The organism is Bradyrhizobium sp. SZCCHNRI3043 (assembly GCF_032377735.1).
Lineage (GTDB): Bacteria > Pseudomonadota > Alphaproteobacteria > Rhizobiales > Xanthobacteraceae > Bradyrhizobium.
The window spans coordinates 1-41,182 of record NZ_JAUHID010000031.1 but is presented as its reverse complement, the minus strand read 5'-3'; the positions used below and the strand labels follow the sequence as shown (position 1 = coordinate 41,182).

The following is a 41,182-nucleotide window of genomic DNA, read 5'->3' as shown; positions in this document are numbered from 1 at the left end:
CGGGCAAATCACCTCCACATTTCCGCGCATCCCGGCTCGCTGAAGAGGGACGTTTCGCGATCGTCACGAGCGTCGAGCTGGGAAGGCGATGGGCGCGTTGCTCCGCAGCCGGGTGTCACAGCCCGTGCCGACGAACGGAGCGACGCGACGGCGAAGTGGTGTGGTCCTGGCATCGCGGTGCTGATGCCAAGCCGGCGGTGATGATGATCCGCGGGCGACGGGGGCAAGACAGCCGATCCCCGGGGAGAGCGCCTATAAGTCGCAAAACCGTCGCGCAGGGAAGGCCGGATATTGGGCTGTACCTGTGGTTCTGCCGCGTGCTTTTTGTTGCACGCGGACCGCGGGTATCAGCCGATACCCGGTCTTCCCTGCGCCTCTTCTTCGGAGGAAGAGGTCGATCGATGGCAAAGCTCGGGCGCATCTCGCCGCGAGAAAGCTCAGCCATGCCTGCTGTTTGAAACGTGGAGACAGGTGCCGGGACGATGTCCCGCGCGGGTGTTCGGCGCTCGTGTCACGGCTGGCCGCGAGCGAGAACCCATTCGCCGGCGAGCGGCGGTTTCATGGCCCGCGCATGCGCCGGGCCAAGCCGGTGAGACGATTGCGCGCAACGTCCAGCAGCAGGGCAAGCGCGTTGAGGCGCTGCGGCTCTGGTGTCTCCGCCGGGCCCGCCGTGCCGTTGAGATGCCGGTCGCAGTTCTGCGCGAACGTCGTCGTGATGCGCGACGCCAGATCGCGCACCAGCCCGTCGCGCGCGATCTGCGCCAGCGGGCCGGAGAGGCTGTAGCCGATCGCGAGCGCGACGCGGGTTGCCCGTCCTTCGTCGATCGGAAGCATGCACCAGCTGATCTGTCCGGAGGTCGAGGTGCGGCTCCGCTGGTCACGTCCCGTGCCGATGAGCCGGCCCGACAAATCCGCCGCATTGCGATCGATGCGCGCAGAACCGCGGAAGACGGCCGACAGCGGGCCGATGGCGACCCTGATCTCGCCTTCGATGTGATCGGGCGCCGGCATGGCCGTGATCGTGGCGCCGGGAAAGCATGCGGCCAGGGTCTCGACGTTTCCGAACAGCGCGAAGACCTGCGCAGGCGCGGCGTTCACCGTAAACGACGCGTCGAAGCTCTTGGCGGGCACGGCGTCAGCAATGTCGAGCGTGCTGATGGCGACGCCCCGGTCAGCCTCGATCTTTGCCATCGTCGGCGGCGCTGACGACGTGGCGGTCGCGTGCGCGCTGGGCTGCGATCCGACGGGGCCGAGCGTTGTGCGTCCTGCGCCGACCACGGCCGCAATGCCGCGCTGCCGCCGCGCCTCTATCACGGCGCGGACGGCGCGGACGATCCCGACATAGCCGGTGCAGCGGCACAGATTGCCGCTCAGCCCGACCCGGATGGCCTGCTCGTCCGAGTGATCGAGGCGCAGCACGAGGTCGCGCGCCGACATGATCATGCCGGGTGTGCAGTAGCCGCATTGCAGCGCATGCTCGCGCGCAAAGGCCGTGCGCAGCTCGGCTGCGATCTCATCCTCATCCAGGCCTTCGATGGTCGTGACCGCAGCACCATCGCAGGCCACCGCGAACGTGATGCAGGAGCGGGCCGGAGCGCCGTCGAGCAGCAGTGTGCAGGCGCCACAGACCCCATGCTCGCAGCCGAGATGCGTCCCGGTCAGGTCGAGCCGATCACGCAGGACGTCGGCAAGATGGGTCCGCGGTTCGACCGAGGCCTCGGTCGCGCTGCCGTTGACGGTGAGCTGGAGCTTCATCACGCCGCGGCCTCCGCGATCGCCCGCGCGAGCACGCTCAGGTGGATGTGCCGGGCGGCCGGATCGGTCACGCCGGCCTGCATCAGCAGGCGGTCGGCGAGGTCGCGATCGAACTGCTGCCCGAGACTAGTGTTCGCTCCGCCAAACAGCGATGAATCGTCGACGACGATCGGCGTCCTGTCGATGGCGCCGATCACAACCCGGCTGCTGGCCTTGTCCGGCTCGATCAGGACGGCGGCCATCGCATGCGCGAATTCGCCGGGCTTGCGACAGGCCTTGGCGTAGCCGAAGCGCGTCGTGGGCGACAGGGAGGGAAGGCGGATCGCGGCGACGAACTCGCCGGGACGCAGCGCGGTCTGCAGTGCGCCCTGGATGAACTCAGTCACGGCGAGGTCGCGTCGGCCTGCGGAGCTCGCCAGCCGTACGCCGGCGCCGAGGGCTGCGAGCGTCGTCACCCAGTCGGCGGCCGGGTCGGCATGACCTAGCGAGCCGCCGATGGTGCCGCGGTTGCGTACGGCGCGGTAGGCAATGCCGCGCGCGATCCGCCGCAGCACGCCATGAGTCACGTCAGGAAGCCGGCCGTCCTCGATGTCGGCATGGGTGACGCAGGCGCCGATGACAAGATCATCGCCGTCACGCTCGGCCGTACGAAGCTCGGCGAGCCCCGCGATGTCGATGATGAGTTGCGGCTGCACCAGGCGCAGATTGAGCATCGGCCCGAGCGACTGTCCGCCGGCCATGATCCTTGCGCCGCCATTGGCGTCCGCGAGCAGGGCGAGCGCAGCGCCGACGCTGTTCGGACGCTCATAGGCGAACGATGCAGCCTTCACGGCGAGCTCGCTTGCGCCTGTTTCGCTGCCAGCACTGCCGCGACGATGCGGCGTGGCGACAGCGGTGACTGCATCAGCTCCGCACCAAGCGGCCGCAGCGCGTCGTTGACGGCATTGGCGATCGCCGCCGGTGGCGCGATCGCACCGCCTTCGCCGATGCCCTTGACGCCGAACATCGTGTAGGGCGACGGCGTCTCCATGTGAAACAGGCGCGGTTCGGGGACTTCGGTCGGACCCGGCAGCAGGTAATCGGCCAGCGTCGTCGCCAGCGGCTGCGCGGCGTCGTCGAACGGCATCTCCTCGTACAACGCGGTGCCGATGCCCTGCGCCAGGCCACCGAGAATCTGGCCGTCGACGATCATCGGATTGACGAGGACACCGCCATCCTCGACGATGACGTAGTCGAGCAGCTCGACCTCGCCGAGATCCGGATCGACCGCGACCGTGACGGCATGGGCCGCGTAGGAGAAGGTGCCGCTGTCGCGCACCGGCTTGTAGCCGCTGGTGACCTCGAGGCCGGCCGGGTCGACGTCGTTGGGGAGATCCTGCGGTCGGCGGTACCAGGTGTGGGCGATCTCGGCGAGGCCGACGCTGCCGTTCGGTCCGCAGGCGCGGCCCTCGCGCCACACGACCGCCTCGGGCGCGAGCTGCAGCAGCTTGGCGCCGATGCGCGTGGCGCGCGCGACGAGCTGCGCGCAGGCGGTGCCCACTGCTCCGCCGGCCATCACCATCGAGCGCGAGCCCCAGGTGCCGGTGGAGTAGGGCGTCATCGCGGTGTCGCCGAACACGACGCGGATGTTGCCGGGATCGACGCCGAGCACTTCGGACGCGACCTGAGCCAGCGTGGTCTCGAGTCCCTGGCCGTGCGAATGAACGCCGACGCGCAGCTCGAGCCCGCCGTCGGGTGTCAGGCGCGCGGTGGCCTGCTCGTGGCCGGGTACCATCGGGATGCCCCAGCCGGCATAGACCGAGGTGCCATGCGCGGCCTGCTCGCAATAGATCGAGACGCCGGTCCCGATCAGCCGGCCGTCCGCCTCGCCGCGCTGTTGCCGGCCGCGGATCGCGGGGACGTCGATCGACGCCAGCGCCCGCTGCAACGCGCCGGGATAGTCGCCGCTATCGAAATGCTTGTTGGTGATGTTGTCGAACGGCATGTCCTGCGGTTGCACCAGATTGCGCAGCCGCACCTCGCCGGGCTCGAGCCCGGCTTCGGCCGCGACAGCATCGAGCAGCAGCTCGAGCGCGAAGCAGACGCCGGTGCGCGCCACGCCGCGATAGGGCAGGATCGGGCATTTGTTGGTCGCGACCGAGTAGGTGCGGCAGCGATAGGCCGGCATCGGATACGGCCCCGGCAGGATGCTCGCGATCTGCGCCGCTTCGAGGCAGGCCGAGAACGGATAGGACGAGTAGGCGCCGGAATCGACGATCGCCTCGCAGTCGATGCCGCGCAGGCGGCCGTCGCGATCGGCATAGACCGTGATGTGATAGGCGTGCTCGCGGCAATTCGCGCTCGCACTCAAATGCTCGCGCCGGTCCTCGAGCCAGCGCACCGTCCAGCCCTTTTCCATGGCGAGCCAGCTCAGGCACACTTCCTCGGGCAGCAAGATGCCCTTGTGGCCGAAGCCGCCGCCGATATCCGGCGCGATGATGCGGATGCGGCCCTGGTCCATGCCGAGGCAGTCGGACAGGCCGTTGCGCACGATGTGCGGCATCTGCGAGCCCGTGTGCAGCGTGAGCTGATCGAGCCGGTGATCGAAGGTCGCGACGACGCCGCGGCCCTCCAGCGGCACCATGCACTGGCGCGCTGTCGAGATATCGCGCGTCACCTTGATCGGCGCGTCAAGCGCCGCAGTGATGTCGACCTCGAAATTCGTTTCCAGGAAGACGTTGTCGCCCCAATGCTCGTGCACGAGCGCGCTGCCAGCCGCGCGCGCCAGCCGCATGTCGTGCACCGCTGGCAGCGGCTCCAGGTCGAGCTCGACGGAAGCGGCGATGTCCTCGGCCTCGGCGCGGCTGCGCGCGACGCACATCGCCACGAGTTCGCCGACATGGCGCACCTTGCCCGTCGCCAGCACCGGCTGCTCGGAGATCTTGAAGCCGGGCAGGCCGGAGACGGCGCGGATCGGCTTGATGCCGGCGAGGTCGTCGGCCGTGAAGACGACGTCGCGGTACACCGTGGGAATATGGATCGCCTTGATTCTGGCGTGCGCCATCGGGCTGCGCACGAAGGCGACGTCCTTCATCCCCGGCAGCCTGATGTCGGCGACATATTGACCGCGGCCGCGCAGGAATCGGTCGTCCTCCTTGCGCAGCAGCCGCGCGCCGACGCCGCGCGGCGCGCGCTCATCCGAGACGGTCGGCGCCGCGCCGGCCACGTCAGGCCGCGACCGCTGCAGGCAGGATCGGCGCCGTTGCGTCGTGCCTGACGCCGGCGCGCAGGCAGAACACCGGCTGCAGCAGCCGATCGGCAATCACCTCGGTCTTCTCGTTGTCGCGCAGCACGAAGCGCCCTTGCTTCTCCTGGAGCACGCTGACGTCGGCGTCCATGCCCGGACGCAGTGCGCCGATCCGATCGGACAGGCCGAGCATGCTAGCCGGGTTCGACGTCACCATCGGCACGACCTGCTCCAGCGTCAGCCCGAGCGCGACCAGCGAGCTCATCGCCTGCACGAGGCTGAACTTGGCCTGGCCGGCGAAGGGGTGGTTCTCGTCGTCGGCAGGTTCGTCCGGCGTGCCGGCGGGCGCCGGCACATGCGTGTTGTAGCCGTGGATGTCGGCGCCGAGCGTATGCGGCACGATGCCGGCGTCGATCGCCTTGCGCGCCAGCCGGTAGGAGAAATGGCTGCCATGGCCGACGTCGACCTTGAGCCCGCGGTCGAGCGCGGCCTGGATCACCGGATGTACATCGCCCCTGGTGTTGACGAAGCCGCCGGGATGCCGCGTGAACGGGTGCGCCAGCACGTCGCCCGGACGCAGCAGCGGGATCACGCGCTCCAGGATGGTGTCGACATCCTCGCCGTTGGTGCCGCTCGCCGGCAGGCCCCACAGCTGGCCGAAATGGACATAGACCGGGAGTTCGGCGCGGCGGCCGATCTCCGCGGCCATCTCGATGACCCGGATGCCCCAGCGCGCGAAGCCGCCGATCTCGGCATGCGCCTTGATGCCGCGGACGAGGTCGCGGTTGGCGACAGCTGACTTCACCGTCGCGTCTATGTCGACGCAGTCGGGCCGATAGAGATCAGGGTAGTAATGGCCCTCGAGGCCGCCGACCAGATAGGCCGACAGGAACGCATAGACACGCGACTGCGCCTGCTCGGCGACGAAGTGCCGGAAGCCGGGCAGAGTCATGCAGGACGGACCGCCCTGGTCGATCAGGCTGGTGACGCCCGACTGTACGCCGACCATGTCCGCATTCATGCCGAAGCGGCCGGTGACGTACTGATAGACATGGGCGTGGGTGTCGATCAGTCCGGGAAGCACGAGCTGGCCGGTGACGTCGACGACATCCCTGGCGCTGGTCGGCAGGATATCGGACTGGACAGCGGCGATGCGGCCATTGCGGATGGCGACATCCTTCAGTCCATCGATGCCGGAGGCGGGGTCAATGACACGACCGCCGCGCAGCAGCAGGTCGAACGAGGCGCTCACGGACATGCAAGGTCTCCTTTCCGGGCAGCGTGCTCGTCCCGGTCAAAGCCTTCCTCGATGAGCCGGCACCGATGATGTGCCGACCGATTTACGAAGCATACTTCGCATTACATCAAGATCCGTGCCATAGACAGCTTCAAATTGATGCAGCGTGATCAGCGCTTATGCGGGAGCCGTTCGATGGCAGGAAGGACTAATCCGAAAGCAGATCCGTCATGGCCGCTCGAGGCGCGCCCGGGCTATCTGATCCGGCGGCTGCACCAGATCCACGTCGCGCTGTTCCAGGAGAAATGTGCCGCTTATGAGATCACGCCGTTGCAGTACAGCCTGTTGACGGCGCTGGCAAAACGGGGGACGGCGGATCAGACGGCGCTGGCCCAGGACATCGCGCTCGACCGGACCACGACGACCGGCGCATTGAAGCGGCTGCAGGCGCGCGGCTTCGTCGATCGCAGCGTCGGACCGCACGACCGGCGGTCGCGGACCTGCCGTCTGACCCGTTCCGGCGCGGCCTTGCTGCGCAAGATCGAGCGGCCGGCACGGGCGGCGCATCTCGCGACGATCGCGGATCTCACCAAGGCCGATCAAAAGCGGTTCATTGCCATGATGCAGGCGATCGTCAAGGCGCAGGGCGAGCGGCTCGATGCGACACGATCGCCAGACTGAGCGCGCCCGACCGCGATGAGCTCCGATTAGATAATGGGCATGGTGCTGCCCGAAAAGCAGCGCGTCGCCGGAGTGCAGCATCCGGTCGGGGCGCCGTCGCCGTAAATACGAAGCATGCTCCGCATTCAGGTGCTGCGGCGTTTTGTCCGCAACCGGCGCATTTGGCTGCTCATTTTCGGTGAAGATCGTCGCAGGAGCGGTCGCGCTGCGCTAGGCCCCGCGACGTCTGGCATGTCCCTTGCTCACATCTCGAATAATAGCTGCGCGGAAGCCGCGGCGAAATCGATCCGGGGCGGCGACACCGATGTCGCAGCGCGTGGGGTGAGCAATGCGACGTCTGCCGCTGCGGGATCCGCCGATCATGGCTCAGGCCAATGGCGTCCGTTCGACCTGGCGCGTCGCGCGTGATGCGATAGGGGCGCTGTGATGTCCGAGCATGCCGATGCCCTCGCGACACGCTTCGGAGACGGCGGACCCGATGGCGGCGATGTCGAGGCCAATGCGTTCCTGCGCGGCGTGCTGTCGCGCAAGACGGTGCGCCGCTATAGCGACCGGATGCCGGAGGAGGGGCTGCTCGACCTGCTCGTCGCCTGTGCGCTGAGCGCCTCGGCCAAGTCGGATTTCCAGCAGGCTTCGGTGATGCGCGTGCGCAATGCCGACAAGCGGGCGGCGATCGGCCGGCTGTTTCCGAGCATGCCCTGGATCGGCGCGTCGCCGCTGTTCTTCGTTTTCCTCGGTGACGCGCGGCGGCTGCAGCGGATCGGCGAGCTGCGCGGCAAGCCGGTCAGGAACGGCACCCTGGAAGGCTTTTTCAACGCCTCGGTCGATGCGGCGCTGGCACTGCAGACCATGATCCTGTGCGCGGAGTCCGCCGGCCTCGGCACCTGTCCGATCAGCGTCATCCGCAACGAGATCGACACGGTCGCCAAGGTGCTGGAGCTGCCCGACATGGTGTTTCCCGTTGCTGGGCTGTGTCTCGGCTATCCCGCGGCGGAGGGCCATGTCAGCCTGCGGCTGCCGCGCAGCATTACCACGCATGTCGACCGCTACGGCGACGATGCGCTGCCCGCGGCGCTCGACGATTACGACCGGCGGCGCCATGCGCGGCACGCGATTCCGAAGGAGCAGCAGCGCGGCAATGCCGAGTTCGGCGAGGCCGATTTCTACGGCTGGTCGGAGGACAAGGCGCGGCAGGCCGCCAAGGCCGAAGGGGCTGCCTTCCCACCCTATCTGCGCGCGCACGGCTTCAGCTTCGACTGATCAGTTCATGTAAGGAGATCCGAGATGACCAAGCTTTCGTTTCCCCGCCTGTCGCTACCGTCGCGGCGAGCAGCGCTTGCGCTGCTGGCCGCCGCGCTGACCTTGCCGGCCGCGTTCAGCGCCAACGCCGGCAGTCTCGACGAGATCAAGAAGCGCGGTCTCATCGTCGCGACCGAGGACGATTTCCGTCCCTTCGAGTTCGTCAAGGACGGCAAGCCGACCGGCTTCGACAACGAACTGATCGAGGATCTGCGCAAATACGCGCCGTTCGAGATCAAGCAGCAGATCCTGCCGTGGACAGGCATCCTGGCCGGCGTCTCCACCGGCAAGTACGATGTCGCCATCACCGCGGCGATCATCACCAAGGAGCGCAAGAAGTCGCTCGACTTCACCAGCCCGATCGCCGACGCGACGCACTATTACGTGAAGCGCAAGGACGACAAGAGCATCTCCGCGATCAAGGATCTCAGCGGCAAGACCGTCGGCGTGCAGGCCGGCAGCGCGCTGCTGGGGCGGCTGCCCGAGCTCCAGGCGATGCTGGAAAAGGAGGGCGGCAAGCTCGGCAAGGTGGTCGAATACACCTCTTATCCCGAAGCCTATCAGGATCTCGCGCTCGGCCGTGTCGACTACGTCGTCAACACCATCATCAACATCAAGGCGCTGGTCGCCGAGAAGCCGAACGTGTTCGCGGTCGGTCAGCCCGTCTCCGGCAAATCCTATCCGGCCTGGGCGGTCGCCAAGGGCAACACGGAGCTGGTCGAATTCCTGAACGGCTTCATCGCCAAGGAGAAGGAAACCGGCCGGTTCGCCGAATTGCAAAAGAAGTGGTTCGGCGAGGCCTTCCCGGATCTGCCGGTCACGTTCGAGCCGGAATTCTGACGCCGCGGTTGGGGTGCAGCTGATGTGCGGGTGGCGATCGCTGCGCGCCGGTCCGCTCGACGGCGAGTTGACCCTCGACGGGACGCGGCTGCTCGGCGACGCCACGGGTGGACGGCGATGAGCGCGGCCGACGTGCTGGCCATCCTGCAGGGCGCGGTGGTCACGGTGACGCTGTCCTTGGTCGGTATCCTGATCGGGCTGCCGATCGGCCTTGGCCTGGCGCTGCTGCGCTGGGCCAACGTTCCGATCGTCGCCCGCGTGGTCGCGGTCTATGTCTCGGTGCTGCGCGCGACCCCGCTCGTGACGTTGCTGCTGCTGCTGTTCTTCGCGCTGCCCAATGTCGGGATCGCAATCGGGCCGGTGTCGGCGGCGATCCTGGCGCTGGTGATGAACACCTCGGCGTTCAACTGCGAGGTCTGGCGCGCCGCTCTGATGAACTTCCCGAAGGAGCAGTACGAGGCCGCGCAGTCGGTCGGCATGCATGCGAGCCTGCGCTTCCGCCGCATCGTCCTGCCGCAGATCGTGCGGGTCAGTCTGCCCGGGCTCGTCAACGAGATGTCGCTGCTGATCAAGGTCACGCCCGTGCTGGCGGTCGTTGGCGTCGTCGACATCACCCGCGCGGCGGTGCGCATCGGCGCCGAGACCTATGAGCCGCTGCCGCCGTTCCTGGTCGCCATCGCGATGTATGCGCCGATCGTGTTCGCGCTGGTCTCGCTGCAGCGCTTCATCGAGCGGCGCCAGCTCGCGGCCGAGGCCGCATGATCCGGGATTTCGCCATCGTCTGGAGCGAGCGGGGTCTGCTGCTGAGCGGTCTCGGCAACACCACGATCCTCTCGGTGCTGTCGGCGATCGCCGGGCTCGTGATCGCCTTCGTGCTGACGCCGGCCCTGATGTCGAAGCGGCGCTGGCTGGCGCTCACCGTGCGCGTGTTCGTCGACGGCATGCGCTGCGTGCCGTTCCTGCTGTTCGCCTACATCGTCTACTACGGTTTGCCCTCGTTTGGCATTAGGCTCGACAATTGGAGCTCGGGGCTGGTGGCGCTGACCGTCTATCACGCCGCCTATCTCGCCGAGATCCTGCGCGGCGCCTGGGCGGCGCAGCCGCGCGAGCCGATCGAAGCCGGCGTCGCCTTCGGCTTCTCCGGGGCGCGATTGTTCCGCCGCATCATCCTGCCGCCGCTGCTGCTCGCCGCAGGTCCTGTCATCGGCAACCAGATGATCCAGATCGTCAAGGACAGCGCTTTTCTAACTATCATCGCACTGCCCGAGCTGACGCATGCCGCGAGCTCGATCCAGTCGCGCCACTACGTGCCGTTCGCCGCCTTCATCACCGCCGTGATCCTGTATTGGGGGCTCTGCCTCGTGATCGAGGCGGGTGTCAGCGGCATCGACCGGCTGGCCGCGGCGCGGCGCTGAGAAGGAGCCCGGGATGACCGACGACATGGCCGTGCTCGACGTCGCCGGCATTTCCAAGCGGTTCGGCGAGCTCGAGGTGCTCTCCGATATCAGCTTCACGGTGACGCGCGGCGAGACGGTCTGCGTGCTCGGCCCGTCCGGCTCCGGCAAGTCGACCCTCCTTCGCTGCATCAACTGGCTGGAGCGGCCGGATGCCGGCCAGATCTATCTCAACGGAGACCGCATCGGCATCAACAATGGTGGCGTCGTTATGTCCGACCGTGAGCTGTCGCGGGTCCGCACGCGGATCGGCATGGTGTTCCAGCATTTCGCGCTGTGGCCACATCTGACGGTCCTTCAGAATCTCATGGAGGCGCCGGTGCAAGTGCAGAAGCGTCCCGTGGCCGAGGTGCGCGAGGAGGCGATGGCGCTCCTCGCCAAGGTCGGGCTCTCCGACAAATGCGATGTGTTCCCGGCGCGGCTGTCCGGTGGGCAGAAGCAGCGCGTCGGCATTGCGCGTGCGCTGGCGATGAAGCCGGACGTCCTCTTGTTCGACGAGCCGACCAGCGCGCTCGATCCGGAGCTGGTCGGCGAGGTGCTGGTGGTGATGCGCGAGCTTGCGCGCGAGGGCCGCACGATGGTGATCGTGACCCACGAGATGGGCTTTGCTCGCGAAGCCGCCACCCGCATTCTGTTTCTCGATCGCGGCCGCGTAGTCGAGACCGGGCCTCCGGAGCGCTTCTTCGTCAACCCGGAAACCGAACGCGCGCGCCAGTTCATCCAGCGCTACGCCGCCGGATGAATCAGAACGCAGCGAGGGAACACGCCATGGATCCGATCTATCATCTTCTTCCCGATGCGCCGAAGCCGGTCACGCCCTACAGCCATGCGGTGCAGGCCGGTCCGTTCCTGTTCGTCACCGGCCAGCTCGCGACCGATCCCGATGACGACGCGCTGCCGCTTCCCGACGGCATCGAGGCGCAAACCCGCAAGGTGATGGACAATCTCGCGCGTGTGCTGAAGGGCTGCGGCATGAGCTTCGCGAACGTCGTGTTCGCCCGCATCTACCTGACCGATTTCAAGCGCGACTACGCCGCGATGAACGCGATCTTCTCCAGCCATTTCGACGATGCGCAGCGGCCTGGCCGGACCACGATCGGCGTCTGCGATCTGGCGCGCGGCGGCATCGTCGAGATCGACATGATCGCCTACAAGCCCTGAAGGAGAGAGCGATGGATCCGATCGAGATTCCGGCGCGGCGCGGCAAGGCGGCGCTCGTCACGGCCGGCCAGGTGGTCACCGTGATCAATACCCATGGCGAGCAGGTGGTCGACACCTGGGCGTTCAATCGCGCTGACCTCTCCGAGTTCATGTCGAACGAGCACACGCGGGCGCATTCGCTGCATCTGGTGCCGCGGCGGGGCGACGTGCTCCGGACCAACAGGCGCCGGCCGATCCTGACCCTGATCGAGGACACCTCGGGCGGCATCCACGATACGCTGATCGCGGCGTGCGACCGCTACCGCTATACGTTTCTCGGACACGAGGGCCATCACGACAATTGCACGGATAACCTGTTCGCCGGCATGGCCGAACTCGGCCTGACGCCGCCGGAGGTGCCAAGCCCGCTCAACCTGTTCATGAACATTCCCTGGGAGGCCGACGGCACGCTCGGCTTTGCCGCGCCGCCGCGCCCCGTTCCCGGCGGCCAAGTGCGCTTGCGCGCGGAGATGGATCTGGTGATCGCGTTCTCCGCCTGTCCGCAGGATATCCTGCCGATCAACGGCAAGGCCGGACGGCCGGTCGAGGCGCATTTCACGGTGACGGACGCATGAGCGGAGAGACCAAGGCGGAGCGGGCCGCCGCCAACCGCCGCCGCTACGAGGAGCTGCGCGCGGCGGGGCAGGAGTTGAAGCAGCTGCCGCCGCCGACCGCGCGCGACGGTGCGCCGATCACAGCGAACGCGATCATCCAGACCGAGCAGGTGCCGCCCGGCTGGCACGCGACGATGCGGCTGTCGCGCGGCGAGGCGCTGCGCATCAGCGATGATCTTGGCCGCTCCAGCGTCTCGCTGCTGGCGTGGCGCAGCGAGGATCCGTGCGAGCGGATCAACTGCGCCGACACCGTGAAGGTGCAATGGAGCGCGGCGCTGTCGAAGGGCCGGATGATCCTGTCGGACATGGGACGGGTGCTGCTCTCGGTGATCGAGGATACCTCCGGCGCGCATGATCTGCTGGTCGGCGGCTCGACCGCGGACTCGACGTTGGCGGCCTATGGCGAGGTGACGCGCAACACGCAGGCGAACTTCATCTCGGCCGCCGCCAAGATCGGACTGGGCCTGCGCGACATCCCGCCTTGCGTGACCTTCTTTGCGCCGGTGACGACGGACGCAAACGGGCGCTTCGTCTGGCAAGCTGCGCGCAAGCGCGCCGGCGACTTCGTCGATCTGCGCGCCGAGATGAACCTGATCGTCGCAGTCTCCAACTGCGCCCATCCGCTCGATCCGGCGCGGCCGGCAGCGACCACGCCGATCACGCTGATCCGGCACCGGCTGCCGCCGCCTGCTGATGACGATGTCTGCCGCAGGGCCTCGCCAGAAGCCGTGCGCGCCTACGCCTTCACCGATCAGCTGTTCGCCTGAGGAGCGTGATCATGTCATCGACCGATCCCGGCCATCTCGTCTACAGCTTCGACATTCCCGCCGAGCAGCCCTGGTCGCGGGTGCTGAAGAGGGGCCAGACGCTCCGCATCATCGACAGCGAGGGCGAGCAGGCGGTGGACGCGCTGATCTATGTCGCGGAGGACACCGCCGAGCGCTACAGCGCGCAGGACACCTTGCGCGTCCAGGGCTCGGCCTATCTCGAGCTCGGCACGCGGCTGATCTCCAACCGCGGACGGGTGATGGCGCGGATCACCGCCGACACCTGCGGCCGCCACGACACCTCGGCGGGCTGCTGCTCCTGCGAGAGCAATGCCGTGCGCTTCGGTGAGGCGACGCGCTACCTGCATGCCTGCCGGGAGAATTTCATCCTGGAGCTGTCGCGCTACGGCCTGACCAAGCGCGACATCGTCTCCAACCTGAACTTCTTCATGAACGTGCCGATCGAGCCCTCCGGCAATTTCACCGTGCTCGACGGCCCGTCCGCGCCGGGCAACTACGTCGACGTGACCGCGGAGATGGACGTGCTGTTCGTGATCTCGAACTGTCCGCAGGTGAACAATCCATGCAACGGTTTCGATCCGACTCCGATCCGTGTGGAGATCAGGGAAGCGACGGCATGAACCCCTGCTGCTGCAGGCGCACGCTCGTCGGACCGACCTGCGGCGAGAGGCGCCTCAACTCGCCTCGTCGCGCAAGTGATACCAGCGATAGAGCAGGCGCTGGCCGATGCGGCGGAACGGCGCGAAGGGATGCGTCGGCAGCGCCGAGGTGAAGATCGGCAGATCCTGCCCCTTGAAGGCTTGGCCCGCGAGCATCTGCGCCATCCGGCGGCCGGCCTGCGCCGAATAGGAGACGCCGTCGCCGCCATAGCCGAGCGCATAGACCAGCTTCGCCTGGGCATCGGGACGCACGATGCGCGGCATCATGTCGTGGCTGACATCGACCCAGCCCCACCACGAATAATCGATCTCGATGCCTGTGAGCGCGGGAAACTTGCGATGCAGGCCGTCGATCAGGAGCTGGAGGTGCCGGTCATGCGTAGCGTCGGCGCCGGTGGTGGCGCTCCGGCTGTCGATCTGGACGCGGTCGTCCGGCAGCAGCCGGTAGTAGAAGCGCAAGGTGCGCGTGTCGGAGATCACCTGCCGGGTCTTGAAGCCGGTCGCCGCGAGCTCGGCCGCAGTGAGCGGGCGCGTCACCAGCGAGTTCGACAGGATCGGCATGCAGCGGCCGGACAATTCCGGGCGTCAGCCCCAGCGAGGTATAGGCGCCTGTGGCGATGCCGACGCCGTTCGCGGTCACATTGCCGCCGGGGGGACTGTAGACCCGATATTTGTGATCAAGCTATGCGATCTTGGGCCAAGTGAGGTCGAGGCAGAGGCGATTGCCGGCAGACATCTCGTTATGCCTGCCCAGAGACATGAATCGAGCCGTAGCGGGTCGAAGAGGCGCAGGAAATGCGGAAATGGAGCGCGAGGCCGAAGCCCTGCCTGGGCTGACCTCAACGCTGGCTGTGCAACCAATTCCCGCCAATTGGCTAAGTGGCTACCAGCTTCCTTGCGGTGCTCCAAAGACTCTCAGCGGCATGGATCATCCGCGCCCGTGCGCGGATGAGGCATATGTTGATCTTGATGTCCCAGTCCTTCGGGCCGGCTCTCACCAATCGGCCGCTCTGGAGATCGAGCTCGACCAGGCTGCGTGGAGCCCAGGTGATCCCGCGGCCTTCCCGGGCCATGTTGATGAGCAGCATCACCGGTGCTGAGAAGCTGGGGAGCAGCATGGCGCTTGGCTGCTTCGTCGCGAGGAAGGCGGTCACGATGCGGCCCACGCCTGAACCCGGATGATAGGCGAGATAGGGCAGCGGCTTGTCCGCAGAGCCAGGCAGCGCAAACCGCGGCATCGATTGCCGCCGGCGCCCGCTGCGCGTGACGGCCCTGTAACCGGTCGCGCTGATCGGGACCAGGACGTCGTCGGCGAGATCGATGCGCTGAAAGCGATCGTTGTCCAGGCGGCTGGCGAGCGATGGGTGGTAATGCGCCAGCATGAAATGCGCATGGGCCTCAAGCAGGAGCTTCTCACACCCGGCGAAGTTCGACGCCACGAGTTGAACAGCGGAACCGGATCGCGCACGATCGACCCGGCGGATCCAGTCCGGAAAGAACGTCTGCGACAGTGCGTGGGTGGCGACGAATTGAACGGTCTCGGCCTTGAGGCGAGCCGCTTCCAGGGCCTCCTCGCGGCCGTTTGACAGCCTGCGAATGACGTCCTCCGCCACCGGACGAAAACTCTCCCCTGCCGGCGTCAGCTTCACGACATGGGTGCTGCGCTCGAACAGAGGCGCTCCAAGCCACGCTTCCAGCGACTTGATCCGCCGGCTCAAGGCCGGCTGCGTCACGTGCCGGCGCAGCGCTGCGCGGGAGAAGCCGCCGTCCTCCGCAATAGCGAGGAAATCCTCGATCCAGCTCAGGTCCATGATGCCAATTCGTTATTGAATTATTCCAATCTGGCATTAGCACCGCGGCACCGGCTGGTCCAATGTCAGGCCAAAGATAAGGGCCGCGGAGACGCTGTTTGCAGCGCCGAAGAGCACGAGGCGGGAGGACACGGAATTGACGATCACAACGACTCCTTTGTCCGAGGCGCTCCCGACGCAGGCTGCTGCGCCTCGTGCCGGCTCGCTTTGGCGGGAGCCTTATGTCCTGATCGTGGCGGGCGCCGTGCTCGGCGCACTCGTCGGCGCGCTGTTTCCGGCTGCGGCACTCGAATTCAAACCGCTCGCCGACGGCTTCATCTCGCTCATCAAGGTCACGATCGCGCCGCTGGTGTTCCTGGTCGTGGTGACCGGCATCGCGCAGGTCGGCGACATGAAGGCGGTCGGGCGCATCGGACTCAAGGCGTTCCTGTATTTCGAAATCGTCACGACGCTCTGCCTGCTGTTCAGCTTCGTCGTGGTGCGATGGGTCCAGCCCGGCGCGGGTGTGGCGCACGCCACCCCGCAACAGGCCGAAGCCGTGGCCCGCTATGCGCAGACCCATGTCGGCTCGTTGTCGGCGTATATCCAGCACATGATCCCCGAAAGCTTCTTCGGCGCGTTTGCCAGCGGCGACGTGCTTCAGGTTCTCGTGCTCGCGCTGCTGTGCGGCATCGGCCTCTTGATGCTCGGCGAAAAGGCGCTGTCGCTGCGCTCGGGCATGGAGCGGTTGACCGCGCTCGTGTTCAGCGTGGTCCATGTCGTCGTCATGCTGGCACCGATCGGGGCCTTCGGCGCCATGGCTTTCACGGTCGGCAAGTTCGGCGCCGCCACATTGTACGCCCTCGCGCTCCTGGTCGGGACGGCCTGGGGGACGATGGCGTTCTTCATCTTCGTCGTCCTGGGAATGATCTGCCGTCTGGTCGGCATCCGGCTGATGGACCTGCTCCGGCTGTTGCGCCCCGAGCTTCTCGTCGTGCTCGGAACGTCGTCGTCGGAGACCGCGATTCCCGGAATGATGGAGAAGCTGCCAAGGGCGGGGGTGGGACGCGCCGTGACCGGTCTCGTCATTCCGTCCGGCTACTCCTTCAATCTCGACGGCGTGGCGCTGACATTGCCGCTGAGCACGATCTTCGTGGCGCAGGTCTACGGCATCGAGCTGAGCACGGCGCAGCAGTTGAGCCTGTTTGTCGTGATGCTGTTCACCAGCAAGGGCGCAGCCGGTGTCACGGGCGGGGCGTTCGCCGCGTTGGCGGCGACCATCGTTGCGGCCGGGCTGCCTGTCGAAGGCCTCGCGCTATTGCTCGGAGTAGACCGCTTCATGTCGCTGGCGCGCGCCATCACCAACACGATCGGCAACGCAGTGGCCGCGATCGTGGTGGCGAAATGGGATGGTGAATTCGACCACGACGATTGGGGGCGGGTCGTCCAGATGAAAGCAGCAAAGTAGGATCCATGGTTCTCTGTGAAGACTTGCCAATCGTGGCGCTGGTTCCCGGTGATTGCACCGGTATCGGTCCTGAGCAGACGGCGCGAATCCTCTCCGATCACCGGCTGGCCGATGCGGCGCGCCTCGTCGTGGTGGGCGATGCCCGCGTGCTGGAGATGGGAATGGCGCATGCCGGCGTGAGCTTCGATATCGAGCGGATCGGCTCCCCCAGCGAGGCTTCCTGGGTTTCCGGCAAGATCCAGCTGATCGATCTCGGCAACACCGATCCGTCGAGGCACCCGATCGGAAAGGCCAGCGCCGAGTCTGGGCGGCTCACCGGAGAGACGCTGTCGCGGGCGATCGATCTCGCCAAGGACGGCGCGATCGATGCCATCACCTTCGCGCCCTTGAACAAGCGGGCGATGTTCGACGGCGGCTGGAGGTACCCGGACGAGCACAAGATGTTCGCGGACCTGCTCGGGCACCGTACGTATTTTTCTGAAATGAACGTGCTGGATGGACAATGGATGTCGCGCGTCACCGGGCACCAGTCCCTGCGCGAGGCGCTGAACGACATCAGCCCGCCGCGGATCGCCGATGCGGTGGTCCTCGTCGACAGGATGATGCGGAGATCCGGAGTCGCTGCGCCGCGGATCGCCGTGGCCGCGCTGAATCCGCATGCCGGCGAGGGCGGCTTGTTCGGTCGCGACGAGATCGAGATGATCAAGCCGACGGTCGAGGCGATTGCGAAAAAGGGCATTGTCTGCAGCGGTCCGTATCCGGCGGATACGGTTTACATTCGCGCCTTTGCCGGCGAGTTCGACAGCGTCGTCGCGATGTATCATGACCAGGGGCAGATCGCGACGAAGCTGCGCGGCTTCAATCGCGGAGTGACGGTCACGGCCGGCCTCGAGACCGTCTTCACCACGCCCTCGCACGGCACGGCGTTCGACATCGTCGGCAAGGGCGTCGCAAACACCGGCGCGCTCGAAAGCGCGGTCCGGCTCGCCGCGCAATTGGCCTCGTTCAAAGCCCGGGAGACGTTACATGCACACTGATCGCAGGACCCTGCTTCAGGCCGCCGCCGCTCTTCCCTTGTACGCGGTCGGCGCGAATGCGGCTTTTGCACAGGCTGAGGCACCGGCGGCGCCCGCCGCGGCGCCGCCCAAGGAGGTCACGCGTACGCTTGCGCGGTACATCGTCTCGGCGGGATACGATGATCTGCCGGTCAAGGTCCGCAAGGAAGGCGTGAGGACGCTGCTGAACTGGGTCGGCGTCGCGATCGGCGGGTCGCGACATGAAACGGTTGATATTGCGGTCGCGGCGCTGGCGCCGTTCTCCGGCCCGCAGCAGGCGTCGCTGTTCGGCCGGCGCGAGCGGTTCGACATCATGAACGCCGCCTTCATCAACGGCGTGTCCAGCCACATCTTCGATTTCGACGACACCCATCTGAAGACGATCATCCATCCGGCCGGCCCGGTGGTTTCGGCGATCATTGCGCTCTCGGAAATGCAGCCGGTCTCCGGAAAGGAGTTCTTGAATGCGCTCGTCCTCGGTGTCGAGACCGAGTGCAGGATCGGGAACGCCGTCTATCCGAACCACTACGATGTCGGCTGGCACATCACCGGGACCGCAGGGGTGTTCGGCTCGGCGGCAGCTGCAGGCAAGCTGTTGAAGCTCAACGAGCAGCAAATGACCTGGGCGCTGGGCCTCGCCGCGTCGCAGCCGGTCGGCCTGCGCGAATCGTTCGGGTCCATGAACAAGAGCTTCAACCCCGGCCGTGCGGCGTCAAACGGCATATTCGCCGCCATTCTGGCGTCGAAGAATTTCACGTCGTCGGACGGGATGATCGAGGCGAAGCGCGGCTGGGCCAATACGATCAGCACCAAGCAGGACTATGGCGAGATCGTCGGCGATCTCGGCAAGCGTTACGAAGCCGCGCTCAACACCTACAAGCCGTTCGCCTGCGGCATCGTGCTGCATCCGGCGATCGACGCTGCGATTCAGCTGCGCAACGAGAACAGGCTGACGGGCGACCAGATCGATCACGTCGATCTCAAAGTCAATCCGCTCGTGCTCGAGCTGACCGGCAAGAAGACGCCGCAGCAGGGGCTCGAGGGCAAGTTCAGCATCTATCACGCGGTGGCCGTGGCGATCGTGGAAGGCGCGGGCGGAGAGAAGCAGTTCAGCGATCGCGCGGTAACCGATCAGACGGTGCTGTCGCTGCGTAGCAAGGTCATTCCGGTCATCGCGCCCGAGATCAAGCCGGAGCAGGTCGAGATGACGATCGTGCTGAAGGATGGGCGGAAGCTCAGCCGCCGCATCGAGCACGCCGTCGGCAGCGTTGAAGTGCCGATGACCGACCAGCAGCTCGAGGCGAAGTTCTCCGATCTCGCCGACGGCATCGTTCCTGCCGCATCGATCCGGCGGATCATGGACGCCTGCTGGAATGTCGAGGGCCTGTCGAGCGCAGCCGACATCGCGAAGATGTCGGCGTCGGCGTGACCATGGAGAACGGGGCCCAGCTGTCACGTCGCCGGCTCCTGCAATCGGCGGGGGCGTTTGCTGCGATCTCGGCGATGCCGATCCGTTTCTCCCGTGCCGCCGGCTCGGGCGTAACCGAACGCTTGGCGCGCTACATGGTCGCGGCGCGCGACCAGGAGCTGCCGGAGCAGGTGGTGCTCGCATGCAAGCACCGCATGTTCGACACGCTCGGCGCCATGGTGTCCGGCGCTCGGATGCATCCGGGCGAGATGGCGCTGAAATACGTGCGCAGCCTCGGCGGCGCGCCGCAGGCGTCCGTCGTCGGCTCCGACTTCCGGACGACGGCCGTCAATGCGGCGATGGCAAACGCCATGTGCGCCCACGCCGACGAGACCGACGATTTCGAACCGGTCACCAAGGCGCATCCGGGGTGCGCGGTCATCCCTGCCGCGCTCGCGATGGCTGAACGGGAGCATTGCAGCGGGCGCGACGTGATCCGCGCCGTTGTGCTCGGCTACGACTTGACCTGCCGGCTTCTGATGGCGCTCGGGCCGGACCTGGTGCGCGGCTCGCATCGCAGCGCCGAGGGCACGTCCTCGACATTCGGTGCGCTCGGCGCGGCGGCCTCGCTGGCCCGGCTGGACGAGCGGGGCATGCGTCACGCCATTTCCTATTCGGCGCAGCAGGTCTCAGGGCTGTGGAGTTGGGTGAAGGACAAGGACCACATCGAGAAGGCATTCGATTTCGCCGGCATGGGCGCGCGCAACGGCGTCATGGCCGTCGACATGGTGATGGCGGGGCTCACCGGCGTCGATGACGTGCTCGATGGCACCCACAACCTGTTCATCGCGCTGTCGAGCGATCCGAAGCCGGAGGAGATGGTCAAGGATCTCGGCAGCCGCTTCTACGTCACGGAAACCGCCATCAAGACCTTTTCGGTCGGCTATCCGATCCAGTCGCCGCTGGATGCGCTGCTCACGCTGCGCCGACAGCACGGGCTCACTCCAGACAACGTCCGCAGCATCCTGGTCAAGCTTCCGACCGACGCGATGGGCATCGTCGGCGACAGCGCCATGCCCGACGTGAACTGTCAGCATCTCGTCGCACTCGCCTTGGTCAAGGGGGCCGTCTCATTCGCCGACAGCCATGATGTCGCGCTGATGCGCGACCCGATGATCCTGGAGCAGCGTGGGAAGGTGACGCTTGTAGGCGACAAGAGTCTGATGGATCCGGCCGCGCCACGCGGTGCGATCGTCGAGGTGACTCTGGTCGATGGCCGCAAGGTCGATCATTTCACCAGGCATCCGCCGGGCACCAGGGAGAATCCGCTGAGCACGGAGGCCGTCAACGCCAAGACCAGGGATCTGATGACGCCCGTTCTGGGGCGTGAGAAGACGGAGAAGCTGATCGACATGGTCGGGCGGCTCGAAGAAATCGACGACATCGGCCGGTTGCGCGCACTATTCGCGGCGTGATCGGCTGTCATGGCGATGAGAAGCGAGATCGACGATCCCGACACCGGCTGAAGGGACGAGGTCTGTGGACCATGACCGGCACGCGCGCGAGCTTCCACGGCGAGGGCGGCAAGGAGGCGTCGCCGAAGGTCTACAAGGTGCAGATGAGGCCTGATCCGCTGGCCCACTGAAGCAAAACGCCACGGGGAGCCTTCATGGGTCGTCCCGTTCTGGGACTGAGAGACATGAAGACGACATCACGACGCGAACGGACGTGTCGATCAGGATCGTCTGAGGTCCCGCGCCGCGTTCAATTTCATCGTCGTTGGATCGACCAGAAGGAGGGGCACGTGATCAATCTCAACCGTCGTCAGTTGTTGGCCGGCGCAGCCTTGGCAGGGACTGCGGCCGCTACTCGCCTCGGCACGGCGCCCGCCGGAGCGGCTATGAATCCGGCCGGCGCGCAGGCAGCCGGCTTCTACCGCTACAAGGTGGGATCGTTCGAGTGCATATCCATCAATGACGGTGCGCGCACGTTTCCGGTTCCGGACAAGTTCGTCACCAACGCGTCCAGGGAGGAGGCGGTCGCCGCCGCCGACGCCGCCTACATGCCGAAAGGGATGGTGACCATCCCCTTCAACCCCCAAATCATCAATACCGGCAGCAAGCTCGTGCTGATCGACACCGGGAACGGTGTGGCCAATCTCGAGCCCAGCAAGGGCGCGGTCGGCCGAACCCTGCAGAACCTTGCTGCGGCAGGCGTCGATCTGAAGGCCATCGATGTCGTGCTGCTGTCGCATCTGCACCCCGACCATACCAACGGCATCCGCGCAGCCGACGGATCGATAGCGTTCCCGAATGCCGAGATCATGGTGCCTGCGAAGGACTGGGACTTCTGGACCAGCGAGGACAACGCGGCCAAGGCGCAGTCCAGCGAGATGATGAAGAACTACTTCGCCAATGTGAGGAAAACCTTCGCCGGTATCGAGTCGAAGGTGACGAAATATGACTGGGACAAGGAGGTCGCTCCGGGGATCACGTCGATCGCGACCCCCGGCCACACGCCAGGTCACACCTCGTTCGCGGTCGCGTCGGGCAACGCGAAGGTTCTGATCCAATCCGATGTCACCAACATCCCGGAATTCTTCCTGCGACATCCGGATTGGCACGTCGTCTTCGACACCGACCCCGATCTTGCGCAGCAGACCCGCCACAAGTTCTACGACATGGCGGCGGCGGAGAAGGCGATCGTGATCGGATTCCACTTCGCGTTCCCGTCGGTCGGACACGTCGAGAAAGACGGCGCCGGCTATCGGCTGATCCCATCATCGTGGAATCCGACACTATGAAAGACCGGCACATTGTCAGCACGGCGGTACCCATGTCGGATCGCGCCAGACCACGCATGAAATCGACCGGTCCGCTTGCATCGCTTTGTTGTGCCATCGCAAGTCTTTGCTTGGGCTTCTCGGCCATGATGGCGGGAGCAGCTGCGCAGGATGCGCGCGAGATCGCTCCGACCGGCGTGTTGCGCGTCGCTGTTGCGGTCGGGCCGGCCGCCTCGGCGTTCTGGACGACACGCGATCCGGCGACAGGCAAGCCTGTCGGCGTGACAGTCGAACTGGCCAAGGCGGCCGCAGGCAAGCTCAATGTGCCGCTCGAGCTCGTAGAATATCAGAGCTCGGACGAAATCGCGGCCGCCGGCAGCAAAGGCGCGTGGGATCTGTCCTTCATGCCTGCGGACCGGAAGCGAGAGCAGTTCGTCGATCAGGGACCCGCTTATGTCGCCTACATGAGCGGGTATCTCATTCGCGCCGGCTCAGACATCACCTCCGTTGCCGAGATCGACCGTCCGGGAATCCGGGTTGGCTGCATCGAAGGCACCTCGACGTCCAGAACGGTCGAGGCGAGCATGAAAAGTGCCAGCGTGACGAAATTCGTCAAGCCTGAAGAGGCCGCTGAATTGATCGGCCGGGGTCAGCTCGACGCCCTCGCCATGGGCATGGAAGCCTTGGAGGAGCTGTCGCGGCGCCTGCCGGGCAGCCGGGTCTTGAACGAGGTCATCCAATCAACGGGCGTCGTCGTGGTCGTCCCGAAGGGCAAAGTGACGGCGCGGGAGTGGGCGGCCCGGTTTCTTGCAGATGCCAAGGCGAATGGCACAGTACGCCGAGCGCTCAATCAAAGTGGATTTGTCACCGCCAGGGTCGCCCCGTGATGCCGCGGTGAGCTCCGGCCAAGCCATATCTTTCGCTTATGAGCGCCAACGCCAAATCGTATTTTGGCTGTCCTGGAATTCCGTCTATCTCCAATCGGCGGGCGATGAAGCTGTCGGCATTCATAATGGACACGACCGGCAGGCACGCGCAGAAAGTGCGCCTGCATGGTCCATGCGGCCACCCGATTGTACTGCACTCGCGCTTGTTCTCCCGGCCAACGAAGAAGCGCATCTGGTTCGCGTCCTGGCCTGAAAGTGAACGATCATGAAACTGGGCTGGTATTCCGAACTCGACGAGGTCGAACGCCGGACGTATTGGGCTTGCTTCGCGGGCTTTGGTCTCGATTCGTTGGATTCGACGATCTATGCGCTGGTCATCCCGGCGCTGATTGCAACAATCGGACTGACGCGCCCTGAAGCCGGCTATCTCGCGACCGCAGCCCTCGTCGGTGCAGCTGTCGGTGGCTGGGGCGGAGGGATCCTTGCCGATCGCATCGGCCGCATCAAGGTCCTGCAGCTGACGATCCTCTGGGTCGCCCTGTTCACGCTCGCATCGGCTTTTGCGACGGGCTTCAACTTCTTGCTGATCGTGCGTTTTCTCCAGGGCCTTGGCTACGGCGGTGAGGCGGCCGTGGGTGGCGTCCTGATCAGCGAGGTCGTCAGGCCCGCGCTGCGCGGCCGGGTGGCCGCGTCGGTGCAGAGCAGCTACGCGGTGGGTTATGCGATTTCCGTCGCGCTGCTCCCCGTGATTTCATCGCTGTTTCCTGAAGAGCTCGGCTGGCGCGTGTTCTTTGCGGTCGGGATCGCGCCGGCCTTTCTCGTGTTCTTCATTCGCCGCCTTGTGCCGGAGTCCGGGCTTTATCGTCAAAGCCGCGCGGACAAGACAGCCGGACTGCCGGCCTGGACGATCTTCACCAGGGCCCATGTGCGGCGTACCGTGGCGGCGGTCACGATGGCCACCGGCATTTTCGGCGGTGCCTATGTGATGATCACGTGGCTGCCGACCTATCTGCGCACCGTCCTCAACCTGACGGTGGGGAGCAGTGCAGGCTATCTTGCCATGAACATCCTGGGTTCGTTGGTCGGACCCTTGCTCTATGGCTGGCTTTCGGATCGCACGGGCCGGCGTCCCGCATTCATGATCTTCCTGCTATGCCAGGCCGTGAACGCGAGCATCTACCTGCTTGCTCCGATCGGCGCCAACACGACGATCCTGCTCAGCTTCTTTCTGGGCGCGTTCCAGGGTGGGTTGGCATCAGGAATGTTGCCGACCTTTGCCGAATTGTTTCCGACCGAGATTCGTGCGAGCGGGCAGGGCTTCTGCCTCGGCGGCGGGCGTGGGTTTGGCTCGGTCGTGCCTGCGACCGTGGGCGTGCTTGCTGCGTCGCATCCTCTTGGCTTGTCGATGGGCCTTTGCGCGCTCGCCGCCTATGGACTTGCTTTCATCGCCGCGATGGCTTTGCCCGAGACGAGCGGCGCTGACCTGCAGCGTATGACACCGTTGGAGATGCAAACAGGGCAGCCCGAAGATATCGGCAGCTTGGAAGCGCGGCGGTCGGAATGAAGCGTAGAGACGCGCCGGGTGCCGCCGGCGCGGAGCGCGCGCCAACGGAGGCAGAGAACGACACGCCTCGTCGAGTAAAACAAGGCGGCCAGGCTGGCCGACGAGCACGGAGAAAGCAACAGGGTCGGGAGGAAGACATGTACTATCGGACCATTTTGAGCATCATCGCATGCGTCGCAGCTTTGCACTTATCGAGCAGCCTCGCCCAGACATCGAACACCGACAACCCCAACGACGCGGTCGCGGATGCACTGAATCCGCCGCCTTATGGCGAGCCGATCAGCCTGGAGATGGCCAAGAAGGTGGCTGCTGCGGCCGTTGCCGAGACGACGAAGCGCAACTGGAACGCCTTCTGCATCTCCGTGGTCAATCCGAGCGGCGATCTGGTCTATTTCGAAAAGCAGGACAATTGCCAATATGCGTCGGTCGGCCTGTCTCAGCACAAGGCGCGCACGGCGGCACGTTATCGACGCCCCACGCTGGTGTTCGAGACGCTGCTCGGCAAAGGCGCGTATTTCGCCTATCTCGCCACGCTCGATGACGTGATCGCATCGCGGGGCGGCAATCCGCTGATGGTGGACGGCAAGATCATCGGTGCCGTCGGTGTGAGTGGTGGGTCGGGCGCCCAGGACAACGTCGTATCTCTGGCCGGGCAGGCGGCGCTGAAGTAGACGAGACCGGGCCGGGGGCGGATCGCGATGCCGTCGCGATCCGCCGGTCAGACGGTCGGCGCGTGCGCTAGGCCGCCGGCGGGATCGCGGAAGACATGGAGTCGTCGACCAGGCTGACGCCGCGCCATTGTCCGGATGTGACGAGCGTTCGCGCCGTATCCTGGAGCTCCTTGGCGACGGCGAGGGCTGCAGGCGCCAGCAGGTCTGGCTTGATTGAATAGACATAGTTGCGTCGCGTGATCCGGGCGTCCGAGATGGGCAGGGCGCGCCAGTCCTCGCTGCTTCGTCCTCCTGCCTGCAGCGCCGACATCGGCTTGATGGTGACTCCGATGCCCTCACCGACGCAGCTCATCACCAGCGAGAGCGAGTCGATCTCGGCGACCACATTCGGCGTGATGTTGCGCCGCTCGAACTCTGCAGCTACACGCCGGCGCAGGCCATGAGTTCCCGTCGGCAGGATCAGGGGCAGCTTTGCAACTTCCGCAACTGTGATGCTGCAACGGTGTTGCGGCACCAGCGGGCTGTCGGCAGGGAGAAGCACGAACAGTTCCTCGTCGAGCAGCGGAATCGCGTCGAGCTTGGACGACACGTCGTTGTTGAACAGGATGGCCAGGTCGAGCTGGCCAAGCCGCATCATGTGAGCGATGTGGCCGCTCATTCCCTCGACGACATTGAGCAGGATACCGGGATATTTGGCGCGGATGCACTTGGTGAGTGGCAGCCCGATCGCGAGCACGGTCGTTGCGGGTAAGCCGACCGACACCATGCCGCTCACCTCTGCCGAATCCTGGCGGGCAATCGACAGCGCATGGTCGAGCTGCCGCAGCATGAAACGGGCGTGATGGTAGAGCGCAAGGCCGTTCTCGGTCGGGATCACGCCGCGCGAGGAGCGCTGCAGCAAGGGCCTGCCCACTTCCTCCTCGAGCTTTGCGATCTGCTGGCTCAAGGCGGGCTGCGCAACGAACAGGCAGCGCGACGCCTTCGACAAACTGCCGCTCTCGACGATCTGGGCGAAATAGCGCAACTGACGCAAATCCATGGGCGGGCACCGCACTGCCGGGGAAGAACGAGACGTTTCCGCCGAGCTATATGCTCAGCTTATAGCAACTAATCCAAAACAGTATTTTTGCTAATGTCAATTTCTCTCTAAGGACGAGGGTAACAGGCGTAAGACCCCTTTGGGAGGAACCAGACGATGGCGGACGCTGCGGTTCAGAGACAGGCGTCGGCCGAACTGCCATCGTGCCGCCTCTTGATCGCCGGGGAATGGGTGAAGGGTACGCACACCGTAGCCGTGCTCGACAAATATCGCCTACAGCCAGCCATGTCCGCGCATCTGCCGTCGCGCGAGCAGGTCCGCACCTGCATGATCGCCGCGGAGCGGGCGTTCCAAGCCAATGTGCTGACGCCCTATGATCGCGGCCTCATCCTCGATCGCGCTGCGGTCGAGCTAGAGAAGCGTGCGTCGGAGCTGGTGGAGGTGCTGCGCCAGGAGGCGGGCTTTCCACGCCGCGATGCAATGGGCGAACTCCAGCGCTGTGCGACGACGTTTCGGCTCTCCGCCGAAGAGGCGCGGCGGCTGGCCGGCGAGATGGTGCCGATGGAGGGAGCAGCTGGCCAGAAAGGCCGTATCGGTTTCACCATCCGTGTGCCGCTCGGCGTCGTGGCCGCGATTACGCCGTTCAATGCTCCGCTCAATACGGTGGCGCACAAGGTTGCGCCTGCACTGGCGGCTGGTAACGCCGTGGTGCTGAAACCGTCGCTGCATACGCCGATGACGTCCTGCATCATGGCCGAGTGCCTGATCGCAGCCGGTCTGCCATCGGGCCTAATGTCGGTAGTCCATGGCGATAGCGAGGTTGCCGATTGGCTGATGAGCGAAGCTGCCGTGAAGTTCTTCGCTTTCACCGGCAGCACAGAAATTGGCCGCATCATCCAAAGCAAGGCGGGACTACGCCGAACCCAGATGGAGCTCGGCTCGATCTCGCACTGCCTGATCTGCGAGGACGCCGACCTCGATATTGCACTGCCGAAGGTCGTCAACGCCGGCTTCCGCAAGGCCGGCCAGGTCTGCACATCGATCCAGGTGCTGCTGGTGCAGCGTTCGCTGATAGGGCAGGTCGAGCAGAGACTTTCAGAGCTCGTTGCCGGGCTGCCCTACGGAGACCCCGGCGAGGACGACACCGTGGTGGGTCCCGTCGTCAGCGAGGCCGCGGCTCAGCGCATCGAGGCCTGGATCGCGCTGGCTGAGCAGAACGGCGCGCGGCGTCTGGTCGGTGGCGCGCGGGCGGGCGCCGTGATTCCTCCGACACTGCTCACGAATGTCGACAAGGCGACGCCGCTCGGCTGCCAGGAAGTGTTCGGGCCTGTGATGTGCGTCGCGCCGTTCGATGTGCTGGACGAGGCAATCGCGCGCGTCAACGATACACCCTATGGGCTTGCCACGGGCATTTTCACAAAGCGCTTGGACGAAGCTCTGCAGGCCGCGCGGCAATTGCAAGTCGGTGGCGTTCACATCAACGAGACGCCGAGCTCCCGCGTGGACCTCATGCCGTATGGCGGATCCAAGGATTCCGGGTTCGGCCGCGAAGGGCCGCATTACGCCATCCGCGAAATGAGCGAAGAGCGCATCGTGACGATCCTCGCATGACGCGGACCGCTACCTGACAAGGATCTGACCATGACCAAGATGAAGGGCGGCGAAGTCATCGCCGAATATCTCGTCAAGCAGAAGGTGCCTTTCGTGATCGGCATCTGCGGCCACGGCAACGTCGGCATCCTTGACGCGCTCTACCAGGTCCGTGATCGCGTCAAGCTGGTGTCGCCCCGCCACGAGCAATGCGCCGGTCATATGGCCGACGCCTATTTCCGCGTCAAGCACAGTCCGGTCGCGACCCTGACGTCGACCGGGCCGGGCTCGGCCAACATGGTGATGTCGCTCGCGACTGCGCTGTCGGACTCCTCGAGCTTCCTCGCGATCACCGCCAACGTTCCGACGTCGCAGGCCAACCGCGCACCGTTCCAGGAATTGTACGCGCACAACCAGGCCGATTTCGCCCAGGTGCTGCGCCCGGTGGTGAAACGCTCGTTCCAGCCGAGCCGCGTCGACATGCTGCCGCTGGCGCTGCGCCAAGCCTTCGACACCATGGTCACGGGACGTCCCGGCCCGGTCAATCTCGATATCCCGTACAATGTTTTCCAGGAGGAGGCCGACGTCGAGCTGCCGGCGCTGTCGCATGTTCACGGCAGTCACCGGCCGAGTGCGAGCGAGGCCGACGTCACCAAGGCGCTCGATCTGATCGAAGCCGCCAGGCGGCCGGTGTTCTTCATCGGGCAGGGCACGACCCTCTCGGAAGCCGGCCCTGAGATCAGTGCGTTGCAGAGCCGCTACGGCATTCCGGTCATCACCTCGCCTAATGGCATGGGCTGCGTGCCGTCGGATGATCCACTGACGCTCGGCTTCATCGGCCGCAACGGCGCTTATCCCGCCAACCAGGCCGGCCGTCATGCCGATCTCGTGCTCTGCATCGGAACGCGTTTCGACGATCGCTCGTCGTCGAGCTGGCACCAGGGCTATTCCTGGAATTTCCCGTCGACCAGGCTGCTGCAGGTCGACATCGATCCGGCGGAGCTCGGCCGCAACTATCCGCCGACGCTCGGCATCATCGCCGACGCCAAGACCTTCGCCGGGCAACTGCTCGCGACGCTGGAGCGTCGCCCCGCGATCCGCCGCGAAAATTTCGCGGCGTGGCGCGACCAGATCGGGACCTGGAAGGCGGAGTGGGAGGCGTTCGTGCGGCCGCACTTCAGCGCCGACACCACGCCGATCCGGCCGGAATATGTCGTCGGCGCCCTGCAGGACGTGCTGCCGGACGACGTCATCCTGTCGCTCGACTCCGGCGTGCATCACAACTGGTTCATGCAGTTCTGGCAGCCGAAGCGGCCGCAGAGCATGATGAACAGCTGGGGTTTTTCGTCGATGGGGTTCGGCGTCTGCGGCGTGCTCGGCGCGCAGCTGGCCGCGCCCGACCGTCCCTGCGTCGCGGTGGTCGGCGACGGCGGCTTCATGATGGCGCCATATGTCGTCGCCACTGCCGTCGAATATGACCTGCCGTGCGTCTGGATCGTCTGGAACAACTTCGCCTGGAGCGCGATCCGCGATTTGCAGTATGGCCTGTTCGAGGGCCGCGAGCTCGGCACCGCGTTCTATCGCGGCAATCAGGGGCCCGGCGGGGATCGCTACAACCCCGACTTTGCCGCCTGGGCGCGCGCCTGCGGCGCTGACGGCGTGACAGTGACCCGCAGCGCCGACCTGTGCGGTGCAGTCGAGACCGCGATCAAGAACCGCCGCCCCTGCGTGATCGATCTGCATGTCGACGCCGAGGTGCGCCCGCCATCGACGGGCACCTGGGAGCTGCCGCCGATCCCATTCAAGGAGCCGGTGTTCGGCAAGCCTTACAAACGCGACTGACGATACAAAACAAAGATAACAACATCGAGAGGGAGGAGCACCATGTTGAAGCGTGATCTGAACCGGCGATCTTTCATGCGCGCGTCGGCCGGCGTGGCTGCCGCATCCGTGCTCGGCGTCGGCGGTCCCGCGCGAGCCCAGTCCGATGGGCCCGTCCGCATCGGCATGATCTATGCCAAGCAGGGGCCGGGCGCCTCGATCGGTGAGTACCTGCAACGCGGCAGCGCGCTTGCGGTCGAGCAGGCCGGCAGCAAGGTGCTGGGTCGCCCGATCGAGCTGGTCTGGCTCGACGAGCCCAATCCCCAGGTGTCGCAGCAGAACATGCAGCGGCTTGTCGACGAGAGCAAGGTGGTCGCCGTGGTCGGCGGCAACTACTCGTCCTCGGCGCTCGCCATGATGAGCGTTGCCAATCGCGAGAAGGTGCCGCTGATCCTGACCGGCGCCGCGGCCAGCGAGATCACCGGCAAGAGCTGCAGCAAGTACACGTTCCGCACCCAGGCGACCGTGCCGGTTCAGATGGCCGGCCTGATGCCATACGTCTCCAGCATCGGCAAGAAGGTCTATTTCATCACGGCGTCATATGCCTTCGGCCAGGACATCCTGCGCGCCTCGCGCGCGATGCTGAAGCAGGTCGGCGCCACCGAGGTCGGGGTCGACGAGGTGCCGATCAACACCGCGGACTACAGCTCCTACATCCTCAAGATCCGCCAGGCCAAACCGGACGTGATCGTCGGCGGCCTGGTGGGCGGCGACTTCTCCAACTTCCTGAAGCAGTGGAACGAGATGGGGATGAAGGACAAGATCCCCTATGCGGCGGTCGCCGTCACGGACACCGACTTCTGGGACGTCGGGCCGCAGGCCTCGACCGGCATCTACATCAAGCCGTGGTACTACAACAATCCGAAGAATACCGCCGCCGAGCAGAAGCTGATCGAGGATTTCAAGAAGAAGTACAATCAGCCACCATCGGACAAGACGTGGTCGGGCTGGATCGGCATGCGGGCGCTGTTGGAATCGATCGAGGCGGCGAAATCGACCGAGGCCGCTCAGCTCGTGGCGCATCTCGAGCAGTGGAAGAACACCGAAGGCGAGTTTCCGTTCTTCTTCCGCGACTGGGATCACCAGCTGGTGCGCCCGGCCGTCATCGTCCAGATCAAGAAGCAGATCACCGACAAGTTCGACTATTTCGACGTGCTGAAGAACACCTCGGCGACCGCCGAGGAGACGGCGAAGGCGTTCGGTACCAAGGAGGATATCGGCTGCAGCCTGCCGTCGCTGTGAGGCGGGGCGATCCCGGTTCCTGCAGCGCACCGGCAGGCTCGAACGATGCTCGACACTCTCGTCTCCCAGGCGGCCAATGGACTCGTGCTCGGCTTCATCTACGTGCTGATCGCCGTAGGCCTGTCGATCACCTTCGGCCTGCTCGGCGTCATCAACTTCGCGCATGGCGCCTTCTTCGCGCTGGGGGCCTACGTGGCCTGGCAGCTGTTCCAGCTATTCGGCTGGAGCGCCGTGATCCTGGCGCCTCCGGTGGTCGGGCTGATCGGCATGGCTGTGGAGGTGACGATCATCCGCCGCCTCTACGGCAAGGAGCCGTTGCTCAGCCTGATCGTGACCTTTGCGCTGGCGCTGCTGATCGAAGCGGTGATCCGCTATGCATGGGGCGCCGACGGCAAGCCGTTCAATCCGCCGCCGGCCTTTGCAGGGATCGTTGAAGTTGGTCCTCTCCTGATCACCAAATATCGCGTGGCCGTGCTCGGCGCGACAACCGCGACCTTGCTCGGCCTATGGGGCTTCCTGGCGTTCACACCCTATGGCCGGATCCTGCGTGCCGGCAGCCGGGACCCGGAGATGGTGGAGTTGCTCGGCATCAATCTGCCGCGGGTGCTCACCGCGGTCTTCGGGCTCGGCTGCATGCTGGCGGCGATCGCTGGGGTGCTGGCCGCGCCGCTGTGGACGGTGTCGCCGTCAATGGCTGCCAATGCGGTGATGCCAGCGTTTGTGATCGTGGCCATCGGAGGGCTCGGCTCCTTTCGGGGCGCAGTGGTCGCCGGACTCGCGGTTGGAATCGTCACCTCGCTGACCATTCAGTTCTGGCCAGAGGCCGCCGCCGCATCGATGTATGCCTTGATGTTCGCGATCATGCTGCTGCGGCCGCGCGGACTATTCGGCGAGCGCTGGGAGCGTTTCGAATGACGACGGCCAAGCCCGTGCTGCAGCGGCTCGCAAGTCACCCGGTGCTCGTGGCGGTCGCGATACTGGCGCTCGCCTCCGGCATCGCGCTCGCTGTGGGCATGCCGATCCATCGCGTGACCCAGATCGCGATCTACACGCTCTACGGCGCGGAGGTAAACTTTCTGATCGGCTATCTCGGCCTGGTGCCGTTCGGCGCCTCTTTTTTCTTCGGCTGTGCGAGCTATGCGCTGGCAATCGGCCTGGGCTTCATGCCGGCCGCCAATGAAATCACCGGTCTGGCGATCGCGGTGGCATTTTCGCTGCTGCTGGCGCTGATCGTCGGCGCCATCATCCTTCGCCGGCGCGGACTCTACTTTTCGCTGCTGACGCTGGCGTGCTCCCAGATCGCGTTCGAGATTGCGTTCAAATGGACCTCGGTGACCGGAGGCGAGAACGGCCTGCAGAACGTCGCGCGTCCGCTGTTTCGCTCCGCGCTTGCCTTCCACGGGTTCACGCTCGTCGTGGTGATCGGGTCGTTGTGGATGATGTGGCGGCTGGCGCATGCGCCGTTCGGCCGACTGATGCAGGCGTTGCGCGACAATGAGCAGCGGGTCGCAAGCCTGGGTTTCGACACCTACCGTACCAAGCTGATTGCGCTCGTCATTGCCGGCGGCGGCATCGGCGTCGCCGGAGGTTTGATGGCGCTGCTGCTGCAGGGCGTCTACGCCAACAATCTGAACTGGGAGCATGCCGGCGATCCGGTGCTGATGGCGGCGCTGGGCGGCGTGCATCATTTCCTGGGGCCGTTGTGGGGCGCCATCGTCTTCATCGTTTTGGAGGACCGGCTCAGCGCCATCACGGAGAATTGGTGGCTGGTCTTCGCCCCCATCATCATCGCCTTCGCGCTGCTGTCAGATGAGGGCATTCACGGCATCTTCCAGCGCATCGCCGGCCGCAGCCGCTGGACCCTGACGCGCAATGTCATTCCATCGCGGCCGCGCGACATCGTTCCTTACGCGCCGGATCGTGCACGCCAGGCTGCGGCGACGGCCTCAGAGGTGCCAATTCTTGCGATCCGCAACCTGTCCAAGCATTTCGGCTCGATCGTGACCCAGAACGACGTGTCCTTCGAGATGAGCCGGACCGGACTGCACAGCCTGATCGGCCCCAACGGCGCCGGCAAGACCACGTTGTTCAATCTGCTGACCGGTGTGCTCCGGGCCAACGCCGGCACCATCCTGTTCGAGGGCATGCCCATCGATCAGCTGTCGCCGTACAAGCGCGCGCGGCTCGGCATCGCCCGCTCGTTCCAGATCCTGAGCGTCTTTCCCAACCTCACCGCGTTCGAGAACGTGCGTATCGCGGTGCAGGCTGCCAACCGGCAATGGACGGGTCTTTGGCGCGATGCCTATGACGATGCGGCTGCAAACGCGAAGGTGTGGTCGCTGCTCGATGCCGTAGGCCTCGCCGATCGAGCCGCCGAGCTTTGCTCCGCGCTGGCGCATGGTGAGAAGCGGCTCTTGGAGATCGCGGTGTCGCTCGCGATCGATGCCAAGCTCCTTCTGCTCGACGAGCCGCTGGCCGGTCTGGCGGAGTCGGACCGCAAGATCGTAGGCGAGTTGATCATGCGGCTGGCGAAGTCCCACGCCGTGCTGCTGATCGAGCATGACATCGACCGCGTGCTGGCCATGTCCGACCGCATCACGGTGTTGCATCAGGGGCGGCTGATCGCCGACGGCGAGCCGGCGGAGGTGGCGGCGCATCCCGAAGTTGTCACGGCCTATCTCGGCACAGCCCGTGGCCAAGTCGCGGCGGCTCCGTCGCGGGCGACCAATGTGACGCCGCTTCCCGGCAGCGCCGCCGCCGAGCCGCTGCTCAGGCTCGAGGGCGTGCGCGCCGGCTACGGCGGTGGCACCGTGCTCGACGGGCTCGACCTGGCCGTGCGGCCTGGCGAAGTGGTGGCGCTGCTAGGGCGCAACGGCGTCGGCAAGACCACCGCGCTGCGGGCCATCACAGGCACGGTGCCGGCGAGCGGCGGTCGCATCACGTTCGACGGCAGGCAGCTCAACCGGCTACGGCCGGACGAGATCAACCGTCTTGGCATCTCGCTGGTGCCGGAAGGGCGCCGGCTGTTTCCGAACCTGACCGTACAGGAGAATCTCAAGCTCGCGACCCGCGCCGGCGGCGCGTCGCTCGACGACGTGTTCGATCTGTTCCCGAAGCTGCGCATCCTGCACAAGGCGCGTGCCGAAAATCTCTCCGGCGGCGAGCGGCAGATGGTGGCGATCGCGCGCGCGTTGATGGTGCCGAGCCGGTTGATTCTGCTCGACGAGCCGTTCGAGGGCTTGGCGCCCGCCGTGGTGCAGGAGGTCCGCGACGCCGTGTCCAAATTGAGGTCGCGCGCGAGCCTCGTCATCGTGGAGCATCATGCCGAGAGCGTGCTGGCGATGGCGGACCGCGCCTATGTGCTGGTGAATGGGCGCGTGGCCCATGTCGGCGATGCTGCCGCGCTCGCGGCCGATCACGAGCTGCAAGGGCGTTTGCTTGGCATCACTCAGACCGCTGATGCAGTGCAACGCGCGGCAAACGGGTCATGAGCAGCTGCGAGTTCGTGACCATCGGCATCTGCTGGCCGGCCAAATCTGAACCTTCCTGAGGAGATGAGACATGACCATCGTCGTTCCCGGACCGAACGCCTACGCGAATGCGGCGACAGAGAAGAAGGCGGTGACGCGCAATCTCGCCGAGATGTTCTGGACCCAGTATCCAGGCCACTACAATCAGGCGCTGTCCAAGGCGATCGTGACACCGGATACTACAGGCAGCCGCTTCTTCGACTATCGCATCTCCTCCTACGAGCCCGGCGCGCATGTCGAGAGCCATTCCCACAAGGTGCAGGAGCAGATCTATCACGTGCTGTCGGGCGAGGGCATCCTGATCCTCGATGGCGAGCGCCGGCTGGTCCGTGCCAACGACGTCACCTACATTCCGCCGGGCGTGGTGCACGAATTCCACTGCACCGGCAACGACCCGCTGCTGTTCCTCGTGATCACCAGCCCGCCGACCGACGAGGAGCCGGCGCCGCGGTGAGGGGCCGGGCATGACCACGAGCAAGACCATTCTGGTCACCGGCGCCTGCGGCTGGCTCGGCACGGCCATCGCGCAGGCGCTGCTCGCGCGCGGCGATCGCGTCGTCGCCATCGACCTGGTGGTCTCGCCGGCCATGGCCGCACTCGCCTCGCAACAACAGCTACTCGTCAACGCTGCGATCGATCTCGGCGAATGGCATGAAGTGCTGCGAGCGTTCCAGACATTCCGTCCCGATGCAGTCATTCATGCCGCCGCGGTGGTCGGTGTGGTTCAGGCCGCTGACATTCCGTTGAAGGCGCTGCGGGTCAATGTCGAGGGCGCGATCAACCTGTTCGAGGCGATGCGGCTCTCCGGCGTCAGGCGCGTCGTGCAGATCTCGACCGAGGAGACCTATGGCGACTTCCAATCCGCCGTGATCGACGAGGAGCACCCGCAGAAGCCGGCCAGCGTCTACGGCGTGACCAAGCTCGCAGCCGAGCACTATGGTCGCGTCTATTCGCGCGATCACGGTCTCGAATGCATCAATGTGCGGACCTGCTGGGTCTACGGACCGCATCTGCCGCGCCTGCGCATGCCCCGCACCTTCATCGAAGCCGCATTGCGCGGCGAGCCATTCCATCAGGAGGACGGCGGCAATCTCGCGGTTGATCAGGTTTATATCGACGATACCGTGGCTGGCGTGCTGCTCGCGCTCGACAAGCCGCGTCACAGCTTCGACGCCTATAATGTTGCGACCGGTATGGCACCGACGCTGCGCGACACGGCCGACGCCGTCAATCGCGCCATTCCCGGTGCGAGAATCACGGTCGGCGACACCGGTCCCTATCATCATGGCGGCCGCGTGCTGAGCGCCGTCAAGGGCGCGCTCGATATCGGCCGCGCCAAAGCGGAGCTCGGCTACCAGCCGCGCTACGATCTGCAAAAAGGCATCGAGGCGACGATCGAAGCGACGCGGGCCGCGATGGCGAAGACACCATCTCCATCAAGGAATCGAAAATGACCACTTCTTCTCCGATCGTTCTCATCTTCGGCGGCTCCCGCGGCATCGGCGCCGCCTGCGCGCGGGCTTTTGCCGTCGCCGGCTGGCAGGTGGCCTCGACCTACGCCACCCACCACCCGTCGGACGGAGGGCCCGGCAGACAATACAAGGTCGACATTCGCGATGCCGCGTCGGTCGCGCAGGTCTTCGCTCAAGTTGCCGCCGACCTCGGTGCTGCGCCGCAGGCCGTCATTGCCAACGCCGGCATCAACGTGCCGGCAGGCCCGCTCGCGAGCTTCAGGCCGGAGGACTTTCGGCTGCTGATGGAGGTCAACGTCCTGGGTGCCTTCAACGTGCTGGCGGAGGCAGCGCGGCGCGTGCGCGACGGCGGCGCCATCGTCGCGATCACGACATCGCTGGTCCGCCACGCGGTGCCGGGCACCGGGCCCTATGCGGCGACCAAGGCAGCGGTCGAGAGCCTGGTGCGGTCGATGGCGAAGGAGCTCTCGGCGCGCGGGGTTCGCGTCAATGCGGTGGCGCCCGGTCCCGTCGACACCGATCTTTTCAATGCCGGCAAGACCGAGGAGGCCAAGCAGCGCATGGCGGCGTTGAGCCCGTTCAATCGCATCGGCAAGCCGGGCGAGATTGCGGAGGTGGTGCGCTTCCTGGCCTCCGGCGAGGCCTCCTGGATCCAGGGCCAGATCGTGCAGCCCAATGGCGGCATGGTGTGAGCATGACGGCGGCGCTGCACGCCGGCGAGACGTTCGATGTCGTCGTCGTCGGAGCCGGCGCGGGCGGCATGACGGCGGCAACCATCGCCGCGGCTGACGGCTGCTCGGTGCTGCTGCTGGAGCAGGCCGAATTCGTCGGCGGCACCACCGCCATCTCCGGCGGCATGGTCTGGATTCCTGCCAATCACAAGGCGGCCGCGGAGGGGCGGGCGGATACGCTGGAGGCGGCGCGCACGTATTTGGACCGGACCGTGCCGGGGCAGGACCGCACGCGGCTCGAGACATTCCTTGCATTCGGCGACGAAGCCTTGCGCGATCTCGAGGTCCGCACTGCGCTGCGGCTGCAGCCGGTGCCGACCTATCCGGATTATTATCCCGACCTGCCCGGTGCCACCGCGGGAGGCAGGGTGCTGGAGCCGCTGCCATTCGATGCGCGCGGCCTCGGCGACGCCTTTGCGCTGCTGCGCGATCCGTTGCCGGAGTTCATGCTGTTCGGCGGCATGATGATCAGCCGCCAGGATATCCCGCATCTGCGCCGTGCCAGCCGATCGTTGCGCTCGGCCCTGCATGCGGCCAGGTTGATCGTGCGCTATGGCCTTCAGCGGCTCACGGCGCGGCGCGGCACGACGCTTTATCTCGGCAACGCGCTGGCGGCGCGGCTGCTGCGCTCGGCACTCGATCGTGGCGTCGTGATACGCACCGGCACCTCCGTCCAGCAGCTTGAGGCCGACGCGCAGGGCAGGGTCTCGAGGCTCGAAATTATCGATCGCTCCGGCCGCTCCTGGATCACCGCAAGGCGCGGCGTGGTGCTCGCGACCGGCGGGCTGTCGCATGATGCCGAGCTGCGCCGCTGCTATGTGCCTGAGGCCGCCGGCCTGCTGTCGGCCACCGTCGACCCCGGCGCCGCACCACGCGGTGCGCGGCTGGCCATGGCCCTGGGCGCGTGCCTGTCGGCGCCGACGAAAGCAGGCGCGTTCTGGGTGCCGGCTTCGACCTTCACACGGGCCGACGGCAGCCGTGGCGTCTTCCCGCACACGGTCACCGACCGCGCCAAGCCCGGCCTGATCGCGGTCGATGGCACCGGCCGCCGCTTCGTCAACGAGGCGGTGTCCTACCACGAGTTCGTGCGCGCGCAGCTCAGGCACGCGACGGCTGTTCCTGCCTGGCTGATCTGCGATCGCCGCTTCCTGTGGAGATACGGCCTCGGCAAGATCAAGCCGTTCACGCGCTCTGTCGCGCGTGATGTCGCTGCCGGCTATCTCAAGCGTGCCGACAGTCTGGACGCGCTCGCGGAGACGATCGGCGTCCCGGCGCAGGCGCTGACTGCAACCGTCTACCAGTTCAACGCCGGTGCGGTGCGCGGCGAGGATCCCGCCTTCGGCCGCGGCGGCAACATCTATCAGCGTGCGCTCGGCGACGCCGATCAGCATCCCAATCCCTGCGTCGCGCCGATCCTGGAGCCGCCTTTCCATGCCGTCGCGGTTTATCCGGCCGATCTCGGCATGTCTGCGGGCCTCGTCACCGATGCGCGCGGGCGGGTGTTGCGCGCGGATGGCTCATCCATTCCTGGCCTGTTCGCCTGTGGCAACGACATGGCCTCGATCATGGAAGGGGCCTATCCCGGGCCCGGAATCACGTTGGGTCCGGCGCTGGTCTTCGGCTGGCTCGTGGGCAGGAATGTCGCCGGCGGGAATGTTTGAGGGCTCTCATGCTCTTGAGCTCGCTCCAGGCATGGCTCGATGTGACCTCTCGAAGCCTGGAGGCATGAGAACGACTTGGTCACACTTCGCGGCTTGTGAAAGTCGGCCACGGGTTGTTGCCTGAAGTGGGGACGCGGCAGTGGTTAGGAGGACTGTTGTCGTTGTCCAGGGTGGGGTGGCCTTCCCCACCCGCCGCCCGGCCAACGCACGTAACTGGCTCGCTGGCGTAGTCGCGCCGCTTCGGATCCCCGCCGGCTCGCTGCTATATCGCGTGCAACACGGGATCAACTTGGGAAGTTTGCAATTGACGAACGACTCGGGGCTGCTCGAGTAGCGGACAGTGCTCGTATTTGGGCAACTCGAGATGATATGGTTGCACGTCCCCGTAACGAGGCGACTTGAGCATCATGCGCCTCTGCAGCCTTTTCCTGATATCGCCTGGCCGACGCGCTGCTTTCGGAGTTGAATTGTCGTTCCCGCTCAGCTCTCATTCATGAGCGGCTGGCACCAAGGTTGGAAGTTGCTCATTGCCGTGTAGGCAATAGCAGCCGATAGTTGCCGAACGGGCGCTCGGCATGAGCGCACAAGATATTCCTGTGGAATCAAGATCAAACCAAATCGTCGGTCTCGCGATCGGCGCCCTGAAACGATACCTGCGCAAAAGCCTTCAAGATCAATGCCTTAATCTAGCACGAGGCAATTGAGTGGGAGTAGGGGGCGGCAGCGGGTCGTTAGACCCGCCAGAATGTGTCGGCTCCGGCGTTGATGGATTCCCATTCGCTGCCGTCGGGAACAGCTTTCGTCATCTGCCATAGTGTCACCAGCCGCGGCCCGTCCTGGTCTTCAATATGCTGCCCGACCCACGACGTGATCGAGTCTAGTCCGTTCCAATTCACGGAGAAGGCCACAAGCTTGCCGCTCACCCAGCCGACCAAGGGACCTTCCGCCGCAATCTGGCCGGCGTCGTTCTTATAACTCTTGTAGTGCCCCGTGAGAGTTGCCCCATTCTGATCTAGGTGCATCTCTGACCGGAGCTCATTTTTCCAGTCGCCGCCGATGTTCAGTGGTTCTGTTGCGGGCATTGAACGCGAGAGTGCTGGCTCAAGGCGCATAGAGTGTGTCCTCCTGGTTGTTTTATGCTAACCTGGCACGTCTTGGGTCACTTGGGAAGACTGATCGAGCGCCGAGCAGCAGCCGAACGTGTGACCACTGCGTTGGCCCACGCGCAGCGACCCCCGACCGATAGCACGACCGTGGACTTCTATCCGTTCGACATGACGTTTCTGGGTAGCGTCGCGACGCGCATCATCAATGAGGTAAAGGGCATGAACCCGGTGGTTTATGACGTGACGAGCAAGCCGCCGGGAACGATCGGGTAGGAGTGAGGGCGTAGGCAGCCTTGAGATCATGGGTCTCGAGAAGCGCAAGTATTTCGCGCCCTCACTGAAGTTGGCTGCGGCCTGATCAAAGCTGGCGCCAATCTAGACCTGCACTCAAACAAAATGGGAATAGCTCCGCGCTAAAGAAAGCAGAACGACCAGACGTATCGTCAGCATAGGCTCCACTTCAGCCTAAAATAACGCGGATAGGCCGCAATCAGACGATTGGTGCTCCGTCGATGATTTCGTACCAGATCAATCTTCAGCCCGGCGTCCTGCTCAGCGCGCGCCGACAGCTTGGTCGGATCGCGCCGCTTGGCCTCATGGGCGTGGTAGGTCGAAGGGGCGATCGGCAAGACCTTGCAGATCGGCTCGACCCCATATGTCCCACGGTGATCGTCGATGAAGGCGATCATGGCTTGGACCGGCGGTCGAGCTCCGCCGTCGCAAAATAGGCGCTTGCCTTGCGCAGGATCTCATTGGCCTGCCGAAGCTCACGGTTCTCCCGTTCCAGGGCCTTCAGCCTCTCGGCCATGTCGGTCGGAACGGTTCAGTGGCGCGATCAGGGTGCAGGCTCTCAATGAAATTGCCAATGCCGCGCCAAAAAATGGGCACGGGACTTCGGCCGATGTCGCACGCCGAGATTTGGACGAGCTCTTGCGTTGTCTGCCTGACTTGCGCCCAGTTTCTCGGCTGTCAAAGCAGGCATTCCTCATCGTCCCAAGTGGTTAGGGTGAGGCGATCAATCGTTCAATCCGGCCCGGAGAGCCGTCGTCATGAAGAAGTTCATAATGTTCATCTGTCTCGCTCTGCCGAGTGTGTCCGCCGCCGCTGAAGTCGGATCGAAGGATCTGATCGTCGCAAGCATCAACGACTGCCTGAAAGAAGCCGTGAGCGCCGGGGGCCTGGAAGACGGCGGTGACGCCATCATTCTTGCCTGCAAAGGCGATAAGGCACACGTCCTGTTCAACATGCTGGGCGGGAAGATCCGAGCCGAGATCGTGCAGGACAAGAATGGTAAATTTGAGAACAGGCCGTTCGGCAACAACACCTGCTACCACCGGATTGAAGATGCAGGCGGCAAGACCTCTGACGAGTTCCGATGTGATCTGGTCCTCGTCACAGGGGATGTCTTCAAGAATTAGCGAGATCAGCCGAGCGATCTGGGCTTGATCAACCCGGGTGGATTACGGTGACAGTGCTGGACTGCACCCCTGAAGTGAGACACGATAATTTCTGTGACAGTGGGGTTGCCACGACGACTATCGTGCCTTGTTTT

35 protein-coding genes, 3 pseudogenes and 1 other annotated feature are annotated in these 41,182 nt (G+C 65.4%); of the genes and pseudogenes, 29 read left to right on the top strand and 9 right to left on the bottom strand.

Annotated features, from left to right (window positions below; all coding sequences use genetic code 11):
• Nucleotides 1-558: 558 nt before the first annotated feature.
• From QX124_RS31195 to QX124_RS31180, 4 genes are read right to left on the bottom strand one after another with little or no spacing between them, the layout of a single operon-like run.
• The gene (locus QX124_RS31195) at nucleotides 559-1,755 is read right to left on the bottom strand and encodes a 2Fe-2S iron-sulfur cluster-binding protein (protein WP_315799246.1); all 1,197 of its coding nucleotides are present in this window, start codon (nucleotides 1,753-1,755) and stop codon (nucleotides 559-561) included.
• On the bottom strand, nucleotides 1,755-2,585 hold the full coding sequence (locus QX124_RS31190; protein WP_315799245.1) for an FAD binding domain-containing protein: 831 nt from the start codon (nucleotides 2,583-2,585) through the stop codon (nucleotides 1,755-1,757). The genes QX124_RS31195 and QX124_RS31190 overlap by 1 nt, the downstream gene beginning before the upstream one ends.
• Nucleotides 2,582-4,960, bottom strand: coding sequence for a xanthine dehydrogenase family protein molybdopterin-binding subunit (locus QX124_RS31185; protein ID WP_315799244.1), 2,379 nt, complete (start codon nucleotides 4,958-4,960; stop codon nucleotides 2,582-2,584). Before QX124_RS31185 ends, QX124_RS31190 begins: the two co-directional genes overlap by 4 nt.
• Before the next feature lies 1 nt (nucleotide 4,961).
• Nucleotides 4,962-6,239 carry an amidohydrolase/deacetylase family metallohydrolase gene (locus QX124_RS31180; RefSeq protein WP_315799243.1) on the bottom strand — a complete coding sequence of 426 codons (1,278 nt, stop codon included), beginning with the start codon at nucleotides 6,237-6,239 and terminating at the stop codon, nucleotides 4,962-4,964.
• A gap of 174 nt (nucleotides 6,240-6,413) precedes the next feature.
• On the opposite strand from QX124_RS31180, the gene QX124_RS31175 reads away from it, so the two are divergent.
• The 10 genes from QX124_RS31175 to QX124_RS31130 all read left to right on the top strand — a co-directional run bounded on the left by QX124_RS31175 (nucleotide 6,414) and on the right by QX124_RS31130 (nucleotide 13,714).
• Nucleotides 6,414-6,899: a MarR family winged helix-turn-helix transcriptional regulator gene (locus QX124_RS31175; RefSeq protein ID WP_315799242.1), complete on the top strand. Its 486-nt coding sequence runs from the start codon at nucleotides 6,414-6,416 to the stop codon at nucleotides 6,897-6,899.
• 426 nt (nucleotides 6,900-7,325) lie between these two features.
• On the top strand, nucleotides 7,326-8,159 hold the full coding sequence (locus QX124_RS31170; RefSeq protein WP_315799241.1) for a nitroreductase family protein: 834 nt from the start codon (nucleotides 7,326-7,328) through the stop codon (nucleotides 8,157-8,159).
• A gap of 24 nt (nucleotides 8,160-8,183) precedes the next feature.
• The gene (locus tag QX124_RS31165) at nucleotides 8,184-9,038 is read left to right on the top strand and encodes a transporter substrate-binding domain-containing protein (protein WP_315799240.1); all 855 of its coding nucleotides are present in this window, start codon (nucleotides 8,184-8,186) and stop codon (nucleotides 9,036-9,038) included.
• A 117-nt stretch (nucleotides 9,039-9,155) separates the two neighbouring features.
• The gene (locus tag QX124_RS31160; protein ID WP_315739206.1) at nucleotides 9,156-9,800 is read left to right on the top strand and encodes an amino acid ABC transporter permease; all 645 of its coding nucleotides are present in this window, start codon (nucleotides 9,156-9,158) and stop codon (nucleotides 9,798-9,800) included.
• Nucleotides 9,797-10,453, top strand: a complete 657-nt coding sequence (locus tag QX124_RS31155; RefSeq protein WP_315705368.1) for an amino acid ABC transporter permease — start codon at nucleotides 9,797-9,799, stop codon at nucleotides 10,451-10,453. Before QX124_RS31160 ends, QX124_RS31155 begins: the two co-directional genes overlap by 4 nt.
• A 13-nt stretch (nucleotides 10,454-10,466) precedes the next feature.
• A complete protein-coding gene (locus QX124_RS31150; RefSeq protein ID WP_315739207.1) occupies nucleotides 10,467-11,234 on the top strand; it encodes an amino acid ABC transporter ATP-binding protein in 768 nt (255 codons plus the stop codon).
• A gap of 26 nt (nucleotides 11,235-11,260) precedes the next feature.
• Nucleotides 11,261-11,653 carry a RidA family protein gene (locus QX124_RS31145; protein ID WP_315739208.1) on the top strand — a complete coding sequence of 131 codons (393 nt, stop codon included), beginning with the start codon at nucleotides 11,261-11,263 and terminating at the stop codon, nucleotides 11,651-11,653.
• A gap of 11 nt (nucleotides 11,654-11,664) precedes the next feature.
• The gene (locus QX124_RS31140) at nucleotides 11,665-12,267 is read left to right on the top strand and encodes an urea carboxylase-associated family protein (protein WP_315799239.1); all 603 of its coding nucleotides are present in this window, start codon (nucleotides 11,665-11,667) and stop codon (nucleotides 12,265-12,267) included.
• Nucleotides 12,264-13,073, top strand: a complete 810-nt coding sequence (locus QX124_RS31135) for an urea amidolyase associated protein UAAP1 (RefSeq protein WP_315799238.1) — start codon at nucleotides 12,264-12,266, stop codon at nucleotides 13,071-13,073. The genes QX124_RS31140 and QX124_RS31135 overlap by 4 nt, the downstream gene beginning before the upstream one ends.
• Before the next feature lie 11 nt (nucleotides 13,074-13,084).
• A complete protein-coding gene (locus QX124_RS31130) occupies nucleotides 13,085-13,714 on the top strand; it encodes an urea amidolyase associated protein UAAP2 (RefSeq protein ID WP_315744926.1) in 630 nt (209 codons plus the stop codon).
• 54 nt (nucleotides 13,715-13,768) lie between these two features.
• Here QX124_RS31130 and QX124_RS31125 read toward each other — a convergent pair.
• Nucleotides 13,769-14,405: pseudogene (locus tag QX124_RS31125) on the bottom strand (NAD(P)/FAD-dependent oxidoreductase); the annotation flags it as partial.
• Between the two features lie 223 nt (nucleotides 14,406-14,628).
• Nucleotides 14,629-15,564 (bottom strand): LysR family transcriptional regulator, encoded by a 936-nt coding sequence (locus QX124_RS31120; protein ID WP_315739214.1) that lies wholly within the window; start codon nucleotides 15,562-15,564, stop codon nucleotides 14,629-14,631.
• A 136-nt stretch (nucleotides 15,565-15,700) separates the two neighbouring features.
• Between QX124_RS31120 and QX124_RS31115 the strand changes: the two genes are divergently transcribed.
• The 8 genes from QX124_RS31115 (at nucleotide 15,701) to QX124_RS31080 (ending at nucleotide 25,378) form a co-directional block, all read left to right on the top strand.
• Nucleotides 15,701-17,011 (top strand): cation:dicarboxylate symporter family transporter, encoded by a 1,311-nt coding sequence (locus QX124_RS31115; RefSeq protein ID WP_315799237.1) that lies wholly within the window; start codon nucleotides 15,701-15,703, stop codon nucleotides 17,009-17,011.
• A gap of 5 nt (nucleotides 17,012-17,016) precedes the next feature.
• Nucleotides 17,017-18,048, top strand: coding sequence for a PdxA family protein (locus QX124_RS31110; protein WP_315799236.1), 1,032 nt, complete (start codon nucleotides 17,017-17,019; stop codon nucleotides 18,046-18,048).
• Nucleotides 18,038-19,495, top strand: coding sequence for an MmgE/PrpD family protein (locus QX124_RS31105; protein ID WP_315799235.1), 1,458 nt, complete (start codon nucleotides 18,038-18,040; stop codon nucleotides 19,493-19,495). Before QX124_RS31110 ends, QX124_RS31105 begins: the two co-directional genes overlap by 11 nt.
• Before the next feature lie 2 nt (nucleotides 19,496-19,497).
• Nucleotides 19,498-20,949: an MmgE/PrpD family protein gene (locus tag QX124_RS31100; protein WP_315799234.1), complete on the top strand. Its 1,452-nt coding sequence runs from the start codon at nucleotides 19,498-19,500 to the stop codon at nucleotides 20,947-20,949.
• Between the two features lie 329 nt (nucleotides 20,950-21,278).
• Entirely contained in the window at nucleotides 21,279-22,277 is a 999-nt protein-coding gene (locus QX124_RS31095) for an MBL fold metallo-hydrolase (RefSeq protein WP_315799248.1), read from the top strand.
• Between the two features lie 56 nt (nucleotides 22,278-22,333).
• The gene (locus QX124_RS31090) at nucleotides 22,334-23,143 is read left to right on the top strand and encodes a transporter substrate-binding domain-containing protein (protein WP_315799233.1); all 810 of its coding nucleotides are present in this window, start codon (nucleotides 22,334-22,336) and stop codon (nucleotides 23,141-23,143) included.
• Between the two features lie 265 nt (nucleotides 23,144-23,408).
• A complete protein-coding gene (locus tag QX124_RS31085) occupies nucleotides 23,409-24,707 on the top strand; it encodes an MFS transporter (RefSeq protein WP_315799232.1) in 1,299 nt (432 codons plus the stop codon).
• On the top strand, nucleotides 24,704-25,378 hold the full coding sequence (locus QX124_RS31080; RefSeq protein ID WP_315786489.1) for a GlcG/HbpS family heme-binding protein: 675 nt from the start codon (nucleotides 24,704-24,706) through the stop codon (nucleotides 25,376-25,378). The genes QX124_RS31085 and QX124_RS31080 overlap by 4 nt, the downstream gene beginning before the upstream one ends.
• Before the next feature lie 67 nt (nucleotides 25,379-25,445).
• On the opposite strand, the gene QX124_RS31075 is transcribed toward QX124_RS31080, so the two are convergent.
• The gene (locus QX124_RS31075; RefSeq protein WP_315799231.1) at nucleotides 25,446-26,417 is read right to left on the bottom strand and encodes a LysR substrate-binding domain-containing protein; all 972 of its coding nucleotides are present in this window, start codon (nucleotides 26,415-26,417) and stop codon (nucleotides 25,446-25,448) included.
• 156 nt (nucleotides 26,418-26,573) lie between these two features.
• On the opposite strand from QX124_RS31075, the gene QX124_RS31070 reads away from it, so the two are divergent.
• From QX124_RS31070 to QX124_RS31030, 9 genes are all read left to right on the top strand, one after another.
• Nucleotides 26,574-28,028 carry an aldehyde dehydrogenase family protein gene (locus QX124_RS31070; RefSeq protein WP_315799230.1) on the top strand — a complete coding sequence of 485 codons (1,455 nt, stop codon included), beginning with the start codon at nucleotides 26,574-26,576 and terminating at the stop codon, nucleotides 28,026-28,028.
• Nucleotides 28,029-28,058: 30 nt separating this feature from the next.
• Nucleotides 28,059-29,849 carry a thiamine pyrophosphate-binding protein gene (locus tag QX124_RS31065; protein WP_315799229.1) on the top strand — a complete coding sequence of 597 codons (1,791 nt, stop codon included), beginning with the start codon at nucleotides 28,059-28,061 and terminating at the stop codon, nucleotides 29,847-29,849.
• Between the two features lie 42 nt (nucleotides 29,850-29,891).
• Entirely contained in the window at nucleotides 29,892-31,130 is a 1,239-nt protein-coding gene (locus QX124_RS31060) for an ABC transporter substrate-binding protein (RefSeq protein WP_315799228.1), read from the top strand.
• A 45-nt stretch (nucleotides 31,131-31,175) separates the two neighbouring features.
• Nucleotides 31,176-32,045, top strand: a complete 870-nt coding sequence (locus QX124_RS31055) for a branched-chain amino acid ABC transporter permease (protein WP_315739227.1) — start codon at nucleotides 31,176-31,178, stop codon at nucleotides 32,043-32,045.
• Entirely contained in the window at nucleotides 32,042-34,621 is a 2,580-nt protein-coding gene (locus QX124_RS31050; protein WP_315799227.1) for a branched-chain amino acid ABC transporter ATP-binding protein/permease, read from the top strand. The genes QX124_RS31055 and QX124_RS31050 overlap by 4 nt, the downstream gene beginning before the upstream one ends.
• Before the next feature lie 70 nt (nucleotides 34,622-34,691).
• Nucleotides 34,692-35,114 (top strand): cupin domain-containing protein, encoded by a 423-nt coding sequence (locus QX124_RS31045; RefSeq protein ID WP_315744910.1) that lies wholly within the window; start codon nucleotides 34,692-34,694, stop codon nucleotides 35,112-35,114.
• A 10-nt stretch (nucleotides 35,115-35,124) separates the two neighbouring features.
• Entirely contained in the window at nucleotides 35,125-36,114 is a 990-nt protein-coding gene (locus QX124_RS31040; RefSeq protein WP_315799226.1) for an NAD(P)-dependent oxidoreductase, read from the top strand.
• Nucleotides 36,111-36,824: an SDR family oxidoreductase gene (locus QX124_RS31035; protein WP_315776797.1), complete on the top strand. Its 714-nt coding sequence runs from the start codon at nucleotides 36,111-36,113 to the stop codon at nucleotides 36,822-36,824. The genes QX124_RS31040 and QX124_RS31035 overlap by 4 nt, the downstream gene beginning before the upstream one ends.
• Before the next feature lie 2 nt (nucleotides 36,825-36,826).
• Nucleotides 36,827-38,524, top strand: coding sequence for an FAD-dependent oxidoreductase (locus QX124_RS31030; RefSeq protein ID WP_315799247.1), 1,698 nt, complete (start codon nucleotides 36,827-36,829; stop codon nucleotides 38,522-38,524).
• 731 nt (nucleotides 38,525-39,255) lie between these two features.
• On the opposite strand, the gene QX124_RS31025 is transcribed toward QX124_RS31030, so the two are convergent.
• Nucleotides 39,256-39,636, bottom strand: a complete 381-nt coding sequence (locus QX124_RS31025; RefSeq protein WP_315739233.1) for an avidin/streptavidin family protein — start codon at nucleotides 39,634-39,636, stop codon at nucleotides 39,256-39,258.
• A 101-nt stretch (nucleotides 39,637-39,737) separates the two neighbouring features.
• Here QX124_RS31025 and QX124_RS31020 point away from each other — a divergent pair.
• Nucleotides 39,738-39,903, top strand: a pseudogene (locus QX124_RS31020) (GMP synthase (glutamine-hydrolyzing)); the annotation flags it as partial.
• 245 nt (nucleotides 39,904-40,148) lie between these two features.
• Here QX124_RS31020 and QX124_RS31015 read toward each other — a convergent pair.
• Nucleotides 40,149-40,444 (bottom strand): annotated as a pseudogene (locus QX124_RS31015) (IS3 family transposase); the annotation flags it as partial.
• Nucleotides 40,245-40,361: a sequence feature (AL1L pseudoknot), on the bottom strand. (Overlaps the previous pseudogene by 117 nt.)
• Nucleotides 40,445-40,679: 235 nt before the next feature.
• Here QX124_RS31015 and QX124_RS31010 point away from each other — a divergent pair.
• Nucleotides 40,680-41,048, top strand: a complete 369-nt coding sequence (locus QX124_RS31010) for a hypothetical protein (RefSeq protein WP_315739234.1) — start codon at nucleotides 40,680-40,682, stop codon at nucleotides 41,046-41,048.
• Nucleotides 41,049-41,182: the final 134 nt, after the last annotated feature.

Bases quoted from the DNA above. Each gene is read 5' to 3' on its own strand.
- QX124_RS31195 (WP_315799246.1), bottom strand. From the start codon at position 1,755: ATGAAGCTCCAGCTCACCGTCAACGGCAGCGCGACCGAGGCCTCGGTC.
- QX124_RS31180 (WP_315799243.1), bottom strand. From the start codon at position 6,239: ATGTCCGTGAGCGCCTCGTTCGACCTGCTGCTGCGCGGCGGTCGTGTC.
- QX124_RS31175 (WP_315799242.1), top strand. From the start codon at position 6,414: ATGGCAGGAAGGACTAATCCGAAAGCAGATCCGTCATGGCCGCTCGAG.
- QX124_RS31170 (WP_315799241.1), top strand. From the start codon at position 7,326: ATGTCCGAGCATGCCGATGCCCTCGCGACACGCTTCGGAGACGGCGGA.
- QX124_RS31165 (WP_315799240.1), top strand. From the start codon at position 8,184: ATGACCAAGCTTTCGTTTCCCCGCCTGTCGCTACCGTCGCGGCGAGCA.
- QX124_RS31160 (WP_315739206.1), top strand. From the start codon at position 9,156: ATGAGCGCGGCCGACGTGCTGGCCATCCTGCAGGGCGCGGTGGTCACG.
- QX124_RS31155 (WP_315705368.1), top strand. From the start codon at position 9,797: ATGATCCGGGATTTCGCCATCGTCTGGAGCGAGCGGGGTCTGCTGCTG.
- QX124_RS31150 (WP_315739207.1), top strand. From the start codon at position 10,467: ATGACCGACGACATGGCCGTGCTCGACGTCGCCGGCATTTCCAAGCGG.
- QX124_RS31145 (WP_315739208.1), top strand. From the start codon at position 11,261: ATGGATCCGATCTATCATCTTCTTCCCGATGCGCCGAAGCCGGTCACG.
- QX124_RS31140 (WP_315799239.1), top strand. From the start codon at position 11,665: ATGGATCCGATCGAGATTCCGGCGCGGCGCGGCAAGGCGGCGCTCGTC.
- QX124_RS31135 (WP_315799238.1), top strand. From the start codon at position 12,264: ATGAGCGGAGAGACCAAGGCGGAGCGGGCCGCCGCCAACCGCCGCCGC.
- QX124_RS31130 (WP_315744926.1), top strand. From the start codon at position 13,085: ATGTCATCGACCGATCCCGGCCATCTCGTCTACAGCTTCGACATTCCC.
- QX124_RS31120 (WP_315739214.1), bottom strand. From the start codon at position 15,564: ATGGACCTGAGCTGGATCGAGGATTTCCTCGCTATTGCGGAGGACGGC.
- QX124_RS31110 (WP_315799236.1), top strand. From the start codon at position 17,017: ATGGTTCTCTGTGAAGACTTGCCAATCGTGGCGCTGGTTCCCGGTGAT.
- QX124_RS31105 (WP_315799235.1), top strand. From the start codon at position 18,038: ATGCACACTGATCGCAGGACCCTGCTTCAGGCCGCCGCCGCTCTTCCC.
- QX124_RS31100 (WP_315799234.1), top strand. From the start codon at position 19,498: ATGGAGAACGGGGCCCAGCTGTCACGTCGCCGGCTCCTGCAATCGGCG.
- QX124_RS31090 (WP_315799233.1), top strand. From the start codon at position 22,334: ATGAAATCGACCGGTCCGCTTGCATCGCTTTGTTGTGCCATCGCAAGT.
- QX124_RS31085 (WP_315799232.1), top strand. From the start codon at position 23,409: ATGAAACTGGGCTGGTATTCCGAACTCGACGAGGTCGAACGCCGGACG.
- QX124_RS31080 (WP_315786489.1), top strand. From the start codon at position 24,704: ATGAAGCGTAGAGACGCGCCGGGTGCCGCCGGCGCGGAGCGCGCGCCA.
- QX124_RS31075 (WP_315799231.1), bottom strand. From the start codon at position 26,417: ATGGATTTGCGTCAGTTGCGCTATTTCGCCCAGATCGTCGAGAGCGGC.
- QX124_RS31070 (WP_315799230.1), top strand. From the start codon at position 26,574: ATGGCGGACGCTGCGGTTCAGAGACAGGCGTCGGCCGAACTGCCATCG.
- QX124_RS31065 (WP_315799229.1), top strand. From the start codon at position 28,059: ATGACCAAGATGAAGGGCGGCGAAGTCATCGCCGAATATCTCGTCAAG.
- QX124_RS31060 (WP_315799228.1), top strand. From the start codon at position 29,892: ATGTTGAAGCGTGATCTGAACCGGCGATCTTTCATGCGCGCGTCGGCC.
- QX124_RS31055 (WP_315739227.1), top strand. From the start codon at position 31,176: ATGCTCGACACTCTCGTCTCCCAGGCGGCCAATGGACTCGTGCTCGGC.
- QX124_RS31050 (WP_315799227.1), top strand. From the start codon at position 32,042: ATGACGACGGCCAAGCCCGTGCTGCAGCGGCTCGCAAGTCACCCGGTG.
- QX124_RS31045 (WP_315744910.1), top strand. From the start codon at position 34,692: ATGACCATCGTCGTTCCCGGACCGAACGCCTACGCGAATGCGGCGACA.
- QX124_RS31040 (WP_315799226.1), top strand. From the start codon at position 35,125: ATGACCACGAGCAAGACCATTCTGGTCACCGGCGCCTGCGGCTGGCTC.
- QX124_RS31035 (WP_315776797.1), top strand. From the start codon at position 36,111: ATGACCACTTCTTCTCCGATCGTTCTCATCTTCGGCGGCTCCCGCGGC.
- QX124_RS31030 (WP_315799247.1), top strand. From the start codon at position 36,827: ATGACGGCGGCGCTGCACGCCGGCGAGACGTTCGATGTCGTCGTCGTC.
- QX124_RS31025 (WP_315739233.1), bottom strand. From the start codon at position 39,636: ATGCGCCTTGAGCCAGCACTCTCGCGTTCAATGCCCGCAACAGAACCA.
- QX124_RS31010 (WP_315739234.1), top strand. From the start codon at position 40,680: ATGAAGAAGTTCATAATGTTCATCTGTCTCGCTCTGCCGAGTGTGTCC.